The organism is Streptomyces sp. NPDC037301, assembly GCF_055602785.1.
The window spans coordinates 113,786-157,041 of the sequence record NZ_JBVJWD010000016.1 but is presented as its reverse complement, the minus strand read 5'-3'; the positions used below and the strand labels follow the sequence as shown (position 1 = coordinate 157,041).

The following is a 43,256-nucleotide window of genomic DNA, read 5'->3' as shown; positions in this document are numbered from 1 at the left end:
GGTGAGGGGGGGGGGCCCACAATGGGGGCCTCCCGTTTCGTCGGGGCCTGGGACAAAACGCATCTCGGACGGGCGAGCAACCGTCCGGGGGGGGGCGGTCTCCCCCCCCCCCCCCCCGCCGAAGTGCTACGCCGTAATAAGGGGCGTACCTACGCGTCGAGGCCGATGGCGAAGGCGGCCTCCAGGTCGTGCTGCGAGTACGTACGGAAGGCCACATGCGTGTCGGTGGCCTCGACGCCGGGGATCTTGCTGATCCGGCCGGGGATGACGTCCGCCAGATCGTCGTGCTTGGCCACCCGGACCATGGCGATCAGGTCGTACGTACCGGTGACCGAGAAGACCTCGCTGACGCTGTCCAGCGCTGCGATGGCCTCGGCGATCTCGGGAATCCGGTCCACGCTGGTTTTGATGAGCACGATCGCGGTGATCACGGCTGGCTTTCTCCCTCGGTGGCCGTGGCTGGAGTCTTCACTCTATCCGTACGCCGGTAACGCCCCCAGGCGTAGAGGAAGCCGAGGGCGAAGCCGACCACATGGGCCAGATAGGCCACGCCGGGGCCCCCGCTGCCCGCGCCCTGGACCGCCAGCCACTGCAGGACGAACCAGAAGATCAGCACGATCCAGGCGGGGAAGCGCAGCGGCAGGAAGAAGAGGAACGGGAACAGGCTGGTGACCCGGGCCCTGGGGAACAGGTAGAGGAACGCCCCCAGCACCGCCGAGATCGCCCCCGACGCACCGACGAGCGTCTGGTCGGACGTGGCGTGCGCGGCAGCGTAGGAGACCAGGGCGAGATAGCCGCAGCCGAGGTAGAAGAAGGTGAACTCGGCATGGCCCATGCGCTCCTCGGCCATCGCCCCGAACACGTAGAGGAAGAGCATGTTGCCGAGCAGATGCAGCCAGCTGCCGTGCACGAAGAGGGCGGTGAGCGGGGTGAGCAGGGCGCGTGCGGAGCCGTCCCACAGCTCGCTCGGGATCACGCCCCAGCGTTCGAAATACCCGGCCTGGGCGGCGAGCAGGGTGTCGGCGGTGCCGTAGGACGGGTTGAAGCCGGAGAGCGGACTGATCAGGAAGACCAGACAGCACGCGGCGATCAGGGCATAGGCCACGGGCGGTCCGCCCGAGGTGAGCGTCCGTAGGAGTCCACTGGTTAATCTGGCGGCCGCAGCCCGCCGATCGATCATGAACAGAGCATGACGCAAGCGGAGGGAACGGGACAGACCGCCTCGCCGTGTCGGGGGGACGTGGCTAGGCCGTAGGGTTACGGCAGGACATCCGCAGTTCGACGGCGCACCGCGAGATCCTTGAAGCAGGCAGCACGAGGCTCGACGAAAGAGGACGCACGATGACGACGGTTCCCCAGCCGACCGACGGGACCCGCTGGCGCTGCACGCTCTGCGGAAATCTCACACGGTTCGACGTGACGCGTTCTTCCAAGGTCATCGAATACGTCCATCTCGACCTGGCCGGGGAGTCCACCGTCGAGGAACGCGAGGTGGTCAGTGAGACCATCGAGTCGGTGCGCTGCCGTTGGTGCAATGCGGTGGATCAGATCGAACTGGTGGACAGGCCGGGTGCCGACTCCTGACGGGGCCGTGCGGACAGACAATTTGGGGTGACGGATGGTGGAGCAGCCCGCTAGCGGCGCCGAGTCGGCCGAGGCGGCCGACGACGCCGTCGAGGCGCTCGACCGCCCGCTGCCCGAAGGTGTACGGCGACGGGTCGTCGCGCTGGTCTCGGATGCGTTCGGCGACCTGACGGTCACCGAACTGCCGGCCCAGCTGAGACAGTACGCCCGCTTCACCCCGACCCGGCGCGCCAAGTTCGCCGGGAACGCGATGGCGGCCGCGCTGGAAGGCGACGCACTGTTCCGCCGGCGCATCGGCGAACGGCTCAAGGAGGGGCAGCCGGAGCTGACGGCCGCGCTGGAGGCCGGTTCGCCGCCCGCCGCCGCCGACCCCGTCGATGTGGCTGCCGCAGCCTATGTGCTGCGCCCGGCCGGCTGGGTGAAGCTGGTCACCTCCGCCGGCGAGGAGGCCCAGCGGGCCGATGCCGAGCGCGCCGACGAGGAGAGCCGCCGCGAGCTGGAACGGCTGCGCGAGGAACTCGCCCAGGCCCGCTCCCAGACGAAGAGCGAGACCGAACGGCTCCGCGGCGAGCTGGACGCGGCCCGCAAGGAAGCCGAATCCCTTCAGCGCAAACTGCGCAGTGTCGTCAACGAGGTCAAGCGCGGTGAGGCCGCGCTGCGCCGCAGCCGGGCCGAGACCGACGCCGTGCGGTCCGAGGCGGCCGCCCAGGTCTCCGCGGCCGAGAGCGAGTCCCGTCGGTTCAAGGCGCGGCTCGGTGAGGCCGAGGCGTCCGTCGAGGCGGGCCGCAGGGCCACCAGGGAGGGCCGCTCGGTCGAGGACATGCGGCTGCGGCTGCTGCTGGACACGGTGCTCGACGCCGCCCGGGGACTCCGTCGCGAACTGGCCCTGCCGCCCTCCTCGATCCGTCCCGCGGACAGTGCCGACGCGGTGGAGCCCGGCAGGATGTCGCCCAAGGACATTGCCGCGAGGGCCCTTTCGGAGACCGATCCGGCCCTGCTCGACCAGTTGCTCGCGCTGCCGCAGGCGCATCTGATCGTGGACGGCTACAACGTCACCAAGACCGGCTATCCGCAGCTCCCGCTGGAGAAGCAGCGGCTGAGGCTGCTGGGCGGTCTCGCGGTCCTCGCGGCGCAGACCGGCGCCGAGATGACCTGTGTCTTCGACGGGGCCGAACTGGTCGCCCCGGTGCTGCTCGCACCGCCGCGCGGGGTCCGGGTGCTGTTCAGCAAGCCCGGTGTGACCGCCGATGAGCTCATCCGTCAGCTGGCGCGCGCCGAACCGCCGGGCCGGCCGGTCGTGGTGGTCTCCACCGACCGTGAAGTCGCCGACGGTGTGGCGAAGTCGGGCGCCAGGCCCGTTGCGTCCGTCTTGCTCCTGAAGCGTCTTTCGCGCGTCTAGTGACACTTGTCGGGACTCGGTGGAAATCAGGGAACGGACCGTCAAGTCGCCGCTACACCCTGTGCGATGTGGGTAAAGAAGTACTTCCTGTGACGAGATTTTTCTTGTGAGGATTTGAACTGATCACAAGATGGTCACTAGGGTCGGGCCTCGAACCTTCGCACGGTTGATCACCCATCCGGGGTGACAGCGAAGGCACCGCCGAGTCCGTGACGTGCACGGAGCCGGGGATCTGAATCCCCCACAGCCCGGTAGGCGGCTCGAGGAAGAAGGAGCTCGCCTTCGTGGCGTCCCACCGTCGTCCCAAGCAGCCGAGCCGCGCCCGTGTGACCGTGCTCACCGCGACCGCCGCCGCGGCCGTGGCCCTGACCTCCCAGGCGGCCCACGCCGACCCCAAGCCCTCCAAGAGCGAGGTCAAGGAGAAGGTCGAGAAGATCGGCCACGAGGCCGGCGAGGCCAACGAGCAGTACTACGGCGCCAAGGAGAAGCAGCAGAAGCTGGAGAAGGAAGTCGGCGCGCTGCAGGACAAGGTGGCCCGCGGCCAGCAGGAGATCAACAACCTGCGCAGCGGCCTCGGTTCGCTCGCCGCCGCCCAGTACCGCTCCGGTGGCATCGACCCGTCGGTGCAGCTCTTCCTCTCGTCCAACCCGGACACCTTCCTCGACGAGGCCTCGGCCCTCGACCAGTTGACGGCCAAGCAGACCAAGGCCCTCGGGGAGATCCAGGAGAAGCAGCGGGTCCTCGCGCAGCAGCGCAAGGAGGCCCAGGACAAGCTCGGCGATCTCGCGGACGTACGCAAGACGCTCGGCGAGAAGAAGAAGAAGCTCCAGAGCAAGCTGGCCGAGGCGCAGCGCCTGCTCAACTCGATGACCGCCGCCGAGCGCGCGAAGATGCGCGAGGACCAGCAGCGCGCCAGCCGCTCCGCGGGCGACCGTGTCGACCTGGGCAACGAACTCCCCGCCTCCGCCTGGGGTGCCGCCGCACTGAACGCCGCCAAGACCCAGGTGGGCAAGCCGTACCAACGCGGTGGCACCGGCCCCGGATCCTTCGACTGCTCCGGGCTGACCCAGTGGGCCTACGCCCAGGCCAACGTCCAGATCTCCCGGGTCACGTACACCCAGGTCAACGACGGTGTCCGCATCGGGCGCAGCGCGCTGAAGCCGGGCGACCTGGTCTTCTTCAACAACACCTCTCACGTGGGCCTCTACGCGGGCAACAACACCGTCCTGCACGCCCCGTACACGGGCACGGTCGTCCGCTTCGAGTCGATGAACACCATGGGCAGCTTCCAGTTCGGCGTGCGCGTCGGCTGACGACGCCCGAACGGGCGAATTCCCGCGCCCGCGCAGACAGCCCGCCCCGCCGGAGACCACAGGTCACCGGCGGGGCGTTGCTGTTTGCGCCTCCCCGTCCGCCCGCGCGGCCTTTGGCCGCTCCGTAATCGCCCGACTACTGTCTGCCTGCCGTGCAGCTCACGGTCGTCGGTCCGCCCGCCCCGGGCGGCAGGGGCTGCGCACATCTGCGTACAGCGGAAGGGAGTGCGGCGTCCAGTGGTGTCCCATCGCCGTTCCACACAGCCCGGCCTCAACCGGGGCGCCCGGGTCACTGTTCTGTCGGCCGCGGCGGCGACCGCGGCCGCCACCCTCGGGGCGGCCACCGCGAACGCCGACCCGCAGGACACGCCCCGGACCGCCAAGGCCCGGGTCGACCGGCTGTACAGCGAGGCGGAGCGGGCCACCGAGCAGTACAACAAGGCCGGTGAGAACGCCGACCGGCTGCGCGGCGAGCTGACGCGGACCCAGGACCGGGCGGCCCGCGATCAGGAACGCCTCAACCGGATGCGTACGGCGCTCGGTTCGGCGGCGAGCGCGCAGTACCGCTCGGGCGGCCTCGATCCCTCGCTCGCTCTGCTGCTCTCCTCAGACCCGGACACCTACCTCGACCGGGCGGCCACCCTGGACCGCCTGACCGCGCATCAGGCCACCGAGCTGCGGCAGCTCCAGCAGGCTCAGCGCTCTCTCGCGCAGACCCGCGCGGAGGCCGCCCGGGCACTGGCCGATCTGGAGCGCAACAGGGCGGCCGCCACCCGCCACAAACGGACCGTCGAGCGCAAGCTCGCCCGGGCCAAGCAGCTGCTGGACGCGCTGTCCAGCGCCGACCGGGCGGACTTCGAGCGGTCCTCGCGCTCCGGCCGCGACGACACGTTCCCGGCCATGGCCGTTCTGCCGGCCGGCTCCGCACGGGCCGCCGTGGCCGTCATGGCGGTCCGGGATGCGCTGGGCCGCCCGTACGTCTGGGGGGCCAACGGACCTGCCGGATTCGACTGTTCCGGGCTGATGCAGTGGGCGTACGCCCAGGCCGGGGTCAACCTGCCGCGCACCTCGCAGGCCCAGCGGTACGCGGGACGCATGGTGCCGCTCTCCGAGGCCCGCCCCGGCGACCTGGTCGCCTACCGCGCGGACGCCGGCCACATCGGCATGTACGTCGGCAACGGCCAGGTGATCCACGCCCCGTACCCGGGCGCCCCGGTGCGCTACGACCCCGTCGGCATGATGCCCGTCTCCTCGGTCACCCGCATCTGACCCGTACCCTCGACCGGGTGGCTGACAGGCGGCGTACCGCACGGCGGGGACGTAACGAAGGACGGCGCACGGCGGGAATGCTGCTCGCCGGGCTGCTGTTCGCCTCCGCCTGCGCGGCCCCCGACGACGGCGCCGCCCCGGACTCCACCGCCCGCGGTATCCGCGCCACCCTGGACCGCCGCGCGGCCGCCGTGCTGGAACACGACACGGACGCCTATCTGGCCGCCATAGACCCGCGGGCCACCGGGTTGCGCACGGCCCAGCGCAGGGAACTGGACAACCTCGCGGACGTACCGCTGAGCTCATGGACGTACCGGCTGACGGACGTGACCGGACAGGGCACCGACCGGGCGACCGCGGACATACAGCTGCGCTACCGGATCAAGGGCTACGACGCCGCCCCGGTCGCCGCGGACCGGGTGCTCGATCTGAGACGGGACAGCGCGGACGACCGCTGGTACATCGTCGGCGACCGGGCGGGCAAGGACGGCGGCCGGCAGCTCTGGCAGCAGGGCCATGTCCAGGTGGTGGGCGGAAAGCACAGCCTCGTCCTCGGGGTCGGCCGCACCGAGCAGGAGCTGCACCGGATCGCCTGGGCGGCGGACCGCGCGGTGCCCGCCGTCTCGGACGCCTGGCCGGAACGCTGGGCAGGCCGCGTGGTGGTGCTCGTACCGCACACCGTCCAGGACATGGCGGATCTGCTGGGGTCACCGGCGGCGAACTACCGGGGCATCGCGGCCGTCACCACCGCGCAGACCGGCGGTCCGGGCCGGGCGCCCGCGGACCGGGTGATCGTCAATCCGCAGGCGTACGGCATGCTCGGCACCTTCGGGCAGCGGATCGTCCTCACCCACGAGATCACCCATGTCGCCACCCGCACCCGCACCTCCGCCGCCACCCCGACCTGGCTCTCCGAGGGCTTCGCCGACTGGGCGGCCTACCGCGCCGAGGGCCGTACCGCCGCACAGGCCGCGCCCGAACTGGCCGACGCCGTCCTGCGCGGCGATCTGCCCGCCGAACTCCCCACCGACGAGGACTTCGGCTTCGCGGGAGACCCCGCGCGCCTGGCGAGGGCGTACGAGGGCGCCTGGCTGGCCTGCGAGCTGATCGCCGACCACTGGGGCGAGAAAAAGCTGTTCGCCTTCTACCGGGCCGTCGGAGGGCACTCAGGGCGGGACGGGTCGGTGGAGCAGGCCATGCAGGAAGTGCTCTCCACGTCCCCGCAGGACTTCACGGCACGCTGGCGGCAGTATCTGCGCTCCCGGCTCGGCTGAGCCGGACGTGCTCAGGAGCCGACCGGCTCGGCCTCCCGGCCGGCGCCGGACCGGGCGGTCGGCGGTCGGCCGTCCTCGCGCGGCACTCCGGACACCGTCTGCCGCCAAAGCTGCCGGCAGGCGATCAGCGTCGCCGCGACCAGCAGGCCGTTGCGCAGGAACATCAGCGTCACGCCCGTCGCGTCGCTGGTCACCACATGGACGAACCCGAGCGGGAACTCCAGCTGAGTGATGCCCGTGGCGAGCAGCACCAGAACGGCCGGCAGCCCCATCCGGCTGTCGCGGAAGACCAGGCAGACCGCCGCCAGGCCGACCAGCCACAGCATGTACTGGGGGCTGATCACCCGGCTCGTCGTCGTGAACAGCAGCACCGCCGTGAACGCCGCGTCGGCCGGGGTGTTCACCCGGAAGTCACAGGCCCGCAGCCGCCACACCAGCAGCCAGCCGAAGGCCACGACGGACAGGCCGAGGGCGAGCGTGCTCACCAACGGCACATGCGGACCCAGGAACTCCAGCGAGCCGTAGTGCAGCTCCACCCGGCCCTGCCAGCCGAACTGCCGCCACACATGGAAGACCAGCGCCCCCAGCGACTCGACCTCGGTGCCCCGGTCGCGCTGGAAGCCGAGAAAGGCCAGCGCACCGGGCATCGCCACGGTGCAGACCACCAGCAGCCCGGCCGCCGCCACTGCCGCGGCCGTCCACGCCCGGCGCGTCTGCGGCCCACGCGCGGTACCGGCCAGGATCAGCACCGGCCACACCTTCAGCAGCGCACCCACGGCGGCCAGCACCCCCAGCACCCGCGGATGCCGCACCCCCGCAAGCAGCGCCGCCACCGCCACCGCCGCCACCATCACGTCGTAGCGGGCGTACGCGGTCGTACCGAGCAGCGGCACCCCCGCCACCCACACCCAGGCGCCTGCCGTCCACCGGCCGGTCCGGCGGCCCGCGTACAGCAGCAGCCCCAGCACCAGCCCGTCGCACAGGAACGCGAGGACGAAGAAGGCCGAGGCGTAGTCCAGGAACGGGAGCAGGGCGGGGGAGAGGATGGCGAGCGCGGCGAGGGGCGGGTACTGCCAGGTGACGTCGGACTGCGGGTACGTACCGGTCTTCAGGACCTCGGACCAGCCGTGGTAGATCACCGAGACATCACTGGTCACGTCCGGTCCGGGCAGCGTGATCACCTTCGTGACGCAGAGCAGCAGCGCGACCCTGGTGAGGGCCCACACCGCGAGAGCGAGCCGCGCGCCGGTCGATCCCGTCATGGACGCCTCATCCGTTTCGTCAGTGGGTACTCGGTGGGTACGACGAGCCATGATGCCCACCCGGCCTGTGCGAGAGCCATCGGCCCGGCCGCCCGGTACTGTCGGCCGGGATGGACAAGACCCTGATCGTGACCAACGACTTCCCGCCCCGCCCCGGCGGCATCCAGGCATTCCTGCACAACATGGCACTGCGCCTGGACCCCGGACAGATCGTCGTATATACCTCCACCTGGAAGCGCAGCCCCGAAGGCATCGCGGCCACCGCCGCCTTCGATGCCGAGCAGCCGTTCACCGTCGTCCGAGACCGTACGACGATGCTGCTGCCGACCCCGCGGGTCACCCGGCGCGCGGTGCAGCTGCTGCGCGTACACGGCTGCACATCCGTCTGGTTCGGCGCCGCGGCCCCGCTCGGGCTGATGGCTCCGGCGCTGCGCAGGGCCGGTGCCCGCCGCCTGGTCGCCACCACGCACGGGCACGAGGCGGGCTGGGCCCAGCTGCCCGCGGCCCGGCAGCTGCTGGGCAGGATCGGCGAGACCACGGACACGATCACCTATCTGGGGGAGTACACCCGCTCCCGGATCGCCACCACACTCAGCCCCGAGGCGGCGGACCGGATGGTCCAACTGCCGCCCGGCGTCGACGAGAAGATCTTCCACCCGGACTCCGGCGGGGACCTGATCAGGGCCAGGCTCGGGCTCTCGGACCGGCCCGTCGTCGTCTGTGTGTCACGGCTCGTGCCGCGCAAGGGCCAGGACACGCTGATCCTCGCGATGCCCGCGATCCTGGCGCAGGTACCGGACGCGGTGCTGTTGATCGTCGGTGGCGGACCGTACGCCAAGGAGCTGAAGCGGCTGGCCGAGGAGACGGGGGTCGGCGACTCGGTGCGCTTCACCGGGCCGGTGCCGTGGGACGAACTGCCTGCCCACTGTGGCGCGGGCGACGTCTTCGCCATGCCGTGCCGGACCCGTCGAGGCGGCCTCGACGTGGAGGGCCTCGGCATCGTCTTCCTGGAGGCGTCCGCGACCGGACTGCCGGTGGTGGCGGGCGACTCGGGCGGCGCGCCGGACGCCGTGCTCGACGGCGAGACCGGGTGGGTGGTGCGCGGCGGCTCCGTGGAGGAGTCGGCCGACCGGATCGTCACTCTGCTCCGTGACCCGGAGCTGCGGCAGCGGATGGGGGAGCGGGGGCGGGCCTGGGTCGAGGAGAAGTGGCGCTGGGACCTGCTGGCCGACAGGCTCCGTGCGCTGCTCTGACCCCACGTGACGCGGTACGCCGAGGAGGCCCCGCGCGAGTACGTGAGAGGGGGCCCGCACACCCCGTGCGGGCCCCCTCTCACGTACTTCGGGTCAGCCCCGGTAGATCGACTCGACCTCGTCCGCGAAGTCCTTCGCCACCACATTGCGCTTCAGCTTCAGCGACGGTGTGATGTGCCCCGCCTCCTCGGTGAACTGGGACGCCAGGATGCGGAACTTGCGTACCGACTCCGCCTTGGACACCGCGGCGTTCCCGTCGTCCACCGCCCGCTGCACCTCGGCCAGCAGCTCCGGGTCCTCACGCAGCGACACGGCCGTCGAGCCGGCCGGCTTGCCGTGCTCCTCGGCCCAGCGGCCCAGGAACTCCTCGTCCAGGGTGATCAGCGCGCCCACGAACGGCCGCCCGTCGCCGACCACCATGCACTCGGCGACCAGGGCGTGCCCGCGGATGCGGTCCTCGATCACCGCGGGAGCGACGTTCTTGCCGCCCGCCGTGACGATGATCTCCTTCTTGCGTCCGGTGATCGCGAGATAGCCGTCCTCGTCGAGCGTGCCGATGTCGCCCGTGTGGAACCAGCCGTCGGCCAGTGCCTCGGCCGACGCCACCTCGTTGTTCCAGTAGCCGGTGAACAGGTGCTCGCCGTGCAGCAGCACCTCGCCGTCGTCGGCGATCCGGACGACCGAGCCGGGCAGCGGCTGGCCGACGGTACCGATCTTCTGCCGGTCCCACGGATTGAACGCGGTGGCCGCGCACGTCTCTGTGAGGCCATAGCCCTCAAGCACCGTGAAGCCGATACCGCGGTAGAAGTGGCCGAGCCGCTCGCCCAGCGGCGCGCCGCCGGAGATCGCGTACTCCCCGCGTCCGCCGAGGACGGCCCGCAGCTTGCTGTAGACCAGCCGGTCGAAGACCTTGTGCTTGAACTTCAGGCCCATGGAAGGGCCCTGAGGGGTACCCAGCGCGCGGCTGTACGCGATCGCCGTGTTCGCGGCCTTGTCGAAGATCCTGCCCTTGCCGTCGGCCTGCGCCTTGGCGCGCGCCGAGTTGTAGACCTTCTCGAAGACCCGCGGCACACCGAGGATCAACGTCGGCCGGAAGGAGGCCAGTTCATCGGTGAGGTTCTTGATGTCCGGTACGCAGCCGAGCTTGATCGGGGCCATCACCGAGGCCACCTCGACCAGCCGTCCGAAGACATGCGCGGCGGGCAGGAAGAGCAGCACCGAACACTCGCCGGTACGGAAGAGGGGCTTCAGCCGCTCCACCACATTGCCGCACTCCGCGAAGAAGCTGCGGTGCGTGAGCACACAGCCCTTGGGACGGCCGGTGGTGCCCGAGGTGTAGACGATGGTGGCCGGGTCGTCCGCCTTGGCGCTCGCCATCCGCAGGTCCAGGGTCTCGTCCGAGACGTCCTCGCCGGTCGCCGACAGCCGGCGGACCGCGTCGTCCTCGATCTGCCAGATGCCCTTCAGGGCAGGCAGATCCGCCTGGACCGAGACCACGGAGGCCTGGTGCTCCGCCGACTCCACGATGCACAAGGTGGCACCGGAATCGCCGAGGATCCACTGGATCTGCTCGGGCGAGCTGGTCTCGTACACCGGGACGGTGACCGCGCCCGCGCTCCAGATCGCGAAGTCGAGCAGGACCCACTCGTAGCGCGTACGGGAGAGCAGGGCCACCCGGTCGCCCGCTTCGATGCCCGCAGCGATCAGGCCCTTGGCGACGGCTCTGACCTCGGCCAGGAACTGTGTGGCGTCGACATCGGTCCACACTCCCGCCACTTTGCGGCTCATCACCGCAACATCGGGATGCTGAGCGGCATTGCGGCGGATGAGATCCGTCAGGTTGCCGTCCGAGGGGACCTCGTACAGGGCCGGAAGGCTGAACTCGCGCAAGACTGCTGCTCCTCATCGGGCTCCGGTGCCACGGCTCTGTGTGACGCACCGGCTGCGGTCCAAGAATGGCGGGTGCTCAGTGGGGTGAGCACGACTGGACTGCCCGGACGTTACCCACCAGTACTCGGTTCCCGATAGGGGGTTCCGGCCAGATGTCTTATGCGTCACATACAACGGTGATCCTTGCGCGCACAGTAGTCCACTGCGGTTACCACCCGGAGGTCGTCGCAGGTCCGGCGGCCTCTACCCAGGCGGACAGCAGAGTTCTAGGGTGATCGTCATGCCAGTCGGACCGAACAGCCGAGGGACCTCGACCGCACGGCGCACGCGCGTTCATGTGGTCAGCGACGTGCACGGCAGCACCGAGGCCCTGGCCCGCGCGGGGGACGGCGCCGACGCGCTGATCTGCCTCGGTGACCTGGTGCTCTTCCTCGACTACGCCGACCACTCGCGCGGCATCTTCCCCGATCTGTTCGGCGTGGAGAACGCCGACCGGATCGTCGAACTGCGCACCGCTCGCCGCTACGAGGAGGCCCGCGAGTTCGGCCGCGGCCTGTGGGCGGGCATGGACCGCAACGCCGCGATCGTCTCGGCGGTGCGCAAGCAGTACGCCGAACTCTTCGCCGCCTTCCCCACCCCGACGTACGCCACCTACGGCAACGTCGACATCCCCGACCTGTGGCCCGAGTACGCACGCCCGGGCACCACCGTCCTCGACGGCGACCGCGTCGAGATCGGCGGCCGCGTATTCGGCTTCGTCGGCGGCGGCCTGAAGACCCCGATGAACACCCCGTACGAGATCGGCGACGAGGAGTACGCGGCCAAGATCGAGGCCGTCGGCCCGGTCGACGTGCTCTGCACCCACATTCCCCCCGATGTGCCCGAGCTGACGTACGACACGGTGGCGCGCCGCTTCGAACGCGGCAGCCGGGCCCTGCTCGACGCCATCCGCAGGACCCGCCCCCGGTACGCGCTGTTCGGCCATGTCCACCAGCCGCTGGTCCGCCGGATGCGGATCGGCACCACCGAATGCGTGAACGTCGGCCACTTCGCGTCCACCGGCAGGCCCTGGGCCCTGGAATGGTGACCGCACCGGCACCGGGCCCTGGAACGAGGCGCCGCGCACACGCGATAGCCTTCTGACGGCAGGCCTCTGCCTGCGCACCGGTACACCGCACTGGAGGAGCCACGGCGATGGCTGAACACACCAGCTCGAGCATCACGATCGAGGCGGCGCCGGCCGACGTCATGGGAGTGATCGCCGACTTCGCCCGCTATCCGGAGTGGACCGGCGAGGTCAAGGAGGCCGAGGTCCTCTCCACCGACGACCAAAACCGCGCCGAGAAGGTCCGTCTCGTCCTCGACGCCGGAGCGATCAAGGACGACCACACCCTCGCGTACACCTGGACCGGCGACTACGAGGTCAGCTGGACCCTCGTCAAGTCCCAGATGCTGCGCGCCATCGACGGCTCCTACGCGCTCGCCCCGCTCGGCGACGGCGACCGCACCGAGGTCACCTACCGGCTGACCGTCGACGTCAAGATCCCGATGCTCGGCATGATCAAGCGCAAGGCCGAGAAGGTCATCATCGACCGCGCCCTGGCCGGCCTGAAGAAGCGCGTCGAGTCCGTCCCGAAGGCCTGACCCGGTGCGTACGGTCCTTGTCACCGGCCCCGGCGGCGCCGGCCGTACCACCGTCGCGGCGGCGACCGCGCTGGCCGCGGCCCGTCGCGGGCGCCGCACCCTGCTGCTCTCCGCCGACGCCATACCCGGCTTCCCCGAAGGCACGGAACCCACCGAGGTCACGGACGGCCTGTGGTCCGCCCGCATCGACTCCGACGAACACTTCCGCAGCGAACTGCTCACCCTCCAGGACCAGGCGTCCGGCGTGCTCGACCTGCTCGGTGGGAACCGGCTGGACGGCGAGGAACTCACCGAACTCCCCGGCAGCGCCCAGCTCGCCCTCCTGCACGCCCTGCGCCGCGCCGCCCGGGGCGACTGGTCGCCGGGCGGCTACGAACTCCTCGTCGTCGACCTGCCGCCGCTGCGCGAAGCGCTCGCCGTACTCGCCCTGCCCGAACAGCTGCGCCGCTATCTGCGCCGGCTGCTGCCCCAGGAACGCCAGGCCGCACGCGCCCTGCGTCCGATGCTCGCCCAGCTCGCCGGCGTACCCATGCCCGCCCAGTGGCTGTACGAGGCCGCCGCCCGCAGGGACGCCGAGCTGGCCGCCGTCCAGGCACTGATCGAGGACCGCAACACCACGCTGCGGCTGGTCGCCGAACCAGGCCCCGCCGCCGAGGACGCCCTGCGCACCGCCCGCACCGGACTCGCCCTGCACGGATTGCGCGTCGACACCCTCGTGGTGAACCGGGTACTGCCCAGGCACTCCGGCGACCCCTGGTTCGCGGCCCTCGCCGCGCAGCAGGAGAAGACCATCGACCACTGGTACGAGGAATGGGTGCCCGCGGCAGCCCTGTGCGAAGTGCCCCACCTCGGCCGCGATCCGCGGGGCCTGGACGACCTCACCCTCCTCGACACCGGAGCCGGCTCCACCGTCTTCGAGGAGGCGGGCACCGGCGGCGGCCTCTTCGAGGGCGACGGACTCGCCGCGGAACTGGACGACCGGAGCCCCGGCCGGGCCGACGACCCCTGGTGGATCGAGGACCCGAACGCCCCGGACGGCCTCGACGAGCTGCGGCCGCTGCTGCCCGGCAGCCGGATCGTGACCGCCCCGCCGCCCGACGAGGGCGACTCCGTTCTGGTCTGGTGCCTGCCCCTGCCCGGCGTCGTCAAGTCGGACCTCCAGCTGGTGCGCCGCGGCGACGAACTGCTCCTCACCGTGGGACCGTTCCGCCGGATCGTCCCCCTGGAGTCCGGGCTGCGCCGTTGTACCGTCTCCGGCGCCGCCCTCACCGACGGGGTGCTCCGGGTCCGGTTCACGCCGGACCCCGGTCTGTGGCCCCGGACGAGCTGAACGGCGCATCACGGTTCGGGTAACGTCGGTAGCAGGTGCCCCGTATGCCGCGCCGCCGGCAAACCACGTCGCAGGAGTCCGCCATGAGCGAAGCCACCGATCGTCCCGTCGACGACGACGCGTGGGCGAAGGCCTGCGCCGAGGACCTCGAAGCGGAGAAGGCCCGCCGCCGCGCCCAGCACGGCCCGCCGCCCGGCTCCGCAGCCGAGGAGCTGCGCAAGCTGGTCGACGCCGTGGCCGACAAGGTCTCGTCCCTCCGGTCGCCGCTGTTCGGCGCGGCGGCCCAGGGCACCGTGCAGCAGATCATCAAGCAGGCCAAGTCCGCCGTCGAGCCCGTCATCGAACGCAATCCGGACGTCTTCGACCACATCGCCGCGGCCGGCAACGAACTCCTCGCCGCCTACCGCTCCGCCGTGGAAGGCCAGGAACGCCGCTGGACCCAGGGCACCGGGGCCCCCGCAGGCACCGAAAAGAAGGCCGACGACCCCACCGACCCGCGCGACGAGGGCCCCGCCGCGGGCGAACACATCGATCTGGACTGACCAGCACCGATGGGTAGGGTCCCCGGCTCGGGTACCGTTGGCCACAGCGGGGCTCGACCGAAACTGAGGGATTCATGGGACTCACCATCGGCGTCGATATCGGCGGCACGAAGATCGCAGCTGGAGTGGTCGACGAAGAGGGACAGATCCTCTCGATGTTCAAGGTGCCGACCCCGCCGACGGCTGAAGGCATTGTCGACGCGATCGCGACGGCCGTGTCCGGTGCGAGCGAGGGCCACCAGATCGACGCCGTCGGCATCGGCGCCGCCGGATATGTCGACGACAAGCGCGCCACCGTGCTGTTCGCGCCGAACATCAACTGGCGGCACGAGCCGCTGAAGGACAAGGTCGAACAGCGCGTCGGCCTTCCGGTCGTCGTCGAGAACGACGCCAACGCCGCCGCCTGGGGCGAATACCGCTTCGGCGCCGGACAGGGCCACGACGACGTCATCTGCATCACGCTCGGCACCGGTCTCGGCGGCGGCATCATCATCGGCAACAAGCTGCGCCGCGGACGCTTCGGTGTGGCCGCCGAGTTCGGCCACATCCGGGTCGTCCCGGACGGCCTGCTCTGCGGCTGCGGCAGCCAGGGCTGCTGGGAGCAGTACGCATCCGGGCGCGCACTCGTCCGGTACGCGAAGCAGCGCGCCAACGCCACCCCCGAGAACGCCACGATCCTGCTGTCGCTCGGCGACGGCACGGTGGACGGCATCGAGGGCAAGCACATCAGCGCGGCCGCCCGGCAGGGCGACGCGGTGGCGATCGATTCGTTCCGCGAGCTGGCCCGCTGGGCCGGCGCCGGACTCGCAGACCTCGCCTCGCTCTTCGACCCGTCCGCGTTCATCGTCGGCGGCGGCGTGTCGGACGAGGGCGAGCTCGTCCTCGACCCGATCCGCAAGTCGTTCCGGCGCTGGCTGATCGGCGGCGAATGGCGTCCGCACGCCCAGGTGCTCGCGGCCCAACTGGGCGGCAAGGCAGGCCTGGTGGGCGCGGCTGACCTGGCCCGCCAGGGCTGAACCACCCGGAACCGCACAGAGCCGGACGCCCGTCGCACCCCCTGGGGAGTGGCGGGCGTCCGTCGTATCGTGAGACGTATGGTCCTGACGCCGCTGCCCGACTCCCGTACCGAGCCGGATGGTTCGGCCGTCATCAGAGTGCTCAGCTACAACGTCCGGTCGATGCGCGACGACTGCGAGGCACTGGCCCGCGTCATCAGCGCCTGCGCCCCCGACCTCGTCCTCATCCAGGAAGCCCCGCGCTTCTTCCGCTGGCGCAAGCGCGCCGCCTGGCTCGCGGCCCGCACCGACCTGGTCGTCCTGAGCGGCGGCGCCACGGCGGCCGGGCCACTGCTGCTCTGCTCGCTGCGGGCCACCGTGGAGCGGACCGAGGACGTGCTGCTGCCACTCACCCCCGGCCTGCACCGCAGGGGCTTCGCCACGTCGGTGGTACGGATCGCGGGCACCCGCATCGGTCTGCTGAGCTTCCATCTGAGCCTGCAGCGCGACGAACGCCTGGCCCAGACGCAGATGCTGCTGGAACGGCTGGACGCGATGGGCGTCGAGCACGCCATCGCGGCCGGCGACCTCAACGACGTACCGACCGGGACCGCGTTCCGGCGGCTGGCCGGGCGGCTCCAGGACTGCTGGGCCGTGAGGCCGTGGGGTGACGAGAACACCTTCTCGCCGGACCGTCCGCGGCGACGCATCGACGCCGTGTTCGCGACGGGCGGGATCGAGGTGCTCGGCTGCGGTGTCCCCGCAGGACTGCCCGGTGTCACCGACGCCGACCTGCGGGCGGCCACGGACCACCTGCCGGTGCTGGCGGCACTACGGGTGCCCGCGACCAGGCCTTGAGCTGCGCGGCAGCAGCTCAAGGCCACCTCGACCGGTCCGGTCTCAGACCACCGCTCCGCGCCCCGGGTCGTCGCCGTCCTCGTCGTCGTCCTGCATCCGCGCCACCAGCGTGACGAAGCCGCCCAGGAATCCGCCGACGCAGACCGTCGTGAGCCACCAGGTCATGTCCCACCGCAGCAGCACCGCGACCAGCATCAGCACCGGACCGCCGACGACCGCGAGCCAGGCGAACTTCGCCGTGACATCGGCCTCCGGCAGCGGCGGCGGCTCCGGAGGGACGAAATGCCCCTCGTCGCTGTCGTCGATGTCGCCGTCCTTCGGCTCCTCGACCTCGTAGTCGCGCGGACCGGCGACGCCGGGGGCGAACACGATCGAGCTGCCGAGCGGCTTCTCCGGCGGCTTCGGGGCCTTCTTCCCGACCCCCTTGTCCGGGTCCAGGACCCCCGACTGATCGTCCTCCAGCAGTGCGAGATCCTCGATCGACCTGAACGGCTTGGCGCCCGGCGGGTCCGGCGGCTCCTCGCCGTACCCCGCCACGATCGCCTTCCACACGGCGTCCTCGTCGATCGACCGGTCGGACCGCTCGCTGTCGGCGCCCGGCGGCACTTTCTGGGCAGCGGCATCCTGGGGACCCGTACCGTCGTCGGGGACGGACGTTCCCTCCGCGGGAAGAGCCGCTCCCTCCGCGGGGAGGGCAGCTCCTTCCGCGGGCAGGGGCTCGCGTCCCTCCTCGCTGCCCGCGCGCTCCGCGTCGTGCTCAGCCACCTGACGTGCTCCCCTTCTTCCCTACGCTCGGAGCGAGGCGGCCGATGAACCGGTAGCTCTCGTCGAAGATCCGCTCCGCATCGTGGTCCAACGTCGCCACGTGGTAGCTCTGTTCCAGCAGGATCTCCTCGACGTCCGTCGACGACACCCGGCTGAGGATCCGGGCCGAGTCGGCCGGCGGCACCACATGGTCCTGCGGGCTGTGCAGCAGGACGATCGGCTGGGTGACCTGGGGCAGCTCGGCGTCGACCAGGCGGAAGAAATTCCGCAGCGAATGCGCCGCGTGCAACGGCACCCGGTCGTACCCCACCTCGGCGGAGCCCTCCAGAGCGATATCGCTCGCCAGCCCCTTCGTCGTCCGCACCAGATGGCGGGCGACCGGCAGCGCGTACGCCGACAGGCCGTGCACCTTGTTCGCCGGATTGACGAGCACCAGACCGCTGATCGTGTCCCCGTGCTTCGCCGCCAGCCGCAGCGTGAGCGCTCCGCCCATGGAAAGCCCGAAGACGAAGACCTGGCTGCACCGCTCCAGCAGGGCGCGCAGATCCCGGTCCACCTCCGCGTACCAGTCCTGCCAGCCCGTGAGCTGCATGTCCTCCCAGCGGGTGCCGTGCCCGGGCAGCAGCGGCAGCGAGACCGTGAGCCCGCGCTCCGCCAGATAGTCGGCCCAGGGGCGCAGCGACTGCGGGGAACCGGTAAATCCGTGACAAAGAAGGACGCCGACCTCTCCGCCCTCGTGGCGGAACGGCTCGGCTCCAGGCAGGACCGGCACCGGGGTCTCCTGTTCGTGAGGCTCGAAGGGGAGCGAAAGGGGGAGTGCAGAAGGATTACTTCACCGTACGCGACCGGACCGACACCGACCAGGGCCGTCACGGCCCCGGCCGCTGCTTCGGCTCCGTGCCGGGCGGGAGCGCGGACGGCCCCACGGGTTAAGGTCTGTCGGACAGCACACAGGAGGCACCAGAGTTGATCTACGGCGCAATGAAGTTCTCCATCGGCGGGTCGTTGAAGCTCGCCTTCAGGCCATGGGTGGAGGGCCTGGAGAACATCCCCGCGCAGGGACCGGCGATCCTCGCGAGCAACCACCTGTCGTTCTCCGACTCCTTCTTCCTGCCGGCCGTCCTGGACCGCAAGGTCACCTTCATCGCCAAGTCCGAGTACTTCACCGCGCCCGGCGTGAAGGGCAAACTGACCGCCGCCTTCTTCAAGGGCGTCGGCCAGCTCCCGGTGGACCGCTCGGGTGCCCGAGGCGCCGGCGAGGCGGCCATCAAGGCGGGCATCGAGGTCATCGAGAGCGGCGGGCTCTTCGGCATCTACCCGGAGGGCACCCGCTCGCCCGACGGCCGTCTCTACCGCGGCAAGCCCGGCGGACTCGCCCGGGTGGCGCTGGCCACCGGAGCGCCCGTCATCCCCGTCGCGATGATCGACACGGAGAAGATCCAGCCGCCGGGCCAGGTGATCCCCAAGCTCATGCGCCCGGGGATCAGGATCGGCAAGCCGCTCGACTTCAGCCGCTACCACGGCATGGAGGGGGACCGCTTCATCCTGCGCTCGGTCACCGACGAGGTGATGTACGAGATCATGAAGCTCTCCGGCCAGGAGTACGTCGACATCTACGCGACCGCCGCCAAGCGGCAGATCGCGGACGAGGCGAAGCGCCGTGCCGAGGAGCAGAAGCACGCGGGCAGAGAGTCCGGAACGCAAGGGTGACGGAACGGTCCGGCGCGTAACCGCGTCGTTTCCGTCCGGGGGGTGGGGGAAATGGCCAGGCGCGAGCGGGTCGTGCGCATGTCGGTCGAGCAGCCGCTGTGGCGTGCGCTGACGGCGTACCGCATTCTGACGATGCTCTACGCGATCCTGCTCGCCGTCTTCGGCCGGGACAAGTACGAGCGGCCCTGGGTGGCCATCGTCTTCCTGGTGGTGATGGCGGCCTGGACGCTCGGCACCCTCCCGAAGGTCGCGGGCGCCGTCGCCTGCACCAGACGCTTCCTCGGCGCCGACCTGGCCCTCGCCCTCGTCGGCATCCTCCTCACCCCGCTCGCCGACTTCGACGCCCAGCACATCGACGGTCCGACGCTGTCGTCCATCTGGACCGCGGGCTCCGTGCTGGCCTTCGCGATCAAGGGCGGCTGGCGCTGGGCGGCCTTCGCCTCCACCTTCGTCGCGATCGCCAACATCATCGAGCGCGGCGAGCCCAGCCGGGACACCTTCCACAATGTCCTGCTGGTCTGGGTCGCCTCCATCGCCATCGGTTACGTCGTCGAGGTGGCCAGGGCCAGTGAGCGCACCCTCGCCCGCGCCCTGGAGATCGAGGCCGCCACCCGCGAGCGGGAACGGCTGGCCCGCGACATCCACGACAGCGTGCTCCAGGTCCTCGCGATGGTGCAGCGCCGCGGCACGGCGCTGGGCGGCGAGGCCGCCGAACTGGGCCGGATGGCCGGGGAGCAGGAAGTCGCCCTGCGCACCCTGGTCTCCAGCGGTCTGGTGCCCACCACCCGGGTCTCCGAGGACGCCGCCGAGGGCGCCGTGGTCCGCAGCGTCGAGGTCGACGATGAACCGTCCGGGCAGGCCGACTTCGATCTGCGCTCCCTGCTCGCACCGCACGCCGGCTCCCGGATCAGTTTCGCGGAGCCCGGCGCACCGGTGCTGCTCGCTCCCGGGGCGGCGAAGGAGCTGGCGGCCGCTGTCAGTGCCGCCCTGGACAATGTCAGGGTCCACGCGGGGGAGATGGCCCAGGCCTGGATCCTTGTCGAGGACTGGCCGGACGAGGTGATCGTGACGGTCCGGGACGACGGCCCCGGCATCCCGGACGGGCGGCTCGCCCAGGCCGAGGGGGAGGGGCGGATGGGGGTCGCTCTGTCGATCCGGGGACGGCTGCGTGACCTGGGCGGCACGGCAGAGTTGATTTCGGTGCCCGGCCAGGGCACCGAGGTCGAGTTGAAGGTTCCGAAGGTTTCACGGGGGAAGGCAGGATCAGCAAGATGAGCACGAAGAACATCCAGGGTGCCGAGGAGCGGACCATCAGGGTGATGGTCGTCGACGACCACCCGATGTGGCGCGATGCCGTCGCCCGCGATCTTTCCGAGTCCGGTTTCGAAGTGGTGGCGACCGCCGGTGACGGGCCGCAGGCCGTCCGCAGGGCGAAGGCCGCCACCCCCGACGTCCTCGTACTCGACCTCAACCTGCCCGGCATGCCCGGCGTACAGGTCTGCAAGGAACTTGTCGGTTCCCACCCCGGACTGCGCGTCCTGGTGCTCTCCGCGAGCGGCGAGCACGCCGACGTGCTGGAGGCGGTCAAGTCCGGCGCCACCGGCTATCTGCTCAAGTCGGCCAGTACGCAGGAGCTGACCGAGGCCGTGCGGTCCACCGCCGTCGGCGATCCCGTCTTCACCCCGGGCCTTGCCGGACTGGTCCTCGGCGAGTACCGCAGGCTCGCCTCCGACCCCACGCCCGTCGCCTCCGACGAACCCAAGGCCCCGCAGCTCACGGAGCGCGAGACCGAGGTGCTGAGGCTGGTCGCCAAGGGGCTCTCGTACAAGCAGATCGCCGAGCGTCTGGTCATCTCGCACCGCACCGTCCAGAACCACGTGCAGAACACCCTGGGCAAGCTCCAGTTGCACAACCGGGTGGAGCTCGTGCGGTACGCGATCGAGCGCGGCCTCGACGACGCCTGACCCAACCCGCCCGGATTGTGCGGAATTTGACCTTCCGACCCATTCCCGAGTGACCTGGATCACGATTAGCGTGGTCATCAGCGAGCTCACTCGGCGAAGGGATGCTTCCATGCGGGTCGGAGTACTGACCGGGGGCGGCGACTGTCCCGGACTCAATGCGGTCATCCGCGCCATCGTCCGCAAGGGCGTGCAGGAGTACGGCTACGACTTCATCGGATTCCGGGACGGCTGGCGCGGCGCGCTGGAGGGCGAGACGGTGCCGCTCTCCATTCCGGCGGTGCGCGGCATCCTGCCGCGCGGCGGCACCATCCTCGGTTCCTCGCGTACCAATCCGCTCGGCGTGGAGCACGGCGTCCGCCGGATCAGGGACAACCTCGCCAAGTGCGAGGTCGATTCGCTCATCACGATCGGCGGCGAGGACACCCTGGGTGTGGCGGCGACCCTGTCCGACGAACACGGCATCAAGTGCGTCGGCGTTCCCAAGACCATCGACAACGACCTCTCCGCCACCGACTACACCTTCGGATTCGATACGGCTGTCGGCATCGCGACCGAGGCCATCGACCGGTTGCACACCACCGCCGAATCCCATATGCGCGTTCTCGTCGTCGAGGTGATGGGCCGTCATGCGGGCTGGATCGCGCTCCACTCGGGACTGGCCGGCGGTGCGAATGTCATCCTCATCCCGGAACAGCGCTTCGACATCGATCAGGTGTGCGCCTGGGTGACCTCCCGTTTCAGGGCGAGCTATGCACCGATCGTGGTGGTCGCCGAAGGAGCCGTGCCCGCGCAGGGCGAGATGATTCTCAAGGACGGATCGCACGACTCCTTCGGTCATGTCCGGCTCTCCGGCGTCGGCGAATGGCTGGCCAAGGAGATCGAGAGCCGCACCGGCAAGGAGGCCAGAACGACCGTCCTCGGCCATGTCCAGCGCGGCGGCACCCCCAGCGCCTTCGACCGCTGGCTGGCCACCCGCTTCGGCCTGCACGCGATCGATGCCGTGCGGGACGGCGACTTCGGCACGATGGTCGCCCTGAAAGGCACCGGCATCGTCCGGGTGCCGATCGCGGAGGCGACCGCCCGGCTCAAGACCGTCGACCCGGCCCTCTACGCGGAGGTAGGTGTCTTCTTCGGCTGAGCGGCGCACCGGGGACCGGGCGGCGCACCGGGGGCAGGGGTCGTATATTCGCGATGACCGGCCCATGTCCCCTGATCTGCGCAATGAACGGGAGAAGTCATGGAAATCCTGGCATTCGGTGTGCAGTCCGACGAGAAGCCGCTGCTCGAGAAGGCCTTCGCCGGACAGCACGAGGTCCGTTGCCTGGACGTCTTCCTCACCAAGGACACCGCCCCCATCGCGGCGGGCCACGAGATCATCTCCACCAGCGTCAACGCCGACCTGGGCAGCAGCGTCCTGCAGACCCTCGCAGCGGGTGGCACGCAGATGATCGCCCAGCGCTCCACCGGCTTCAACAACATCGATCTCGACGTCGCCGAGCGGCTCGCCCTGCGGGTCGCCCGCGTCTCCTACTACTCGCCCTACTCGGTCGCGGAATTCGCCTGGACGCTCGCGATGGCGGTCAACCGCCGCATCATCCGGGCCGCGGGCCGCACCCGCGATTTCGATTTCCGGCTCGACGGCCTCCTCGGCCGGGACATGCACGGCCGCACGGCCGGCGTGATCGGTACGGGCAAGATCGGCGAGGCCTTCACCCGGATCGCCCACGGCTTCGGCATGAAGCTGCTCGGCTGGGACGTCGTCGAGAACCCCGCCTGCGTCGGGCTCGGCATGGAATACGTGGAGAAGGAACAGCTCCTCGCCGATTCCGACCTGATCAGCCTGCACGTCCCGCTGCTGCCTTCGACGCACCACATCATCGGCAAGGACGCCCTGGCACACATGAAGGACGACGCGATCCTGATCAACTCCAGCCGCGGCGGACTCATCGACACCACGGCGCTGGTCGCCGAGTTGCGCGCGGGCCGTCTCCTGGGTGTCGGACTCGATGTGTACGAGGCGGAGGCCGGGCTCTTCTTCCTCGACAAGTCCCTGGAGGGCGTCGACGACGACACGCTCGCCCGGCTCGTCACCTTCCCGAACGTCGTCGTGACCTCGCACCAGGCGTACTACACCCAGGACGCCGTGGCCCAGATCATCGACGCCACCGTCCAGAACGTCGGCGACTATCTGGCCGGCCGCCGCAGCGACAACGTCCTCGTCCCGGTGCTTTCCCGGTGAACCGGGACCCCGGCGCTTCTCCGGGGTCCCCGAGCCCCCTTCAGCCGGCCACCGGCAGCCCTGCCAGCAGCCCGGCCACGATCGTCGCGCCGCGCAGTGTCAGCACCGACTCCGGGTGGAACTGCACCGAGGCGAAGCCCGGACCGCGCAGCGCGTGCAGCTCCCCGGTCGCCTCGTCCAGGCTCGCCTCGACACCGTGCGCCGCCAGCTCGGTGACCGCGTCGTCGTCGCGGCGCGCGGTGAAGCTGTTGTAGAAGCCGACCGTCTCCGGCCGCCCGAACAGATCGATCCGGGTCTGCGTGCCCTGGTACGGCACGGTCTTGCGGACGATCTCCAGACCCAGCTCCGCCGCGATCAGCTCATGGCCGAGGCAGACCCCCAGCAGCCCGTGCCGGTGATCACGGATCAGCTCCGCGGCGAACTCGCGCAGCAGCCGCATCTTCGGGGCGGTGGTGTCACCCGGATCTCCGGGCCCGGGGCCCAGCACGACCGGACCCTCGTGCGCCCGTACGAGCTCGCGCAGCCCCGGCTCGTCGTAGCGGTGCACCGACACCTCCAGACCCGAGGAGCGCAGCAGATGCGCCAGCATCGCGGTGAAGGTGTCCTCACCGTCGATCACCAGCGCATGGCCGGACAGCTCGTACGTACGCTCCTGCATCCGCAGCCAGAACGGTGCGAGACCGCCGCGCCGGGCGTCCAGTGCCGCCTGCACCCGCGGGTCGGCCACCAGCTGCGGAGATGCCGCCTCGGCCCGCGGCCGGCCCGGCCGCACCCCCAGCGCGGCCAGCACGCCTGCCGCCTTCGCGTGGGTCTCGGCGACCTCGCTGTCCGGATCGGAGTGGCGTACGAGCGTCGCCCCGACCGGTACCTGCACATGCCCGTCGGCCGAGATGTCGGCGGTACGGATCAGGATCGGTGAGTCCAGGGTCTGCGCCCCGCCCGGCTCCTGCCGCAGCAGCGCCAACGCGCCCGCGTAGTAGCCCCGGCCGCCGGGCTCGTACCGCTCGATGACCCGGCAGGCGTTCTGCACGGGGGAGCCGGTGACCGTCGCCGCGAACATGGTCTCCTTCAGCACCTCCCGCACATCCAGCGAGGAACGCCCGCGCAGCTCGTACTCCGTGTGTGCGAGATGGGCCATCTCCTTGAGCCGCGGCCCGACCACCACCCCGCCCATGTCGCCGACGGTGCACATCATCTTGAGTTCCTCGTCGACCACCATGGAGAGCTCGTCCCTCTCCTTGCGGTCGGAGAGGAAGGCCAGCAGATTCTCGACGGTCGGGCCCTCGGCGGGGTAGCGGTACGTCCCGCTGATCGGGTTCATCACGACCGTCCCGCCGGACATCCGCACATGCACCTCGGGGCTGGCACCGACGAGCGTCCGCCCACCCGTCGCCCGCCGCCCCGATGACGAGGGCCCTTCGGGCCCGCTGTCACCTGTGTGCACGACGAACGTCCAGTACGCGCCTCGCTCACCGGCCAGCAGCCGCCGGAAGAGGGCCAGTGCGTCGGCCCGGCCGAAGCCGGGGATCTCGCCCCGGAAGGTCCGCCGGATGACGAAGTTCGCTCCCTCTCCCTGCCCGATCTCGTCCTCGATGACCCGCCGGACGATCCCGGCGTACTCCTCGTCGGGCACGTCGAAGGCGCCGCCCTCGACCCGTACGTCATGGACCGGCAGGTGGTCCAGCACCTCGGCCAGCGGCAGCTCGTACGCCTCCTCCGCGGCCAGCACGGACAGTGGCGTTCCGTCGTCGCGCACATCGAAGCCGCGCTCGGCGATCTGCCGGAACGGCACCAGGGCGAGCGAGGGCAGCGCACCGACCGGGAGATCGGCGAGCCGGTCCGCTTCCCGCACCCGGCCGATCAGCACCTCGACGGTGTCCTGGTCGTGGCCGGGGGTGCGCCGGCGCAGCAGCGCGAAGGGCGGGGAGTCGTCACGGAGAAGCCTCTCGATGACGAGGTCGGTGCGGTGAGGCTGAGACATCGGGGGTGTTCCTTCCGGATGGAGGAACGGCTCCCGAAACGCAGAGAAGGCCGCCCCTCGGGCGGCCTTCGCGTGGTCTGTTGCGCGCGATCGATCAGTGGGCCGCCGGATGAGCGGTCCACCACCAGTTCTGGTTTGTCTGCGCGAACATGTTCCGAACCCTAACGGATGGCCACGTCATCCGAGCGCGCGTCTCAACTATTGAGCCTACGGAAGGACGCACCGCCGGACCCCGTAATGTTGTCGGTGTGACCGTGAACGCCAATACCTCCGTCGCCGGTGGCAACACCTGGCGAGACCTTCCCGCGGCGCAGCAGCCCGAGTACCCCGATGCCGAGGCTCTGCGCGATGTACTCGCGGACCTTGCGTCATATCCCCCGCTCGTCTTCGCGGGCGAGTGCGACCAGCTGCGTGCCCGCATGGGAGCCGTCGCCAAGGGCGAGGCGTTCCTGCTGCAGGGCGGTGACTGTGCCGAGGCCTTCGACGCCGTTTCGGCCGAGCACATCAGGGCCAAGCTGAAGACGCTGCTCCAGATGAGCGCCGTCCTGACGTACGCGGCCTCCGTACCCGTAGTCAAGGTGGGCCGGATCGCCGGGCAGTACTCCAAGCCGCGCTCCAAGTCGACCGAGACCCGCGACGGCGTCACCCTGCCGACCTACCGCGGCGACTCCGTCAACGGCTTCGCCTTCACCGAGGAAGCCCGCGTCCCGGACCCCGAGCGGCTGAAGCAGATGTACCACGCATCCGCTTCCACGCTGAACCTGGTCCGTGCCTTCACCACCGGCGGTTACGCCGACCTGCGCCAGGTGCACGCCTGGAACCAGGACTTCGTGAAGTCGTCGCCGTCCGGCCAGCGCTATGAGGCGCTCGCCCGCGAGATCGACAACGCGCTGAACTTCATGAAGGCGTGCGGTACGGACCCGGCCGAGTTCAAGGCGGTCGAGTTCTACTCCTCGCACGAGGGTCTGCTGCTGGACTACGAGTCGGCGCTGACCCGCACCGACTCGCGCACCGGCCGGCTGTACGACACCTCCGGCCACATGGTCTGGATCGGTGAGCGCACCCGCCAGATGGACGGCGCGCACATCGAGTTCGCCTCGAAGATCCGTAACCCCATCGGCATCAAGCTCGGCCCGACGACCACCGTCGACGAGGCGCTCGGCTACATCGAACGCCTCGACCCCGAGCGCGAGCCCGGCCGGCTGACCTTCATCGTCCGCATGGGCGCCGACAAGGTCCGTGACAAGCTCCCCGACCTGGTCGAGAAGGTCACCGCCTCCGGCGCCACCGTGGCGTGGGTGACCGACCCGATGCACGGCAACACCTTCGAGGCCGCCTCCGGCCACAAGACCCGTCGCTTCGACGACGTCCTTGACGAGGTCAAGGGCTTCTTCGAGGTGCACAAGGGTCTCGGCACGCACCCGGGCGGCATCCATGTCGAGCTCACCGGTGACGATGTCACCGAGTGCGTCGGTGGCGGGCACGAGATCTTCGTGGACGATCTGCACCAGCGCTACGAGACGGCATGCGACCCGCGGCTCAACCGCAGCCAGTCCCTCGACCTGGCGTTCCTGGTCGCCGAGATGTACCGGGACCAGTAGGCATCACCGCAGGCAGCGCGCGTACGACTGTGGGGCACGGATCGATGTGATCCGTGCCCCACAGGACGTTCGGAGGCTTTCAAGGGCTTGGAGCGCCGGGTAAGGTTAGGTTCGCCTCACCGATTAACGGGGTGGCGCCGATGACCGATCCCGCCGGGAGGTGAACCGCATGTACGTCTGCTCGTGCTTCGGCATTACGGAGAAGCAGGTCAAGGAACATGCGGAAGCCGGGGCGTGCACACCCCGGCAGATAGCCTCCGCCTGCAAGGCGGGAACGGACTGCGGCGGCTGCGTCCGCGCGATCCAGGCCGTGCTCGGCCGCGGCGCCTGCCCGCGCCGCGAGCTGATCGACCGGAAGCGGACGCAGGGCACTGCCGTCGACGCCGCCACGGACACCGTCCCCGAGGTCGATCCGGGTATCGCTCCCGGCATCGCCCCGGGCGTGGCCCCGGGCATCCGGCTTCCCGAAGCGGCCTGATCCGCCGCACAGGCCCTAGCTGTCGGGCTGCTCGATCTGCTGGGCGATGTAGAGCGGCTCGCCGAGCTTCTCGACCAGTTCCAGCTGGGTGTCGAGGTAGTCGATGTGATGCTCCTCGTCCTCCAGGATCGACTCAAAGATGTTTGCGGACGTGATGTCGCCCTTGCCGCGCATCAGCTCGATCCCGCGCTTGAGGCGGTCGATCGCCTCCACCTCGACCTGGCGGTCGGCCTGGAACATCTCGGTGACGGTCTGACCCACCCGTACGTGGAACAGTCGCTGGTAGTTGGGCAGTCCATCGAGGAAGAGAATGCGGTCCGTGAGGATCTCGGCGTGCTTCATCTCGTCGAACGACTCAGAGCGGGTGTACTTCGCGAGCTTCGTCCAGCCGAAGTTGTCCTGCATCTTTGCATGCAGGAAGTACTGATTGATGGCGGTCAACTCGGCGGTCAGCTGCTCGTTCAGGAACTCAAGGACCTCGGGGTCGCCCTGCATCGCAGAGGCTCCTTCCAACCGGTGAACTGGGCAAGTTGGCCGCATCCTCGCACCGCACCCGGTGATCGTCCAGTAAGTACATGCTTAGTACGAGATGCCCGAATTGACCTTGCTCTGGTCGGGACCACCCCTGCCTGTCTGTCACCATGGAGTCATGGGTCAGCCGGAAAGCCGGGAAAACAGCACGTCAGAGCAGTCCGAGCTTCCGCCGGGACAGCGACTGCAGCGTGGTTGGCCGGTTACCCACTACGGGCCCGTGCCCAAGTTCAAGCCCGACCGCTGGGAGTTCCGGGTCTTCGGTGCCACGGCGGACGGTGAGAAGCGCTGCTGGAATCACCAGGAGTTCTCGGTGCTGCCGTTCACCTCGGTCGTCGCCGACCTGCACTGTGTCACCAAATTCAGCATGCTCGGCGCCGAATGGGGCGGGGTGCTCGCCCGCACGGTCCTGGAACTCGCGCCACCCGCGCCCAACGTCACCCATGTGATGGTCTGGGCCGAGTACGGGTTCAGCTCGAACCTTCGGCTCTCCGACTTCGCCTCGGACCGAACACTTTTCGCCACCCACAAGGGCGGCGAGCTGCTCACCGCCGAGCACGGCTTTCCGCTCCGGCTCGTCGTGCCGCACCTCTATGCCTGGAAGGGGCCCAAATGGGTCCGGGGTGTGGAGTACATGACGGCCGACCGTCGCGGCTTCTGGGAGGAGCGCGGCTATCACAACATCGGCGACCCGTGGCGCGAGCAGCGCTACTCCTACCAGGAAGAGCCCGGGGACGGCCCCGAGCTCTGACCTGACGGCTCCCGGGCCGGCCCGGTCCACACTCAGTGGTGGTACTGGTGCACCACTGCGTGGCCCTTGCCGCGGCCGATCATCCACTTGTTGACCGGTGTGGTGACGACGAAGGCGACGCCGAGCGAGAGTATGAGCGCTCCCCAGAACAGTGTGTCGGAGAGAGTGGCGTCCATGGCGCCCGGCCACAGTGCGATCACGCCGTTGTCGATCAGCTCCATCACCGCGATGGAGAGGGTGTCGGCGGCGAGGGCGACCCGCAGGGCCGTACGGAAGTCGATGCCCGCCTTCCGGATGGAACGCAGCGTCAGCGTGTAGCCGAAGAAGAAGGCCAGGACGATCGCGAGCACCATCGTCCCCATGTTGCCCCAGCCGAGCGCCGTGCCGATCACCATGCCCAGGATCTCGCCGATGGCGCATCCGGTGAGGCAGTGCAGGGTGGCCTGCGCGGCCATGGCCCAGCCTGCCTTGCCGAGGTGGCGGTCGGTGTGGCTGGTGTGGTCGGCATGACCTGAGTGGGCTGCGTGCTCGCCGTGGTCTACGCGCCGGCTGTGATCTGTGTGATCCCCGTGCTGCTCGCCCCGCTCATGGTGGCTGTGCTGCTCGTGGCGTGTGTCGTGCTGCATGGCGATCCCCCAATGCCGAGTAGCGGTTCCTGCCGACAGCAAGAACCGTATACCCCTGTGGGGTATTCCTCAACGGGAAATCAGTGCGGGGCGAGGCACTCAGCCCCGGTCGCGCAACCCCTTCAATCGCGCCACATCCGCCGCATGACCCTCCTTGCCGCCCGGCGTCTCGATGATCAGCGGTACACCGGCGGTCGCCGGATGAGCGAAAAGCTCCCGGAACGGCGCCTCGCCGATGTGCCCGGCGCCGATGTTCTCGTGCCGGTCCTTGTGGGCTCCCACCATGTCCTTGGAGTCATTGGCGTGGATCAGTTTCAGCCGGCCCTCGCCGACCGTGTCCACCAGCAGGTCCAGTGTCTGGCGCATGCCCGCCGGGCCCGTCAGATCGTGGCCCGCCGCGTAGATGTGGCAGGTGTCGAGGCAGATGCCGAGCTTGGGGTGGGCGTCGAGTGCGTCGAGGTACGGGCCGAAGTCCCAGGTCCGCGAGCAGAGCGAGAACCCCTGCCCGGCGGTCGACTCCAGCAGCAGACACGGGTCGTCGTCGTGCGTGAGCTCGTCCAGCAGCGGCCGCATGTGTGTGCGTACCTGTGCGAGGGCCTGCTCGCGCGGCCGGCCGCCCGTCGCCGATCCGGTGTGCACCACGACGCCCAGGGCGCCGATCTCGCGGGCCCGGCGCAGTGAGTGGCGCAGCGAGTCCACGGACTTCTCGACGGTGGCCACGGTGTGCGAACCGAAGTTGATCAGGTACGGGGCGTGGACGTACGCCGGTATGGAATCGGCGGCGCACTCGGCGCGGAACTGCTCGTCCTGGGCCGGGTTGCCGACGGGCGTCGCCCAGCCGCGCGGGTTGGCGACGAAGACCTGGACGGCCTCCGCCCCCATCTCGCGGGCGTAGGGGAGGCCGACCTTGGCGAGCCCGCCGGCCACGGGAACATGGCCGCCGACTGGGTTGCGCATGTGGATCTAGAGTCCCTTGGTCCTGATGGTGATGGTGCTGCCCTCGGGGGCCTGCTTGCCGCCGTCGACGGACTGGCTGTCGATGGTGTCGCCGAAGGAGAGGAACGGGCGGTCGACCTTGACCTCGAAGCCCGCGTCCTCCAGCCGGCTCCTGGCGTCGTCGACGTCCTTCCCGATGACGTCCGGGACGTCGATCATCCGCGGTCCCTTGGAGACTGTGAGCGTGATGGTGTCGCCCTCGGCGGCCTCGGTGCCCTCGCCCGGAGACTGACGGGCGATGTCGCCCGCGTCCTCGGGGGAGCGGACCCGGTCGGGCAGCACCTTTGCCTTCAGCCCCTTCTCGTCCAGTGCGGCGGTGGCGTCCTCGACGGACAGCCCGGTGACATCCGGGACGCCGACCGGAGCGCCCTTGCTGACGACGAGGGCGACCGCGGAGTCCGGGTGGCGCTCGGTGCCCGCCGCCGGATCAGTGCGGATCACCTCGCCCCGTCCCGTCTCCTGGCTGAACTCCTTGGTGACCATGCCGGGCACCAGACCCGCCTCCTTCAGCGCACGCCTGGCATCCCCGAGTGAGAGGTCCTGGACATCGGGCACCTTCACGATCTCCGGTCCGCGCGAGACGACGAGCGTCACCGCGTCGTGCCCCCGGATGCGGGCGCCGGACTCGGGGTCGCTGCTGATGACCTTGCCGCGCTGGACGGTGTCGCTGTAGGCCCGTTCGACGCTCTTGAGTTCCAGGCCGGCGTCCGAGAGCCGCTCCTGGGCGGTCTTCTCGGTCTGGCCGAGCACCGAGGGGACCCGCGTGAACTGCCCGGAGTTGATGTACCAGACACCGGTGCCGATCCCCAGCGCCAGCAGCACCGCGACGACCACGGCGATGACGGAGCGCCGCGGACCGCGGCGGCGCAGGCCGTGCGGCGCGGGCTGCGGCGGCGTCGGCGGGGGCATCTCCAGCCGGCTGGTGTGGTGGGCGACGCCCTGGTCGGCCGGGAGCAGCCGCGGGATCACGCTCGTGCGGTCCTCGGCGGCGTCGTGCACCTCGGCGAGAGCCTGCGGCGGTACGGCGTCCAGCTGGGCGTCGGTGAGGCCTGAGCGGGCCTCGCGGGTCTCGGCGAGCAGCGCCACCGCGTCGAACGGGCGGACCTCGGGATTACGGGCGGTGGCGACGGCCACCAGGTCGTCGAGCTCGACCGGGAGCCCCGGGACGGCGGCCGACGGGGCCGGGACGTCCTCGTTGAGGTGCTGATAGATGACCTGGGCGGGGGTGTCGCCGGCGTGCGGCTTGGAGCCGGTCAGCATCTCGTACAGGACGACACCGCAGGCGTACACATCGGTGCGGGTGTCCGCCGTGCCGTGCTCTATCTGCTCGGGGGCGAGATAGGAGACGGTGCCCAGGACGGACCCGGTGGTGCTGGTGACGGCGCCCACGGCCCGTACGAGACCGAAGTCGGCGACCTTGACCCGGCCGTCGTCCCCTATCAGGACGTTCTCGGGCTTCATGTCGCGGTGCACGAAGCCCGCGCGGTGCGCGGCGCCCAGGGCGGCGAGGACCGGCTCCAGGATGTCCAGTGCGGCCCTCGGCTGCAGGGCGCCGCGCTCGCGCAGTACGTCGCGCAGAGTGCACCCCGCGACGTACTCCATCGCGAGGTAGACGTACTGGCCCTGGGCGCCCTGGTCGAAGACCGCGACGACATTGGGGTGCGCGAGCCGGGCCACGGACTTGGCCTCGCGGATGAAGCGCTCGACGAACGAGACGTCCGTGGCGAGCGCCGGGTGCATCACCTTGAGGGCGAGCACCCGGTCGAGCCGGGTGTCCACGGCCCGGTAGACCGTGGCCATGCCGCCCACGGCGATGCGGGCATCGACGCGGTAGCGGCCGTCGAGCAGCTGCCCGACGAGAGGGTCCTGGAGGGTCGTATCCACGCATGCGAGTCTACGAGCCGCCACGGACACGGCTCACGGGCCGGGGCAGACCCGGGGCCGTACTGCAGCCGAGCCGTGACAGGGACATGCGCGCCGCAGCCGCCGGCGGCGGTCCGGCCGGTCAGAACGCCGGGCGCTCCGGGTCCAGCACCGCGCGCCCCTCCACAGGCGACGAGGCCTCGGCGAAGTGGCGGCGCGGGATCCGGCCCGCGCGGTACGCCAGCCGCCCGCCCTCCACCGCATGCCGCATCGCCGCGGCCATCAGCTCGGGCTCCTGGGCCCGGGTCACCGCGGACGCCAGCATCACCGCCGCGCACCCCAGCTCCATCGCGAGCGCCGCGTCCGAGGCCGTCCCGGCGCCCGCGTCGAGAATCACCGGCACCCGGGCCTGCTCGACGATCAGCTGGAAGTTGTGCGGATTGCGGATGCCGAGGCCGGAGCCGATGGGGGAGCCGAGCGGCATGATCGCCGCGCACCCCACGTCCTGGAGCCTGCGGGCCAGCACGGGGTCGTCATTGGTGTACGGAAGCACGGTGAAGCCGTCGTCCACCAGGGTCTCCGCGGCGTCCAGCAGCTCGATCGGGTCGGGCAGCAGGGTCCGCTCGTCGGCCACCACCTCCAGCTTGATCCAGTCGGTGCCGAGCGCCTCGCGGGCCAGCCGGGCGGTCAGCACGGCCTCGCCCGCGGTGAAGCAACCCGCCGTGTTCGGCAGTACGCGGATGGAGAGCCGCTGGAGCACGGAGAGCACCGAGCCCTGCACGGTCGGGTCGAGGCGGCGCATCGCGACGGTGGTGAGCTCGGTACCGGAGGCGGTCAGGGAGCGTTCCAGCACGTCGAGGCTGGGCGCCCCGCCGGTTCCCATGATCAGCCGGGAGCCGAAGGCGGTGTCGCCGAGGGTGAAGAGGTCGTCGGGCATGGTCAGCCTCCCTGGACCGCGGTAAGGACCTCGACGCGGTCACCGTCACCGAGTGCGGCGGTGGACCACTGGCCGCGTGGGACGACGGTCTCGTTGACGGCGGCCGCGACGCCGGAGTGCGCGGCGGTCAGGGTGGCCACGAGGGTGTCCAGGGTGGTGCCCGCGGCGAGGAGACGGACCTCGCCGTTCACGGACACGGAGAGGGGCGCGGGGTCGGTCATGCGGGCTGCTCCTGATGTACCCAGACGGCGGCGGACGAGAAACGGTGCGGGGTGAAGGGGCGGGCCACCTCGGGCAGCTCGCCTGTGGTGAGGAGCTCTGCCATGACGTCACCGGTGACGGGAGCCAGCAGCACCCCGTTGCGGTGGTGGCCGGTGGCGAGGTGGAGGCCGGGCAGGGCGGTGGGGCCGAGCAGCGGGGCGTTGTCGGGGGAGGCGGGGCGCAGACCGGCCCGGGTCTCGGTGAGCGGCAGCTCGGTGATGCCGGGCACCAGCTCGTGGGCGTCCCGCAGCAGCTCGTAGACGCCGCCCGCGGTGACGGTGGTGTCCCAGCCCATCTCCTCGCTGGTGGCGCCGACGACCAGTTCGCCGTTCTCGCGCGGTACGAGATAGACATGGCTGCCCCGGACCACGGCCCGGACCGTCCGGGTGAGGAACGGCGCGTACGTGGCGGGCACGGTCAGCCGCAGTACCTGTCCCTTCACCGGCCGGACCGGCGGCACGACCTCGTCCGGCAGCCCCGGGAGGCGGCCGCTGAGGCTGCCCGCGGCGAGCACGACCTGGTCGGCGGCGAGCTCCGTCCCCCCGGCGAGCACGGCTCCGGCGGCCCGGTCGCGTATCACCGCCAGGCGCTCCACCCAGCCGCGGTGGAAGGCCACCCCGGCCCGTTCGCAGGCGGTCAGCAGTGCGGCGGCCAGTCGGCGGGGATCGATCTGGTGGTCGCCGTCGACCCGCAGACCGCCGCGGACGCCCGGCGCGAGCATCGGCTCCAGGCGGCGGCATTCGCGGCCGGTGAGCCACTCCGACTCCAGGCCCGAACGCTGCTGCAGGGCGTGCAGTTCCCGCAGATGGACACGGTCGTCGGAGTCCAGCGCGACGGCCAGGGTGCCGCAGGTGCGGAAGCCGGTCTCCTGGCCGCTCGCCGCCTCCAGCTCGGCCGCGAAGGCCGGATAGCGGGCGGCCGAGGCGACATTGAGGCTCAGCAGCATCTGTTCGCCGTAGTGGAGTTCGGTGACGGCGGCCAGCATGCCGGCCGCCACCCGGGCGGCTCCGCCACCTGGTTCGGGATCGACGACCGCGGTGCGCAGTCCGCGTTGCGCGGCCCGCCAGGCGGTCACCAGACCGATGATTCCGCCCCCGATGACAAGGACGTCGGATCCGTTTCCGTTCCGAGAAGAACGCATGGGTGCCCAACCCCTCCCTTCGCCGGCATGACCCGGATCAGGTTCGTACGGTCGAAGGCCGCCCCAGCCTCCCTCTCAGCCCGGTGCGTCCGGGCTCCCGCGAGTGTTTTACGTTGGCCACCCTAAACCGTTCCTGGGCAGTGAGCAGGAACGGGTCCTGTCCCACCGGCACGCCCCGAACGGTCTTGGGCGCACTGGTCCTCCGCTTTCGCGTCCTGGTCGGCGACGCATATCCCGTATGCGGTCCGTCCCGGGTGGGCGGAATTCCTACGACCTGGCCATGTGGGTGTGGCGAGAGGCGACGGGGAGGCCCCGAACCATCACTCCGGTTATACGGGGCCCCGACTGCTGACGCCACACCCGGCGTCCCAGATCGCACCGCGCACATTACGCACACCCAGTCGGGCATACCCATAGATTGTCACACTGTTCACTCGATCGTGCCCATGTTCGCCAAAACCGGGCGCTGGTCGATCAGTTGTGCACCGAGTTGCAGAGCAGCGGGACGAGCGCGGTCGAAGAGCCCCCCTTTCCTGACGATCCGTCAGATGTTTAAGGTGTACGGGTGAGCGAGCAGCAGCAGTCAGAGCAGCCGGACCGGCAGGCAGGGTGCCGCGTCGTCATCGTCGGCGCGGGCATGGCCGGCGTGCAGACGGCGGTGGCCCTGCGGGAACAGGGCTTCACCGGCTCCGTCGCCCTGATCGGCGCCGAACCGCACCAGCCCTACGACCGGCCCCCGCTGTCCAAGGCGGTACTGCTCGGCAAGGCCGAGGACTCCGCCTTCGACGTCGACTTCGAGGCGCTGGACATCGATCTGCAGCTGGGCCGCGAAGTCACCGGTGTGCGGCCGGGCGCGCATGAGCTGGACACCCCGTCAGGACCCGTCGCATACGACGTCCTGGTGATCGCGACCGGCGCCGAACCGGTTGTCCTGCCCGGCGCCGAGGGCGTTCCCGGCGTCCATCTGCTGCGCACCCTCGACGACGCGGCAAGGCTGCGGCCCGTACTCGACGGGCAGCACGGCGTCGTGGTCGTCGGCGCGGGCTGGATCGGCGCCGAGTTCGCCACCGCGGCCCGCGCCGCGGGCTGCGAGGTCACCGTCGTCGAGGCCGCCGACCGGCCCCTCGCGGGCGCGATGCCCGCCGAGGTCGCCGCCCCGATGACCGCCTGGTACGCCGAGAGCGGCGCCGAACTCCTCACCGGAGCCCGGGTCGCCCGCATCGAACCCGGCCGGGTGATCCTTGCGGACGGCCGCACGATCCCGGCCGGAGCGGTCGTCGTCGGAATCGGCGCACGGCCCGCCACCGGCTGGCTGGCCGGCTCCGGCATCGCGCTCGGCCCCGACGGATCGGTGACCGCCGACGGGGCGCTGCGCACCTCGCTCCCCGATGTGTACGCGGTCGGTGACTGCGCCTCGTTCCCCTCCTTGCGGTACGGCGAACGCCTTCTCGTCCACCACTGGGACAACGCCCTCCAGGGCCCTCGGACCGCCGCCGCCAACATCATCGGGGCGCGGGCCGAGAACGGCCCGGCGCCGCAGACGTACGACCCCGTGCCGTACTTCTGGTCCGAGCAGTTCGACCGGTTCGTGCAGTACGCGGGCCACCACGGGAGCGCCGACACCCTGCTGTGGCGCGGCGATCCGGCCGGTCCCTCCTGGTCGGTGTGCTGGCTGCGGGACGGCGTCCTGGTCGCGGTCCTCGCCGTCGGCCGGCCACGCGATCTGGCGCAGGGGCGCAAACTCATCGAGGCGGGGGCACGGCTCGATCCGGAGCGGGCCGGTGACCCGTCCGTACCGCTGAAGTCGGCGACTCGTCAGTAGGCCTACGGGCAACGGACGTTGACGTCCGCTATGTGGACGACCCCTTGGGGGGAGGCAAAAGTTAGTGCACTGTGCATCTTTTAGAGTGCTCATTTCATGTCTCTTCGAAGGATGCGCATGTTCCGACACAGATGGGCCCGCGCGCTGCGCGGAATCTCCATGGCCTCGGCGTCGATCGCCCTCGTCGGAGGCGCACTCGCCGCCCCGGCGTACGCGGGCACCGCTCCCCAGCCCGGTTCCAACCCGGCTGTCGACTACCAGGACCCGATCGACGCGCTGCCGCCGGTTTCCCGCCCGGACACCAAGCACTGCTCGGTGACGGCCGTCGACCACGACTTCGGCTACACCCTCGGCGGACCGCCGTACACCACCACGCTCACCCCGCCCGAGAAGTGCAAGGGGCCGTGGAACAAGGTCGTCCTCGACTGGTCGGGCAGCGTGAAGGGGCGTCAGTACGACCGCCTTGCCGCGGTTTTCATCGGTGGCGCGGAGGTCTTCCGCACCAGCACCGCCGAGCCCGACGACGACGGCATCAGCTGGCACGTCGCCAAGGACATCACCGACTTCGCGCCGCTCCTCAAGGACCCGCAGAAGCTCCAGCTCGAACTGGGCAATGTCGTCAACGAGACGTACACCGGCGTGTACAGGATCAAGCTGACGGTCACGTACTACCAGGCCGACCAGCGCCACCCGGCCGCCACCACGGCCGACAGCATCGTCCCGCTCGGTGACACCGGCTCCGGCGGCGCCCCCTGGATGAACGTCGGCAAGGGCGGCTCCACCCGCACCGAGGTCACCTTCCCGCGCAATCTGACCAACGCGCGCCTGGAGGTCTACGCACGCGGGGGCGGCTGCGACGAGCAGTGGTTCGACGCGGTCCCCAGCGACCTGGCGGAAACCGCTCCGGACTATCTCTGCGGCGGCGGCCCCTACCGTGAGGTGCAGGTCGCGGTGGACGGACAGCCCGCCGGTCTCGCCCAGCCGTACCCCGTGGTGTACTCCGGCGGCATCGTGCCGACCCTGTGGCGCCCGATCCCGGCCATCGACCAGTTCAAGACCGAGGCGTACGACATCGACCTCACCCCCTTCGCGGGTCTGCTGGCCGACGGCAAGCCGCATGCCATCAGCATCACTCCGTACGGTGCGGCCGACGGCTGGACCGTCGACGGTTCACTCTTCCTCGACACGGACGCGCACACGTCCCGCACGAGCGGCAAGGTGACCACCAACACGCTCAGTCACACCCCGGTCGTGAAGACCGTCCAGACCCCGGGCAAGGACGGCTCCACGGACGTCTCCGTGTCGACCGGCCGCTCCTGGAAGATCTCGGGCTACGTCGAGACCTCGAAGGGCCGGGTCACCACCACCGTCGAGCAGAAGTTCGCTTACACCAACACGGACAACGTCTCCCGCACGGGCAGCCATCAGGTGATGCATCAGCGTGACCACGGTTCCACCACGGTGACGACCAGGACCCGCGGGCGCACGGACGCGCAGCGGCATACCTGGTCCTACCCCATCGACGTGGACATGGACATCCCGGTGTACGGCGATTACAACAACTACGACATAAGGGCCGACGTCACCCAGCGCCGTGTGCTCGTCGACACGTCCCGTAAGGGCTCCGCACACGCGTGGCACACGGACGCGGTCACGGACGACACCGTGGACTCGACCGGCAACCTCGTCCGCACGGGTGGTGTCGTCCAGTCGGCCGACGGAGCCTCGACCGAGAAGTACCGGGGCACCACGGACACCGGAGCCTGCTACTCGCGCTCCCTGACGACCGCGCACGGCTGGATCACCCGCGACCGGCAGAGCCACTGCCGCGTCGCGGACGTGGTCCGCGACGCCCTGAAGGGCTGAGTCCGGCTACCGACTGTCGGCCCGGGATGGCACGCTTGTCCCTGTGACCGAGATTGACGCAAAGATCGATGCTCTCGTCCCCGCCTGGCTCCACCTTCCCGACATCGCCGAAATGCTCGATGTCGAGGTGACGCGCGTGCGGCAGCTGGTCAAGGAGGGCCAGCTCATCGCCGTACGACGTGGTGAGAACCGGACGCTCCAGGTGCCTGCCGCCTTCATCGACGGCAACAAGGTGGTCAAGGGTCTCTCCGGAACCCTGACGCTCCTGAGGGACGACGGCTACACCGACGAAGAGATGCTGGAATGGCTCTTCACCCCCGACCCGACCCTGCCGGGCACCCCTGCCCAGGCGCTGAGCGAGAATCGCGGCACGGAGGTGAAGCGCCGCGCCCAGGCGCTCGCCGTCTGACCGCAGTCCGTACGTGAGGGGCGGGCCGCGCAGCAATGCGCGGCCCGCACCCCCGCGCTGTACCGATAACCGTTCCGCAACGCTCTCCAGGGGGAAGCGCACCATGTCCACGCCTCGCGCGCTGCTGTCCGATGCCCGGCTCTATCTGTGCACGGACGCCCGCAGGCGCCAAGGTGACCTCCCCGCGTTTCTCGACGCCGTCCTTTCCAGCGGGGTGGACATCGTCCAGCTGCGCGACAAGGGCATGGAAGCGGCCGAGGAGCTCGAACACCTGGCGGTATTCGCCGAAGCCTGCAGGCGCCACGGCAAGCTCCTCGCGGTGAACGACCGGGCCGATGTCGCCCACACCATCGGCTCCGATGTGCTGCACCTCGGCCAGGGCGACCTGCCGGTCCCCGCCGCCCGCGCCATCATCGGCGAGGACGTGGTGATCGGCCGCTCCACCCACGCCGAGTCCGAGGTCGACGCGGCCGCCGCCGAGCCCGGGGTGGACTACTTCTGCACCGGCCCCTGCTGGCCCACCCCGACCAAGCCCGGCCGGCACGCCCCGGGCCTGGACCTCGTGCGGTACGCCGCCTCGCTCGACCAGCGGCGTCCGTGGTTCGCCATCGGCGGAATCGACGCGGGCAATCTCGACGAGGTGCTGGACGCCGGAGCGCGCCGGGTGGTCGTCGTACGGGCGATCACCGAGGCCACCGACCCGGCCGCCGCCACCGCCGAGCTGGCCAAGCGAATCCGGGTGCGCACCAGAGCGTGATCCGGCCAGATGTCCGAAGGGTGGACAAACAACCAGTCAATTCGGGCAATTACCGCTGGTCTGGTCCTGTGGCCGTCGCGCTCTGGTTAACCTGCCCGTATGGCCCTTGGCACACCTTCTACCAGGACAGATCACGCGCGCACGGTGCGTGAGTTCCTCGCGACCGGCAAGACTTCGTATTCGTTCGAGTTCTGGGCGCCCAAGACCGAGAAGGGCGAGCGGAACCTCTGGAATGCGCTGCGCCGCGTCGAGGCGGTGGGGCCGAGCTTCGTCTCGGTGACCTACGGGGCCGGTGGCTCCACTCGGGCCGGGACGGTCAAGGCCACCCAGCAGATCGCTGCCGATTCCACGCTCACCCCGGTCGCGCACCTCACGGCGGTCAACCACTCCGTCGCCGAGCTGCGCAATATGATCGGGCAGTACGCCGACGCCGGAATCCGGAACATCCTCGCCGTGCGCGGAGACTCGCCCGGCGACCCGATGGGCGAGTGGGTCGAGCACCCGCAGGGTGTCCAGTACGCGGCCGATCTCGTCCGGCTCATCAAGGAATCCGGCGATTTCTGCGTCGGCGTCGCGGCATTTCCCGAGATGCACCCGCGTTCGACCGACTGGGACACCGACACCCGGCATTTCGTGGACAAGTGCCGCGCCGGTGCCGACTATGCGATCACCCAGATGTTCTTCAATCCGGAGGACTATTTGCGGATGCGTGACCGCGTGGTCGCTGCGGGTTGCGAAACGCCGATCATCCCCGAGGTCATGCCGCTGACCAGCGTGAAGCAGTTGGACCGGTTTGCGCAGCTCAGCAACGCGTCTTTCCCTTCAGCACTGAAAGAACGCATCCTCGCTGCCAAGGACGATCCCGCCGCTGTACGCTCCATTGGCATCGACTTCGCAACGCAGTTCTGCGCGAGGCTGCAATCCGAGGGTGTGCCCGGACTGCACTTCATTACGCTCAACAACTCGACGGCGACGCTCGAAATCTACGAGAAACTCGGACTGCACAAGCAGTCGTGACCGGCCGTACCCGCCACGACCCGGGGCGGTGGCCGTAGAAGGGGGCGGGCATGGGCTGGACAGTCCTCTACATCGCGTTCGGAATCGTCGCGCTGTGGCTGCTCGGCGAGGTGCTCCTGCAGTACAAGGCGCGCCTTCGCTGGCGTCTGCTCGCCTTCGGAGGCTTCGGCTGTGTGGTCGTCGGCGTACTGATGCCGTCCGTGTTCGTCATCGCCGTCGGCGCGATCGCGTTCGCAACCGGCCAGACGTACGTAACGCTGTCCTTCAGGCGCGGCTTCTCGACCGGCTGGGCGATAGGGGGCAGCCCCGGCGAGAGCCGTCGCCGCCGGGGCGGGGGCGACCGGGACAGCCGCGAGCCCAAGCTCGAGGTGTCGGGCCTGGAGATGGAGTACGACGAGCAGGTCCCGCAGCGGGCGGACGCCACAGCACCGGGGGCCGCGGTCTACGAGCCGGAGCCACTGCCGGACGACACCGGGCAGTACGGCATCTACGGCGATCACCCGCAGTCGCAGCAGGGACAGAACCAGGGCCGGCAGCCCGAGCAGCAGCCCCAGTACGCGGCGTACGACCCCTACGCCGACCACTCCACGTACGCGGCGCCGGGCCAGGAGCCGTACGCCGGCCAGGACTCGTCCGCCGGGCAGTACGACTACGGCACGGGCCAGCAGCAGTACGCCGCATACTCCGACCCGTACATCGGGGCCGGCACCACCGGCGGCTCCGCGCAGTACGCCTCGTACGACAGCTACGGCAACGGCTACGACAGCCACGGCGGCCAGGAGCAGTACGCCGCCGATCCGTACGCCCAGCAGTACGCCCCCGATACCCCGCCCGGCGGTGTCTGGGTGCCGCAGCAGCGCGAGGGCGAGCAGTACCCGTCCGCCCCTCCGGAGCAGCCCGCACACCCTGCCCCGTACCCGAACGGCTACGACACCGGCTACAACGAGCAGCAGTACCGCCACTGACCGCGGACCGGCAGGAGCAGGGTGCCTCGGGAGTGACCGAGGGCAGGGCGGTGATCGGACCTGCCCGGCACCCCGGTGGCGCCGCCGACGGGCGGCCTCTCCCTCATCGGGAGCCCCGGAACCCGTCCCCCTCCACGATCAGCCCGGCGACCAGTGCCCCCGACATCCCCGCGTGGGCGAGCCCGCCACCCGGATGCGACCAGCCGCCCGCGACGTAGAGCCCCGGCAGCCGGGTGCGATTGCCCGGGTGCAGATACGCGCCCCCCGCCCCGGCCAGCGCGGGCGCGGGCACCGAGCCGCCCTCGGCGCCGGTGTCGGCCGCCGTCTCGGCCGGGGTCCGCACCTCGGCGTGGAGCAGCCGCTCCCGTATGCCGGGCACGGCCTCGCCGGCCGCTTCGATCAGTGCGTCGGCGCACCGCTCGCGCAGCGCCGCGTCCGTCCAGTCCACCGCGCCGTGCGGGGCGACCGTCGCCATCAGCGTCACTGCCTCGTGCGCGTCGTCGGGGCGGGTCGACGGGTCGTCCGGGCGCAGCACCGTCACCGTGGGACGGCCGGCGAGCCTTCCGCCGAACACAGCCTCGCGCTCCGCCCCGCCGTCCGCCGGGTGCACCAGCGTCCGGTGCACGGCATCCGCGGGCCGGGCGCCGCGCAGCGACAGCAGGACCAGGAACCGGCCCGGCACCACTCCCTGCCCCGGCTGCACCGCGACATCGCCGTCCCGCCACAGCTCCTGACCGGGCACCAGGCCCGGATTCGGACGGGCCCCCAGCACCACATGGCCGGCTTCGGCAACCGTCCCGTCCAGGAGCTCGACGCCCGCCGCCCGGCCGTCCTTCGCGACGACCCGGGCCACCTCGCCGCCGAAGACGAACTCCACCTTCCGGGCCAGACACCGCTCGTACACCGCCTGCGCCAGGGCCCGGATCCCGCCGGAGACATACCAACTGCCGAAGGTCTCCTCCATGTACGGCAGCAGGGCGGCCGCCGCCGGGGCGCGCAGCGGGTCGAGCCCGTACGACAGGGCGTACCCGTCGAACAGGGCGGCCAGCCGGGGGTCCGAGAGCTCCCACGCGCCGACCTCCGTCACCGTGCCCGCCTGACGGGCCGAGCGCAGCAGCCGGCGCTGCCGGAGCGCGGGATACGGATCACGGCCGAGCACCTGCCAGTCGGAGCGCAACGGCTCCTCCAGCAGCGGACGCCGGGACCGGTCCCAGGCATCGCGCGCCCGGTCGAGGAACTCGCCCCAGGCAGCGCCCGCGCTGCCCCCGAGCGCGGTGTCCAGGGCGGCGACCACCCCGGCCCGTGAGGCATTCGGCAGCGAGACCGCGGTGCCGTCCGCGAAGATGTGGCGGCTCGCCGGATCGACCTGGGTGATGGTGACGCATCGTTCCAGCGGCTCCTTGCCCGTCTTCACGAACAAGTCGCGGTAGACCGCGGGCAGATGCAGCAGCGTGGGACCGGTGTCGAAGGCGAAGCCTTCATGGGCATACCGGCCGACCGAGCCGCCGAAGGTCTCCGACCGCTCGTACACCGTCACCCGGTGGCCTGCCACGGCGAGCCGGGCGGCCGCCGCCATCGCGCCCATCCCGGCGCCGATCACCGCAATTCGTGCCATGTCAGTGACCTTAACGGCCGCCTGTGACACTCAGTCCAGTGGCCAGTGCGAACCGATCCCGGCCAGGCGTTTCTCCTCGCGGCGCTGGGCCCTGCGGCGCAGGAACCGGCGGATCCGGGAGGCCAGGAAGACCAGTATCACCATGCCGAGCAGCAGCAGTGCCGCGGCGGTGACCGCGGCCGCGAGCGGATGGAATATCGCGAACGTGACGATTCCTGCGACGCCCAGGTCCTCGGCCGTGCTCACCGCGATATTGCTGAACGGCTCGGGCGAGGTGTTGACCGCCATTCTGGTGCCGGCCTTCACCAGATGGCTCATCAGCGCGGTGGAACCGCCGACGGCCCCGGC

Annotated in this window: 43 protein-coding genes and 1 riboswitch (1 of these 44 cut by a window edge); of the genes, 26 read left to right on the top strand and 17 right to left on the bottom strand. The window is 70.4% G+C overall.

Translation table 11 applies throughout. The features are described from left to right. Nucleotides 1–149: 149 nt before the first annotated feature. A complete protein-coding gene (locus tag ACZ7IB_RS25285) occupies nt 150–431 on the bottom strand; it encodes an Lrp/AsnC family transcriptional regulator (protein WP_093543818.1) in 282 nt (93 codons plus the stop codon). Then, complete coding sequence (locus ACZ7IB_RS25280; protein ID WP_470915914.1) at nt 428–1,180, bottom strand: rhomboid family intramembrane serine protease; 753 nt, start codon at nt 1,178–1,180, stop codon at nt 428–430. Before ACZ7IB_RS25280 ends, ACZ7IB_RS25285 begins: the two co-directional genes overlap by 4 nt. A gap of 161 nt (nt 1,181–1,341) precedes the next feature. Here ACZ7IB_RS25280 and ACZ7IB_RS25275 point away from each other — a divergent pair, with 161 nt between their 5' ends. From ACZ7IB_RS25275 to ACZ7IB_RS25255, 5 genes are all read left to right on the top strand, one after another. Continuing rightward, on the top strand, nt 1,342–1,584 hold the full coding sequence (locus ACZ7IB_RS25275) for a hypothetical protein (RefSeq protein WP_093893615.1): 243 nt from the start codon (nt 1,342–1,344) through the stop codon (nt 1,582–1,584). A 37-nt stretch (nt 1,585–1,621) separates the two neighbouring features. Further along, the gene (locus ACZ7IB_RS25270) at nt 1,622–2,983 is read left to right on the top strand and encodes an NYN domain-containing protein (RefSeq protein ID WP_470915998.1); all 1,362 of its coding nucleotides are present in this window, start codon (nt 1,622–1,624) and stop codon (nt 2,981–2,983) included. A gap of 284 nt (nt 2,984–3,267) precedes the next feature. Beyond that, nucleotides 3,268–4,296, top strand: a complete 1,029-nt coding sequence (locus ACZ7IB_RS25265; RefSeq protein WP_470915912.1) for a C40 family peptidase — start codon at nt 3,268–3,270, stop codon at nt 4,294–4,296. 237 nt (nt 4,297–4,533) lie between these two features. After that, nucleotides 4,534–5,565, top strand: coding sequence for a C40 family peptidase (locus ACZ7IB_RS25260; protein WP_470915910.1), 1,032 nt, complete (start codon nt 4,534–4,536; stop codon nt 5,563–5,565). A 17-nt stretch (nt 5,566–5,582) separates the two neighbouring features. Then, entirely contained in the window at nt 5,583–6,839 is a 1,257-nt protein-coding gene (locus tag ACZ7IB_RS25255; RefSeq protein ID WP_470915909.1) for a hypothetical protein, read from the top strand. 11 nt (nt 6,840–6,850) lie between these two features. Here ACZ7IB_RS25255 and ACZ7IB_RS25250 read toward each other — a convergent pair whose 3' ends face one another. After that, nucleotides 6,851–8,101, bottom strand: coding sequence for a glycosyltransferase 87 family protein (locus tag ACZ7IB_RS25250; RefSeq protein ID WP_470915908.1), 1,251 nt, complete (start codon nt 8,099–8,101; stop codon nt 6,851–6,853). A 110-nt stretch (nt 8,102–8,211) separates the two neighbouring features. Here ACZ7IB_RS25250 and ACZ7IB_RS25245 point away from each other — a divergent pair, with 110 nt between their 5' ends. After that, nucleotides 8,212–9,354 (top strand): glycosyltransferase family 4 protein, encoded by a 1,143-nt coding sequence (locus tag ACZ7IB_RS25245; protein ID WP_470915906.1) that lies wholly within the window; start codon nt 8,212–8,214, stop codon nt 9,352–9,354. 93 nt (nt 9,355–9,447) lie between these two features. Here ACZ7IB_RS25245 and ACZ7IB_RS25240 read toward each other — a convergent pair whose 3' ends face one another. Beyond that, on the bottom strand, nt 9,448–11,244 hold the full coding sequence (locus ACZ7IB_RS25240) for an AMP-dependent synthetase/ligase (protein ID WP_470915904.1): 1,797 nt from the start codon (nt 11,242–11,244) through the stop codon (nt 9,448–9,450). Nucleotides 11,245–11,524: 280 nt separating this feature from the next. On the opposite strand from ACZ7IB_RS25240, the gene ACZ7IB_RS25235 reads away from it, so the two are divergent. From ACZ7IB_RS25235 to ACZ7IB_RS25210, 6 genes are all read left to right on the top strand, one after another. Beyond that, complete coding sequence (locus tag ACZ7IB_RS25235) at nt 11,525–12,331, top strand: metallophosphoesterase family protein (RefSeq protein ID WP_470915902.1); 807 nt, start codon at nt 11,525–11,527, stop codon at nt 12,329–12,331. 107 nt (nt 12,332–12,438) lie between these two features. Then, nucleotides 12,439–12,888: an SRPBCC family protein gene (locus ACZ7IB_RS25230; RefSeq protein ID WP_470915900.1), complete on the top strand. Its 450-nt coding sequence runs from the start codon at nt 12,439–12,441 to the stop codon at nt 12,886–12,888. 4 nt (nt 12,889–12,892) lie between these two features. After that, nucleotides 12,893–14,218, top strand: coding sequence for an ArsA family ATPase (locus ACZ7IB_RS25225; RefSeq protein WP_470915898.1), 1,326 nt, complete (start codon nt 12,893–12,895; stop codon nt 14,216–14,218). 83 nt (nt 14,219–14,301) lie between these two features. Further along, nucleotides 14,302–14,760: a DUF5304 domain-containing protein gene (locus ACZ7IB_RS25220; RefSeq protein ID WP_470915896.1), complete on the top strand. Its 459-nt coding sequence runs from the start codon at nt 14,302–14,304 to the stop codon at nt 14,758–14,760. A 74-nt stretch (nt 14,761–14,834) separates the two neighbouring features. Then, nucleotides 14,835–15,776, top strand: a complete 942-nt coding sequence (locus ACZ7IB_RS25215; protein ID WP_351198809.1) for an ROK family glucokinase — start codon at nt 14,835–14,837, stop codon at nt 15,774–15,776. Nucleotides 15,777–15,854: 78 nt separating this feature from the next. Further along, the gene (locus tag ACZ7IB_RS25210; RefSeq protein ID WP_470915894.1) at nt 15,855–16,613 is read left to right on the top strand and encodes an endonuclease/exonuclease/phosphatase family protein; all 759 of its coding nucleotides are present in this window, start codon (nt 15,855–15,857) and stop codon (nt 16,611–16,613) included. Between the two features lie 42 nt (nt 16,614–16,655). Here the strand turns inward: ACZ7IB_RS25210 and ACZ7IB_RS25205 are convergent, their stop codons facing one another. Both ACZ7IB_RS25205 and ACZ7IB_RS25200 read right to left on the bottom strand, forming a co-directional pair. Beyond that, nucleotides 16,656–17,378, bottom strand: a complete 723-nt coding sequence (locus tag ACZ7IB_RS25205; RefSeq protein WP_470915893.1) for a hypothetical protein — start codon at nt 17,376–17,378, stop codon at nt 16,656–16,658. Next, nucleotides 17,371–18,150 carry an alpha/beta hydrolase gene (locus ACZ7IB_RS25200; RefSeq protein ID WP_470915891.1) on the bottom strand — a complete coding sequence of 260 codons (780 nt, stop codon included), beginning with the start codon at nt 18,148–18,150 and terminating at the stop codon, nt 17,371–17,373. The genes ACZ7IB_RS25205 and ACZ7IB_RS25200 overlap by 8 nt, the downstream gene beginning before the upstream one ends. Before the next feature lie 194 nt (nt 18,151–18,344). On the opposite strand from ACZ7IB_RS25200, the gene ACZ7IB_RS25195 reads away from it, so the two are divergent. The 5 genes from ACZ7IB_RS25195 to ACZ7IB_RS25175 all read left to right on the top strand — a co-directional run bounded on the left by ACZ7IB_RS25195 (nt 18,345) and on the right by ACZ7IB_RS25175 (nt 23,291). After that, the gene (locus ACZ7IB_RS25195; protein WP_114244107.1) at nt 18,345–19,088 is read left to right on the top strand and encodes a lysophospholipid acyltransferase family protein; all 744 of its coding nucleotides are present in this window, start codon (nt 18,345–18,347) and stop codon (nt 19,086–19,088) included. A gap of 51 nt (nt 19,089–19,139) precedes the next feature. Continuing rightward, on the top strand, nt 19,140–20,363 hold the full coding sequence (macS, locus tag ACZ7IB_RS25190) for a MacS family sensor histidine kinase (protein WP_470915889.1): 1,224 nt from the start codon (nt 19,140–19,142) through the stop codon (nt 20,361–20,363). Then, nucleotides 20,360–21,052: a response regulator gene (locus ACZ7IB_RS25185; protein WP_470915887.1), complete on the top strand. Its 693-nt coding sequence runs from the start codon at nt 20,360–20,362 to the stop codon at nt 21,050–21,052. The genes macS and ACZ7IB_RS25185 overlap by 4 nt, the downstream gene beginning before the upstream one ends. Nucleotides 21,053–21,161: 109 nt before the next feature. After that, nucleotides 21,162–22,190 carry a 6-phosphofructokinase gene (locus tag ACZ7IB_RS25180; RefSeq protein WP_470915885.1) on the top strand — a complete coding sequence of 343 codons (1,029 nt, stop codon included), beginning with the start codon at nt 21,162–21,164 and terminating at the stop codon, nt 22,188–22,190. A 99-nt stretch (nt 22,191–22,289) separates the two neighbouring features. Then, nucleotides 22,290–23,291 (top strand): 2-hydroxyacid dehydrogenase, encoded by a 1,002-nt coding sequence (locus ACZ7IB_RS25175; protein WP_470915884.1) that lies wholly within the window; start codon nt 22,290–22,292, stop codon nt 23,289–23,291. Nucleotides 23,292–23,331: 40 nt separating this feature from the next. Here the strand turns inward: ACZ7IB_RS25175 and ACZ7IB_RS25170 are convergent, their stop codons facing one another. Both ACZ7IB_RS25170 and ACZ7IB_RS25165 read right to left on the bottom strand, forming a co-directional pair. Further along, nucleotides 23,332–25,272 carry an anthranilate synthase family protein gene (locus tag ACZ7IB_RS25170; RefSeq protein WP_470915882.1) on the bottom strand — a complete coding sequence of 647 codons (1,941 nt, stop codon included), beginning with the start codon at nt 25,270–25,272 and terminating at the stop codon, nt 23,332–23,334. Nucleotides 25,273–25,366: 94 nt separating this feature from the next. Next, nucleotides 25,367–25,423, bottom strand: a complete 57-nt coding sequence (locus ACZ7IB_RS25165) for a trp operon leader peptide (RefSeq protein ID WP_107408160.1) — start codon at nt 25,421–25,423, stop codon at nt 25,367–25,369. Nucleotides 25,424–25,526: 103 nt separating this feature from the next. Between ACZ7IB_RS25165 and ACZ7IB_RS25160 the strand changes: the two genes are divergently transcribed. Both ACZ7IB_RS25160 and ACZ7IB_RS25155 read left to right on the top strand, forming a co-directional pair. Further along, complete coding sequence (locus tag ACZ7IB_RS25160; protein WP_405688558.1) at nt 25,527–26,873, top strand: class II 3-deoxy-7-phosphoheptulonate synthase; 1,347 nt, start codon at nt 25,527–25,529, stop codon at nt 26,871–26,873. Nucleotides 26,874–27,042: 169 nt separating this feature from the next. Further along, the gene (locus ACZ7IB_RS25155; RefSeq protein WP_470915880.1) at nt 27,043–27,351 is read left to right on the top strand and encodes a (2Fe-2S)-binding protein; all 309 of its coding nucleotides are present in this window, start codon (nt 27,043–27,045) and stop codon (nt 27,349–27,351) included. Nucleotides 27,352–27,366: 15 nt separating this feature from the next. Here the strand turns inward: ACZ7IB_RS25155 and bfr are convergent, their stop codons facing one another. Beyond that, the gene (gene bfr / locus ACZ7IB_RS25150) at nt 27,367–27,846 is read right to left on the bottom strand and encodes a bacterioferritin (protein WP_093543851.1); all 480 of its coding nucleotides are present in this window, start codon (nt 27,844–27,846) and stop codon (nt 27,367–27,369) included. 154 nt (nt 27,847–28,000) lie between these two features. Here bfr and ACZ7IB_RS25145 point away from each other — a divergent pair, with 154 nt between their 5' ends. Then, on the top strand, nt 28,001–28,633 hold the full coding sequence (locus ACZ7IB_RS25145; RefSeq protein ID WP_470915876.1) for a sulfite oxidase-like oxidoreductase: 633 nt from the start codon (nt 28,001–28,003) through the stop codon (nt 28,631–28,633). 32 nt (nt 28,634–28,665) lie between these two features. Here the strand turns inward: ACZ7IB_RS25145 and ACZ7IB_RS25140 are convergent, their stop codons facing one another. From ACZ7IB_RS25140 to thiO, 6 genes are all read right to left on the bottom strand, one after another. Continuing rightward, a complete protein-coding gene (locus ACZ7IB_RS25140; protein WP_470915874.1) occupies nt 28,666–29,259 on the bottom strand; it encodes a DUF4396 domain-containing protein in 594 nt (197 codons plus the stop codon). Between the two features lie 99 nt (nt 29,260–29,358). After that, the gene (locus ACZ7IB_RS25135; protein WP_470915872.1) at nt 29,359–30,216 is read right to left on the bottom strand and encodes a deoxyribonuclease IV; all 858 of its coding nucleotides are present in this window, start codon (nt 30,214–30,216) and stop codon (nt 29,359–29,361) included. 6 nt (nt 30,217–30,222) lie between these two features. Further along, nucleotides 30,223–32,139, bottom strand: a complete 1,917-nt coding sequence (pknB, locus tag ACZ7IB_RS25130) for a Stk1 family PASTA domain-containing Ser/Thr kinase (RefSeq protein ID WP_470915869.1) — start codon at nt 32,137–32,139, stop codon at nt 30,223–30,225. 121 nt (nt 32,140–32,260) lie between these two features. After that, entirely contained in the window at nt 32,261–33,055 is a 795-nt protein-coding gene (locus ACZ7IB_RS25125; RefSeq protein WP_470915867.1) for a thiazole synthase, read from the bottom strand. Between the two features lie 2 nt (nt 33,056–33,057). Then, a complete protein-coding gene (thiS, locus tag ACZ7IB_RS25120) occupies nt 33,058–33,276 on the bottom strand; it encodes a sulfur carrier protein ThiS (protein ID WP_383075650.1) in 219 nt (72 codons plus the stop codon). After that, nucleotides 33,273–34,457, bottom strand: a complete 1,185-nt coding sequence (gene thiO, locus ACZ7IB_RS25115; RefSeq protein WP_470915864.1) for a glycine oxidase ThiO — start codon at nt 34,455–34,457, stop codon at nt 33,273–33,275. The genes thiS and thiO overlap by 4 nt, the downstream gene beginning before the upstream one ends. Continuing rightward, a riboswitch (TPP riboswitch) is annotated at nt 34,455–34,568 on the bottom strand. It overlaps the preceding gene by 3 nt. 454 nt (nt 34,569–35,022) lie before the next feature. Between thiO and ACZ7IB_RS25110 the strand changes: the two genes are divergently transcribed. The 6 genes from ACZ7IB_RS25110 (at nt 35,023) to ACZ7IB_RS25085 (ending at nt 41,293) form a co-directional block, all read left to right on the top strand. Further along, the gene (locus tag ACZ7IB_RS25110; protein ID WP_470915863.1) at nt 35,023–36,279 is read left to right on the top strand and encodes an NAD(P)/FAD-dependent oxidoreductase; all 1,257 of its coding nucleotides are present in this window, start codon (nt 35,023–35,025) and stop codon (nt 36,277–36,279) included. A 117-nt stretch (nt 36,280–36,396) separates the two neighbouring features. Next, nucleotides 36,397–38,145: a peptide-N4-asparagine amidase gene (locus ACZ7IB_RS25105; RefSeq protein ID WP_470915861.1), complete on the top strand. Its 1,749-nt coding sequence runs from the start codon at nt 36,397–36,399 to the stop codon at nt 38,143–38,145. 43 nt (nt 38,146–38,188) lie between these two features. After that, nucleotides 38,189–38,554: an Rv2175c family DNA-binding protein gene (locus ACZ7IB_RS25100; protein ID WP_030919271.1), complete on the top strand. Its 366-nt coding sequence runs from the start codon at nt 38,189–38,191 to the stop codon at nt 38,552–38,554. Between the two features lie 103 nt (nt 38,555–38,657). After that, nucleotides 38,658–39,311, top strand: coding sequence for a thiamine phosphate synthase (gene thiE / locus ACZ7IB_RS25095; RefSeq protein ID WP_470915859.1), 654 nt, complete (start codon nt 38,658–38,660; stop codon nt 39,309–39,311). 99 nt (nt 39,312–39,410) lie between these two features. Then, nucleotides 39,411–40,328 (top strand): methylenetetrahydrofolate reductase [NAD(P)H], encoded by a 918-nt coding sequence (gene metF / locus ACZ7IB_RS25090; RefSeq protein WP_470915857.1) that lies wholly within the window; start codon nt 39,411–39,413, stop codon nt 40,326–40,328. 50 nt (nt 40,329–40,378) lie between these two features. Next, complete coding sequence (locus ACZ7IB_RS25085; protein WP_470915855.1) at nt 40,379–41,293, top strand: hypothetical protein; 915 nt, start codon at nt 40,379–40,381, stop codon at nt 41,291–41,293. 103 nt (nt 41,294–41,396) lie between these two features. Here ACZ7IB_RS25085 and ACZ7IB_RS25080 read toward each other — a convergent pair whose 3' ends face one another. Next, nucleotides 41,397–42,908 (bottom strand): phytoene desaturase family protein, encoded by a 1,512-nt coding sequence (locus tag ACZ7IB_RS25080; protein WP_470915853.1) that lies wholly within the window; start codon nt 42,906–42,908, stop codon nt 41,397–41,399. A 30-nt stretch (nt 42,909–42,938) separates the two neighbouring features. Then, nucleotides 42,939–43,256, bottom strand: the 3' portion of a protein-coding gene (locus ACZ7IB_RS25075; RefSeq protein WP_470915851.1) for a DUF4126 domain-containing protein. It continues 300 nt past the right edge of the window; only the last 318 of its 618 coding nucleotides appear in the window; the start codon falls outside the window, past its right edge — the gene reads right to left on this strand; the stop codon is at nt 42,939–42,941.

Bases quoted from the DNA above. Each gene is read 5' to 3' on its own strand.
- ACZ7IB_RS25280 (WP_470915914.1), bottom strand. From the start codon at position 1,180: ATGATCGATCGGCGGGCTGCGGCCGCCAGATTAACCAGTGGACTCCTA.
- ACZ7IB_RS25275 (WP_093893615.1), top strand. From the start codon at position 1,342: ATGACGACGGTTCCCCAGCCGACCGACGGGACCCGCTGGCGCTGCACG.
- ACZ7IB_RS25250 (WP_470915908.1), bottom strand. From the start codon at position 8,101: ATGACGGGATCGACCGGCGCGCGGCTCGCTCTCGCGGTGTGGGCCCTC.
- ACZ7IB_RS25245 (WP_470915906.1), top strand. From the start codon at position 8,212: ATGGACAAGACCCTGATCGTGACCAACGACTTCCCGCCCCGCCCCGGC.
- ACZ7IB_RS25235 (WP_470915902.1), top strand. From the start codon at position 11,525: ATGCCAGTCGGACCGAACAGCCGAGGGACCTCGACCGCACGGCGCACG.
- ACZ7IB_RS25230 (WP_470915900.1), top strand. From the start codon at position 12,439: ATGGCTGAACACACCAGCTCGAGCATCACGATCGAGGCGGCGCCGGCC.
- ACZ7IB_RS25220 (WP_470915896.1), top strand. From the start codon at position 14,302: ATGAGCGAAGCCACCGATCGTCCCGTCGACGACGACGCGTGGGCGAAG.
- ACZ7IB_RS25215 (WP_351198809.1), top strand. From the start codon at position 14,835: ATGGGACTCACCATCGGCGTCGATATCGGCGGCACGAAGATCGCAGCT.
- ACZ7IB_RS25210 (WP_470915894.1), top strand. From the start codon at position 15,855: ATGGTCCTGACGCCGCTGCCCGACTCCCGTACCGAGCCGGATGGTTCG.
- macS (WP_470915889.1), top strand. From the start codon at position 19,140: ATGGCCAGGCGCGAGCGGGTCGTGCGCATGTCGGTCGAGCAGCCGCTG.
- ACZ7IB_RS25185 (WP_470915887.1), top strand. From the start codon at position 20,360: ATGAGCACGAAGAACATCCAGGGTGCCGAGGAGCGGACCATCAGGGTG.
- ACZ7IB_RS25180 (WP_470915885.1), top strand. From the start codon at position 21,162: ATGCGGGTCGGAGTACTGACCGGGGGCGGCGACTGTCCCGGACTCAAT.
- ACZ7IB_RS25175 (WP_470915884.1), top strand. From the start codon at position 22,290: ATGGAAATCCTGGCATTCGGTGTGCAGTCCGACGAGAAGCCGCTGCTC.
- ACZ7IB_RS25170 (WP_470915882.1), bottom strand. From the start codon at position 25,272: ATGTCTCAGCCTCACCGCACCGACCTCGTCATCGAGAGGCTTCTCCGT.
- ACZ7IB_RS25155 (WP_470915880.1), top strand. From the start codon at position 27,043: ATGTACGTCTGCTCGTGCTTCGGCATTACGGAGAAGCAGGTCAAGGAA.
- bfr (WP_093543851.1), bottom strand. From the start codon at position 27,846: ATGCAGGGCGACCCCGAGGTCCTTGAGTTCCTGAACGAGCAGCTGACC.
- ACZ7IB_RS25145 (WP_470915876.1), top strand. From the start codon at position 28,001: ATGGGTCAGCCGGAAAGCCGGGAAAACAGCACGTCAGAGCAGTCCGAG.
- ACZ7IB_RS25140 (WP_470915874.1), bottom strand. From the start codon at position 29,259: ATGCAGCACGACACACGCCACGAGCAGCACAGCCACCATGAGCGGGGC.
- ACZ7IB_RS25135 (WP_470915872.1), bottom strand. From the start codon at position 30,216: ATGCGCAACCCAGTCGGCGGCCATGTTCCCGTGGCCGGCGGGCTCGCC.
- ACZ7IB_RS25125 (WP_470915867.1), bottom strand. From the start codon at position 33,055: ATGCCCGACGACCTCTTCACCCTCGGCGACACCGCCTTCGGCTCCCGG.
- thiS (WP_383075650.1), bottom strand. From the start codon at position 33,276: ATGACCGACCCCGCGCCCCTCTCCGTGTCCGTGAACGGCGAGGTCCGT.
- thiO (WP_470915864.1), bottom strand. From the start codon at position 34,457: ATGCGTTCTTCTCGGAACGGAAACGGATCCGACGTCCTTGTCATCGGG.
- ACZ7IB_RS25105 (WP_470915861.1), top strand. From the start codon at position 36,397: ATGTTCCGACACAGATGGGCCCGCGCGCTGCGCGGAATCTCCATGGCC.
- thiE (WP_470915859.1), top strand. From the start codon at position 38,658: ATGTCCACGCCTCGCGCGCTGCTGTCCGATGCCCGGCTCTATCTGTGC.
- metF (WP_470915857.1), top strand. From the start codon at position 39,411: ATGGCCCTTGGCACACCTTCTACCAGGACAGATCACGCGCGCACGGTG.
- ACZ7IB_RS25085 (WP_470915855.1), top strand. From the start codon at position 40,379: ATGGGCTGGACAGTCCTCTACATCGCGTTCGGAATCGTCGCGCTGTGG.
- ACZ7IB_RS25080 (WP_470915853.1), bottom strand. From the start codon at position 42,908: ATGGCACGAATTGCGGTGATCGGCGCCGGGATGGGCGCGATGGCGGCG.